Annotated in this window: 43 protein-coding genes (2 of these 43 running past the window's edge); 38 read left to right on the top strand and 5 right to left on the bottom strand. The window is 34.1% G+C overall.

Annotation, left to right across the window (positions count from 1 at the left end; genetic code table 11):
- The 31 genes from ALGA_RS22255 to ALGA_RS23305 all read left to right on the top strand — a co-directional run.
- Positions 1-1387, top strand: the 3' portion of a protein-coding gene (locus ALGA_RS22255) for a lipopolysaccharide biosynthesis protein (RefSeq protein WP_096433118.1). Its footprint begins 179 nt before the window's first position; 1387 of the gene's 1566 nt are visible here — the last part of the coding sequence; the start codon falls outside the window, past its left edge; its stop codon occupies positions 1385-1387.
- 5 nt (positions 1388-1392) lie between these two features.
- Positions 1393-2670, top strand: coding sequence for a hypothetical protein (locus ALGA_RS22250; protein WP_096433116.1), 1278 nt, complete (start codon positions 1393-1395; stop codon positions 2668-2670).
- Positions 2667-3650, top strand: a complete 984-nt coding sequence (locus tag ALGA_RS22245; RefSeq protein WP_096433114.1) for a polysaccharide pyruvyl transferase family protein — start codon at positions 2667-2669, stop codon at positions 3648-3650. The genes ALGA_RS22250 and ALGA_RS22245 overlap by 4 nt, the downstream gene beginning before the upstream one ends.
- A gap of 90 nt (positions 3651-3740) precedes the next feature.
- Positions 3741-4844: a glycosyltransferase family 4 protein gene (locus ALGA_RS22240; protein WP_096433112.1), complete on the top strand. Its 1104-nt coding sequence runs from the start codon at positions 3741-3743 to the stop codon at positions 4842-4844.
- A complete protein-coding gene (locus tag ALGA_RS22235) occupies positions 4841-5944 on the top strand; it encodes a glycosyltransferase (protein ID WP_096433110.1) in 1104 nt (367 codons plus the stop codon). Before ALGA_RS22240 ends, ALGA_RS22235 begins: the two co-directional genes overlap by 4 nt.
- A gap of 5 nt (positions 5945-5949) precedes the next feature.
- Positions 5950-6516, top strand: coding sequence for an LbetaH domain-containing protein (locus ALGA_RS22230; RefSeq protein ID WP_096433108.1), 567 nt, complete (start codon positions 5950-5952; stop codon positions 6514-6516).
- A 3-nt stretch (positions 6517-6519) separates the two neighbouring features.
- Positions 6520-7611, top strand: a complete 1092-nt coding sequence (locus tag ALGA_RS22225; protein WP_096433106.1) for an EpsG family protein — start codon at positions 6520-6522, stop codon at positions 7609-7611.
- Positions 7612-7689: 78 nt separating this feature from the next.
- Positions 7690-8568 carry a glycosyltransferase family A protein gene (locus tag ALGA_RS22220; protein WP_096433104.1) on the top strand — a complete coding sequence of 293 codons (879 nt, stop codon included), beginning with the start codon at positions 7690-7692 and terminating at the stop codon, positions 8566-8568.
- 22 nt (positions 8569-8590) lie between these two features.
- The gene (locus ALGA_RS22215; protein ID WP_096433102.1) at positions 8591-9715 is read left to right on the top strand and encodes a glycosyltransferase family 1 protein; all 1125 of its coding nucleotides are present in this window, start codon (positions 8591-8593) and stop codon (positions 9713-9715) included.
- Between the two features lie 109 nt (positions 9716-9824).
- Complete coding sequence (locus ALGA_RS22210) at positions 9825-10994, top strand: glycosyltransferase family 4 protein (protein WP_096433101.1); 1170 nt, start codon at positions 9825-9827, stop codon at positions 10992-10994.
- A 14-nt stretch (positions 10995-11008) separates the two neighbouring features.
- Positions 11009-12079: a glycosyltransferase family 2 protein gene (locus tag ALGA_RS22205; protein ID WP_096433099.1), complete on the top strand. Its 1071-nt coding sequence runs from the start codon at positions 11009-11011 to the stop codon at positions 12077-12079.
- Positions 12080-12230: 151 nt separating this feature from the next.
- Positions 12231-12839 carry a sugar transferase gene (locus tag ALGA_RS22200; protein ID WP_096433097.1) on the top strand — a complete coding sequence of 203 codons (609 nt, stop codon included), beginning with the start codon at positions 12231-12233 and terminating at the stop codon, positions 12837-12839.
- A complete protein-coding gene (locus ALGA_RS22195) occupies positions 12823-13485 on the top strand; it encodes an acetyltransferase (protein ID WP_096433095.1) in 663 nt (220 codons plus the stop codon). The genes ALGA_RS22200 and ALGA_RS22195 overlap by 17 nt, the downstream gene beginning before the upstream one ends.
- Before the next feature lie 158 nt (positions 13486-13643).
- The gene (locus ALGA_RS22190; RefSeq protein ID WP_096433093.1) at positions 13644-15164 is read left to right on the top strand and encodes an amino acid adenylation domain-containing protein; all 1521 of its coding nucleotides are present in this window, start codon (positions 13644-13646) and stop codon (positions 15162-15164) included.
- A 79-nt stretch (positions 15165-15243) separates the two neighbouring features.
- On the top strand, positions 15244-15471 hold the full coding sequence (locus ALGA_RS22185) for an acyl carrier protein (RefSeq protein WP_096433836.1): 228 nt from the start codon (positions 15244-15246) through the stop codon (positions 15469-15471).
- 2 nt (positions 15472-15473) lie between these two features.
- Positions 15474-16538: a 3-oxoacyl-ACP synthase III family protein gene (locus ALGA_RS22180; RefSeq protein WP_096433091.1), complete on the top strand. Its 1065-nt coding sequence runs from the start codon at positions 15474-15476 to the stop codon at positions 16536-16538.
- 30 nt (positions 16539-16568) lie between these two features.
- Entirely contained in the window at positions 16569-16823 is a 255-nt protein-coding gene (locus ALGA_RS22175; protein WP_096433089.1) for an acyl carrier protein, read from the top strand.
- Positions 16824-16905: 82 nt separating this feature from the next.
- Positions 16906-17535: an acetyltransferase gene (locus ALGA_RS22170; protein ID WP_096433087.1), complete on the top strand. Its 630-nt coding sequence runs from the start codon at positions 16906-16908 to the stop codon at positions 17533-17535.
- Between the two features lie 24 nt (positions 17536-17559).
- Complete coding sequence (locus tag ALGA_RS22165; protein ID WP_096433085.1) at positions 17560-18651, top strand: acyltransferase family protein; 1092 nt, start codon at positions 17560-17562, stop codon at positions 18649-18651.
- 107 nt (positions 18652-18758) lie between these two features.
- Positions 18759-20732, top strand: a complete 1974-nt coding sequence (gene asnB, locus ALGA_RS22160) for an asparagine synthase (glutamine-hydrolyzing) (RefSeq protein ID WP_096433083.1) — start codon at positions 18759-18761, stop codon at positions 20730-20732.
- A 14-nt stretch (positions 20733-20746) separates the two neighbouring features.
- A complete protein-coding gene (locus tag ALGA_RS22155; RefSeq protein ID WP_096433081.1) occupies positions 20747-21016 on the top strand; it encodes an acyl carrier protein in 270 nt (89 codons plus the stop codon).
- Between the two features lie 212 nt (positions 21017-21228).
- Positions 21229-22503 carry a condensation domain-containing protein gene (locus tag ALGA_RS22150; RefSeq protein WP_096433079.1) on the top strand — a complete coding sequence of 425 codons (1275 nt, stop codon included), beginning with the start codon at positions 21229-21231 and terminating at the stop codon, positions 22501-22503.
- A gap of 481 nt (positions 22504-22984) precedes the next feature.
- On the top strand, positions 22985-23839 hold the full coding sequence (locus tag ALGA_RS22145; RefSeq protein ID WP_096433077.1) for a hypothetical protein: 855 nt from the start codon (positions 22985-22987) through the stop codon (positions 23837-23839).
- A gap of 571 nt (positions 23840-24410) precedes the next feature.
- Positions 24411-25541, top strand: coding sequence for a DegT/DnrJ/EryC1/StrS family aminotransferase (locus ALGA_RS22140; RefSeq protein WP_096433075.1), 1131 nt, complete (start codon positions 24411-24413; stop codon positions 25539-25541).
- Positions 25542-26522: 981 nt separating this feature from the next.
- Positions 26523-28580: a polysaccharide biosynthesis protein gene (locus tag ALGA_RS22135; protein WP_096433073.1), complete on the top strand. Its 2058-nt coding sequence runs from the start codon at positions 26523-26525 to the stop codon at positions 28578-28580.
- 274 nt (positions 28581-28854) lie between these two features.
- A complete protein-coding gene (locus tag ALGA_RS22130) occupies positions 28855-29931 on the top strand; it encodes a GNAT family N-acetyltransferase (protein ID WP_096433071.1) in 1077 nt (358 codons plus the stop codon).
- Positions 29932-30038: 107 nt separating this feature from the next.
- Positions 30039-31139, top strand: coding sequence for a lipid II:glycine glycyltransferase FemX (locus tag ALGA_RS22125; protein WP_096433069.1), 1101 nt, complete (start codon positions 30039-30041; stop codon positions 31137-31139).
- 162 nt (positions 31140-31301) lie between these two features.
- Positions 31302-32024 carry a hypothetical protein gene (locus ALGA_RS22120; protein WP_096433067.1) on the top strand — a complete coding sequence of 241 codons (723 nt, stop codon included), beginning with the start codon at positions 31302-31304 and terminating at the stop codon, positions 32022-32024.
- 762 nt (positions 32025-32786) lie between these two features.
- Positions 32787-34496: a right-handed parallel beta-helix repeat-containing protein gene (locus ALGA_RS22115; protein WP_096433065.1), complete on the top strand. Its 1710-nt coding sequence runs from the start codon at positions 32787-32789 to the stop codon at positions 34494-34496.
- Between the two features lie 351 nt (positions 34497-34847).
- Entirely contained in the window at positions 34848-35264 is a 417-nt protein-coding gene (locus tag ALGA_RS23310) for a hypothetical protein (RefSeq protein ID WP_197705652.1), read from the top strand.
- A 41-nt stretch (positions 35265-35305) separates the two neighbouring features.
- Entirely contained in the window at positions 35306-36061 is a 756-nt protein-coding gene (locus ALGA_RS23305; protein WP_197705651.1) for a right-handed parallel beta-helix repeat-containing protein, read from the top strand.
- A gap of 201 nt (positions 36062-36262) precedes the next feature.
- Here ALGA_RS23305 and nhaA read toward each other — a convergent pair whose 3' ends face one another.
- From nhaA to ALGA_RS22095, 3 genes are all read right to left on the bottom strand, one after another.
- A complete protein-coding gene (nhaA, locus tag ALGA_RS22105) occupies positions 36263-37549 on the bottom strand; it encodes a Na+/H+ antiporter NhaA (protein ID WP_096433063.1) in 1287 nt (428 codons plus the stop codon).
- 419 nt (positions 37550-37968) lie between these two features.
- Entirely contained in the window at positions 37969-39489 is a 1521-nt protein-coding gene (locus tag ALGA_RS22100; protein ID WP_096433061.1) for a carbon-nitrogen hydrolase family protein, read from the bottom strand.
- Positions 39490-39642: 153 nt separating this feature from the next.
- Positions 39643-40395, bottom strand: coding sequence for an NYN domain-containing protein (locus tag ALGA_RS22095; protein WP_096433059.1), 753 nt, complete (start codon positions 40393-40395; stop codon positions 39643-39645).
- Between the two features lie 251 nt (positions 40396-40646).
- Between ALGA_RS22095 and ALGA_RS22090 the strand changes: the two genes are divergently transcribed.
- Positions 40647-42992, top strand: coding sequence for a TonB-dependent receptor (locus tag ALGA_RS22090; RefSeq protein WP_096433057.1), 2346 nt, complete (start codon positions 40647-40649; stop codon positions 42990-42992).
- Here ALGA_RS22090 and ALGA_RS22085 read toward each other — a convergent pair.
- On the bottom strand, positions 42989-43681 hold the full coding sequence (locus ALGA_RS22085) for a response regulator transcription factor (protein ID WP_096433055.1): 693 nt from the start codon (positions 43679-43681) through the stop codon (positions 42989-42991). The two genes, ALGA_RS22090 and ALGA_RS22085, sit on opposite strands and share 4 nt — an antisense overlap.
- Positions 43682-43939: 258 nt before the next feature.
- Between ALGA_RS22085 and ALGA_RS22080 the strand changes: the two genes are divergently transcribed.
- The gene (locus tag ALGA_RS22080) at positions 43940-45565 is read left to right on the top strand and encodes a hypothetical protein (RefSeq protein ID WP_096433053.1); all 1626 of its coding nucleotides are present in this window, start codon (positions 43940-43942) and stop codon (positions 45563-45565) included.
- Positions 45566-45893: 328 nt separating this feature from the next.
- On the opposite strand, the gene ALGA_RS22075 is transcribed toward ALGA_RS22080, so the two are convergent.
- The gene (locus ALGA_RS22075) at positions 45894-46592 is read right to left on the bottom strand and encodes a hypothetical protein (RefSeq protein WP_096433052.1); all 699 of its coding nucleotides are present in this window, start codon (positions 46590-46592) and stop codon (positions 45894-45896) included.
- Between the two features lie 321 nt (positions 46593-46913).
- Here ALGA_RS22075 and ALGA_RS22070 point away from each other — a divergent pair, with 321 nt between their 5' ends.
- The 5 genes from ALGA_RS22070 to ALGA_RS23300 form a co-directional block, all read left to right on the top strand.
- Positions 46914-49844, top strand: coding sequence for a triple tyrosine motif-containing protein (locus ALGA_RS22070; protein WP_145957700.1), 2931 nt, complete (start codon positions 46914-46916; stop codon positions 49842-49844).
- Between the two features lie 352 nt (positions 49845-50196).
- A complete protein-coding gene (locus ALGA_RS22065) occupies positions 50197-53196 on the top strand; it encodes a SusC/RagA family TonB-linked outer membrane protein (protein WP_162845516.1) in 3000 nt (999 codons plus the stop codon).
- Between the two features lie 27 nt (positions 53197-53223).
- Positions 53224-54786, top strand: coding sequence for a RagB/SusD family nutrient uptake outer membrane protein (locus ALGA_RS22060; RefSeq protein ID WP_096433046.1), 1563 nt, complete (start codon positions 53224-53226; stop codon positions 54784-54786).
- Between the two features lie 75 nt (positions 54787-54861).
- On the top strand, positions 54862-56598 hold the full coding sequence (locus ALGA_RS22055) for a PKD domain-containing protein (RefSeq protein WP_096433044.1): 1737 nt from the start codon (positions 54862-54864) through the stop codon (positions 56596-56598).
- Positions 56599-56713: 115 nt separating this feature from the next.
- Positions 56714-57671 carry the 5' portion of a family 16 glycosylhydrolase gene (locus tag ALGA_RS23300; protein WP_197705650.1) on the top strand. The gene runs 383 nt beyond the window's last position, so 958 of the gene's 1341 nt are visible here — the first part of the coding sequence; its start codon is at positions 56714-56716; the stop codon falls past the right edge of the window.

Here is a 57671-nt window from a genome sequence, read left to right as displayed (position 1 = left end):
GAATAATACAATTGTTAGGTTCGTTGCAAAGTATAGAGCTGAAAAAGATGCGGAGGGGGAAGCCAATTTCCTTGGTATGAGTATTTTTATTTATTGTTGTATCTCATTGGTTTTAGTGCTTCTAGGAGTCATTTTTTATTACAATTTAGAGAGTGTATTTGATAAATCGATGTCTGTTGTGGAGCTGGGGAAAGCTAAGGTCATGTTTGTTATATTGATTTTTAATCTAGCAATAACTTTACCAGGTAATTCATTTGCAGGGATCGCTTCAGGATATGAAAAATTTGTATTCCCAAGAATTGCAAGTATTATTAAGTATATCATACGATCAATTCTAATAGTTACGATTTTATTTTTTGAAGCAAAATCAGTTGGAATGGTTATTTTGGATACAATTATGAATTTGATGTTAATAAGTGCAAATGCATATTATGCAATCAAAATTTTAAAAATTAAAATTTCATTTAAACGATTTGATAAGAATTTATTAAAGATAATATTTAGATATTCAGTTTGGATTTTCGTTTTTGCGTTGGTTGGTCAGTTTCAATGGAAGAGTGGGCAAATGGTATTAGGTGTTTTAACAAGTACTACCACTGTTGCTATATTTGCAATTGGTATAATGTTAGGCTCTTACTATGGTGCTTTTTCGAGTGCAATTACGGGTGTTTTTCTTCCAAGGGCAACTAAAATGGCTGTAGAAGAGGCTTCGGGCGAGGAGTTAACCGACATGATGATACGTATTGGTCGTATTTCATTACTTGTTTTGTTATATGTTTTTGGCGCATTTTTACTATACGGTCAACAATTTATAATCCTATGGGTTGGTGAGGAGTTTATTGAAGCTTGGCGCATAGCACTACTAATAATGGTTGCTTATACTGTGCCCTTAGTACAAGGATTTGGAAATTCTATTCTTGAGGCCAAAGGGAAGTTGGCTTTTAAAGCTGTTTTGTACCTATCATTTGTTACTATTGGCACTGCTTCAGGTGCATATTTAGCTCCTAAATATGGTGCTACGGGTATGATTATTGGAAGTGTTTCTGGATGGTTAATCTCGCAGAATATAATGAATATCTACTATACAAAAGTTATAAACTTAAATATTATGCGCTTTTTTAGTGAGTTGACGCATCGACTTTTGTTGAGTATGATTGGAATCCTTCTGGTTGGAATGTTGATTAGGTTACTTCCAGGTAATGGGTGGTCTAATTTTGTAGTAAAGGCATCTTTATACTCATTGATGTATATTATTACTATGTATAAGATAGGTATGCGTGACTATGAAGTAGAGATACTAAGAAGTCTTATTTATAAAGGGAAGGGAGCTTTAAAATACTCTAGGATTGGGATAAAGTTAATAGGAATTTTTAATTCAAAAATATAATTTAAATGATTGTACTTAGAGATATTATAATTAAAGACAATGGTAGAACCGTATTGTATGATTATACCGTTAGTAAAGAGTTGTCCAAATATTTTAGAGCGAATGACTCGTACTTTGCTTCTTATGATATTGATGTATCTTCAGTTCCGAAGAGTATCTTATGTATCCCTTTTATGTCTAATTTTTTACCTATTGCTTGGTTTTTAGGTGTGGAAATAAAATGTAAGGAAATTGATAAAATTTTTTATGAAAGTGCTTTTTTAATTAAAAAAGAGTTTCAAAAGATGTATCCTAAACATATGTTGGGTGGCGATTTGCAAGTCGAAAGCATTATTGAAAACTCAGGAGCAAATTCAGGGAAGAAAGCTATGCTATTTAGCGGTGGTGTTGATGCGGTTTCAGTATATGTTAGACATGCTGCTAGTAATCTGGCTTTGTTTTCTATATGGGGAGCTGATATTGAATTGAATGACAAATTAAGATGGAGTGACTTAGTAAATTATAATGACTCTCAGAAATATTTGGCTCATAATCCAAAGTATTATATTAAATCAAATTTAAGGGATTTCTATACTAGTAAACTTGATTTGGATTTGGATTTAGGCTGGTGGGGCTATGTTCAACATGGAATGGCTCTGCTGGGTGTTACTGCTCCTTTAGCTTATATACTTGGTATTGAAACTCTGTATATTGCATCTTCACATACTAAAGAAACACAACTTAGTTGGGGTTCTAATCCCACTACGGATGAGCTGTTAAAATGGACTAATACAAAAATAGTACACGAATGTTATGATTTAACACGAGTGGAAAAGGTTAAGACTATCACAGATTTTTCAATTAATAATAAGATACCTCTTGGCTTGAGAGTGTGCTATTCTGAAAGAAGAGATAGTTTAAATTGTAGTGTGTGCGAAAAGTGCATACGTACTATAATGGCAATTGTGTTATGTGGTGATGACCCTAATAAATATGGATTCAGGGTTGATTCATCGTTTTACGTTTTAGTAAAGAAGCTATTGAAAACAGGCATTAAAAAGCCGAGTCATGTTTTATATTGGAAGGATTTACAAGTTAAAGCTAAGCAAAGCAATAATGTATTTGTGTTTGAAAATCCTAATCTTGAAATGGAGGAAATTAAATGGTTTTTGGAGTTTGACTTGAAGGTGACGAAACAGGGTGAGACAGCTAAGGGGATAGCTAGGTTTAAGGCTGGTCTAATAAATAAATACCCAAACATTTTTAAGTTTTATATGAATATTAGGTTAAAATTTGTTAAATGAAACATGCACTATTAACATATCAAGAAGGAAATACAACATATAATTTGGGAGATAATATACAAAGTCTCGCAGCACGTCAATATATAAATAAGAATCATGTTTTTATTAATAGGGAAAAGCTTTTTCATTATTCAGGAGAAGAAGTAAAGCTTATTCTGAATGGGTGGTTTACTCATAATTTATTTAATTGGGTACCTTCAAAAAAAATTCACCCTTTATTTATCTCATTTCATTTGAATTCTAGTGCTGCTCCTTTTTTATTGAATGAAAAAAGCATTGCTTATTTAAAGGAACATGAGCCTATTGGATGTCGTGATAAATATACTGTTAAGTTATTGAAAGAGAGAGGAGTTGAGGCTTATTTTTCAGGGTGTTTGACATTGACTCTTGATAGTTATAAAGTTGATGATTCTTTAAGAACAGATGATATTTACATCGTTGACCCATTTTTTAACTATCCGACATTTTCATCTGTGACAGTAGATTTGAAAACATTCATAAGAAGTCTGGTGAATGGTGATATTTTAAAAATTGGTAAGAAGAGTAAACATTTAAAGAAAATAATTCATTCTGACCTACTGAAAAACGCAAAATATAATACACAAGTACTTTCTAAAGGCAAATTATCGGATGATGAAAAATTCCAATTAGCCGATAAGTATCTTAAAGAATATTCAAAAGCAAAACTAGTTATTACTTCTCGAATTCATTGTGCATTACCTTGTTTAGCAATGGGAACACCTGTAATCTTTATTAATAGTTTTAATTCTAAGGTTGATACTTGCCGTTTTGATGGAATAATTGACTTTTTCAATAGGATAGATATAGATAAGGAAGGAAATATTACTAATAATTTTAATTTGAAAGGATTAATAACAAAAAAAACTAATGTTGTTAATTTAACTAATCATTTACCTGTTGTTAAAGACTTGAAAAACACTTGTTCTTCCTTCATAGAAGAAGCTTATCCTGCTACATAAATTATATGCGGGTAAGTCACAAGGTCGAAATATTAGTTACATAATTGAAATTGTACATCGAAAGGATTTTAACTTAGTGAAGATTGATTTATGAAATTGTTATACATAACGAACCAAATTTGCGGTTCTGGAGGACTTGAGAGAGTTTTATCTGTTAAGGCATCTTACTTAGCCGAAGAGTCAGGATATCAGGTTCATATCTTAACTCTAAATCAGACAGGAGAAGATCTTTTTTATGATTTTAGTAATGAAATTCATTATCATGATATTTCTGTGGGAGGAAATCCATTCCGGTATTTATATTCTTATAGGAAGGGTATAAAAGATGTTCTTGATCGAGTTAAGCCAGATATTATTTCTGTTTGTGATGATGGACTGAAAGGTATGTTGTTTCCAGTAATTTTTGGGAAAAAAATTCCTGTTGTTTATGAACGGCATGTTTCAAAACAAATAGAGTTTAATAGTGATAAAGATTCTTTTCTGAAAAAAATCTGGTTAAGTGTGAAACTTAGATTGATGAATTATGGTGGGAGTAAATTTCATAAATTCATCGTTTTAACAAATGGAAATTTGTCAGAGTGGGATCTTAAAAACTTGCTTGTTATTCCTAATCCCTTACCTTTTAATCCTCTGGAAAAATCAACATTGAACAATAAAAATGTTTTAGTAGTTGGTAAACAGTCCTATCAAAAAGGGTATGATCGGTTATTGGAAATTTGGGAGAAAGTGCATTTTGTGCATCCAGATTGGAATCTTGAAATTTATGGAAAAATAAATACTGATTTAGATTTAGAGAGCAAGGCCGAAAAATTAGGATTAAATTCTGTTGTGAATTTCTATCCTCCAGTGAAGAATATTCAGGAAAAATATAAAAATTCATCAATTTATCTAATGACTTCTCGTTTTGAGGGGTTTGGAATGGTGTTAATAGAAGCAATGAGTTATGGAGTACCATGTGTTTCGTTTGATTGCCCTTATGGGCCAGCTGATATCGTTGATGATAATATCAATGGTTTTTTAGTACCTAATGGTAATATTGATATGTTTGCTGAAAAGTTAGTATCCTTAATAAAAGATTTCGATTTAAGGAGTCGAATGGGAAAATGTTCAAGTGAGAACGTACTTAGGTATAATCCAGAAAAGATTGTAAAACAGTGGGATGTTTTATTTCGCTCATTAATCTTAAAAAAATGAAGAAAATAACAATTCTCGTGGATCAATTTTATGAGCATGGTGGTATCGAAAAGTTAGTCGCAATAAAAGCTAATTATTGGGCTACTAATTTTGAGTATGATCTTACGGTTATTAGTACTGAAAATAAAAATAATTCTCATATTTATGATTTAGAACCAACTGTAAAATTCATCGATCTGAAAATTAATTACAATCGATTAATTAGTTATTTTTCATTTACAAACCTTTTTCTTTTATTTAAAAATATTTTTGTTATTCAAAAATATTTATTGAAAAATAAGCCCGATATAGTAATTGTTGCGTCACATATCCCAATTACTTATGTTCTTCCTTTTTTATTGCGAAGACAAACCAAAATTGTTAAAGAATTTCATTTTTCAAAGTATTATAACAAGAAAAGTGAATTAAAAAATAAGATCTTCAATTATGTCGAGTCGAAGTATGATAAACTCGTTGTTTTGAGTACTGAAGAAAGGTCATTTTACAAGTCGAGTAATGTTGAGGTCATTAATAATCCAATCATTTCGGATGCAGATGTAATTATAAATGCGCAATCTAAAAAAGATTTAATTGCTGCTACAGTTGTTCGCTTTGCACCTGTCAAAAGACTCGAGCTTTTAGTTGGTATATGGGAAAAGTTTTCGAATGATAATCCAGCTTGGAGATTGCTTATTTATGGACCATTAGATAATCTTTATGGGGGTGAAATACAGAATCTTGTTAAAGAGAAAAAAATGGAGAATTGTGTGACTTTCAAAGGTAAAACAAATTCTGTTCTGGAAGAACTAGCTAAATCAAGGGTAGTCCTGATGAGTTCAGAACAGGAATGTTTTCCCATGCTTATTTTAGAGGCCCAATCGGTGGGAGTTCCTGTGATCTCATTTGATTGTCCTACAGGTCCTCGTAATATTATTAATAATAATCATGACGGGATATTGATTGAAAATGATAATATTGACAAATTTGTATGGGCCTTGAATCGATTTAGTTCTGACGAAGAATTTCAAGATCGTTTGTCGCATGGAGCAATATTGAATTCGACTAAATTTGAATTGAAAACTATTATGAATGAATGGAATGATAAAGTTCTAAAAATTTAGTTATTATGAGATGGATAATTTTGGCAGGTCAGTTTTTCTATATTCCACATTTATTATTGTATGCTGTAGCAAGAAGTAAAAATCTTATTAAAGCAGACTTATATTCAACCCAAGTGTGCAATAAAAAGGGAGTTAGGTTATTATACGACTTGTCTTATGAATTAGTAACCAATCGTTACTTTAGAACTTTATTTTACTTTAGAACACCAGGTCTCTTTTCAAAAATCCTACGCGTTTTTTATCCTAAGCATCCTAGTTTTACTATTGATATCTATACGAAAGTTGGTGGTGGGTTGAGGCTTGCGCATCCCTATTCTACAATATTAAATGCAAAAGTAATAGGTGAAAATGTTTACATTAATCATTTAGTGACTATTGGAGAAAAAAATGGTAAAAGACCAATACTTGGATCAAATGTTGAAGTACATGCAAATGCAATAATTATCGGAGGTATTACTATTGGTGATAATGCAATTATAGGTGCTGGGGCTGTTGTTGTTAAGGATGTGCCAAAGAATGCGATAGTTGTTGGCAATCCTGCACGAATTATTAATAAAGTTGAAAATAAATAATTAATGTTCGGAATACCATTATCATTTTATACAGAGTTTTTTTACAACATCATTTTACTTTTTGTAATTGTAACATTAGTCCATACATATGTAAATCAAGGAGGAGAACTTGTTTGTTATCGATTTAATAGTATTGCAGCTCTTGCTATTTTGTTTTTTGTTATTTTATATATGGGATTACGTCCGGTAAGTGGTAAGTACTTTGGTGATATGAGAACCTACGAACGTTATTTTTTACACTTTGAAAATGGTGGGGCATTTCTGCATTCTAGCGATTTAGGCTTTTGGTTGTTTATGAAAGCGGTATCAAAAGTGGTAAGCTTAAATGTTTTTTTCCTTGTTTGTGCAATGCTATACTTAATACCTCCATTTTTAGCACTTAAACGTTGGCATCCTAATCATTATTTTTTAGCCTTGCTTATTTATATTGCTAGTATGTCGTTTTGGACGTATGGAACAAATGGGATTCGAGCTGGTTTAGGAACTTCCTTATTTATTTGGGGATTGTCTTACAGGTCGCACCCTATAAAGATGCTCGGAATACTCATACTTTCCGTACTATTCCATAAATCGATGTTGTTGCCTTTAGTTGCATTAGGACTCACTTTTTTATATAATAAGCCTAAATACTATTTATGGTTCTGGTTTTTATCTATTGTTTTATCTGTAACTATGGGCGGAGTGTGGGTTAATCTTTTTTCAAGTTTAGGATTTGGTGACGATCGTTTGGCTGGTTATTTAACATCGACAGAATATGCTGATCAGTTTAGTAGCACAGGTTTTCGATGGGATTTTTTACTATACAGTTTTATGGCTGTATTTGCTGGATATCTATATATTTTCAGATACAATTTTAAAGATAAATTTTATCACCAAATTTTTAATACGTATTTAATCAGTAATGCTTTTTGGATAATGGTGATTCGTGCCAGCTTTTCCAATCGTTTTGCTTATCTATCGTGGTTTATGATGGCAATAGTTATAATTTATCCACTTTTAAAATACAAAATGTTTAGATATCAATATTCTATTACCGGACTTGTTATACTTGGCTATTTTAGCTTTACATATGTTCTGTACTATATTAGTAAATAAAGGTATTTAGAACACAAATAAATTATTGTATTAAGTTTGTAATCAGGTAAGTTTTAATTTTTATTCTATTGTTATTTTATGAAACAAATTACCATTTTTACTCCAAGTTATAATAGATCACATCTTTTGTTGCGTTTATACGAGAGTTTAAAAAAGCAATCGAATCGTTCATTCAAATGGTTAATCGTAGATGATGGTAGTTATGACGATACAAAGCAGGTTGTTCATTCGTGGATTAAGGAAGGAATAATAGAAATTCGATATTACTATCAGGAAAATCAGGGTATGCATGGAGCTCATAATTCAGCTTATGAATTAATTGATACTGAATTAAATGTTTGCATTGATTCAGATGATTATTTAGCTGATAATGCAGTTGATAAGATATTGAAAGTATGGAATGAAAATTCAAATTCTAACTTGGCTGGCATAATTGGTTTGGATGCTACTAATGATGGAGGAATTATAGGTTCATTACTACCTGATACGGAAACAGTAACTTTGAGTGGGTTTTATGCAAATGGAGGTACAGGAGATAAAAAATTAGTGTATAGGACTGAAGTTGTAAATGAATATCCAAAATATGGAATTTACTCTGGAGAGCGTTTGGTTCCTTTAGGATCAAAATATATTTTGATTGATCAGGACTATGAACTCCTTGTTATGAATGAAGTTATTTGTGTGGTTGAATATCAAGAGGATGGATCAAGCGGAACAATTTTTAAACAATACAAACAAAGTCCAAAAGGCTTTGCTGAGGCGAGGAGGGTCAGTATGCAATATGGAATACGTTTTAGAGATCGTTTTCGTGCTGCAATTCATTATGTTTCTTCGGTGATTTTTATCAATGATTATAAATTACTTCGACATAACTCAAATTTAGGCTTAGTCTTTTTAGCAATTCCATTCGGTATTATTTTGAATATATACATTCGTCTTCGAATTCGTTTTAGTTGATTTCTCAATAAAATCAGTACATATGCTGCCAATAAGAGTTTTACATGTTTTTCGAATATTAAATAGAGGTGGAGCAGAGACTTTAGTTATGAACATCTTTCGCAATATAGATAGATCTAAGGTTCAATTTGATTTCTTAGTCCAACATCCGGATATTGGTGATTATGAGGAAGAAATTAAAGGTTTGGGAGGGGAAATATTTCGACTTCCTTATTTAACGCAAGTTGGGCCTTTGAGGTATAAGAGAAAGCTTATCGATTTTTTTAAGAAATCCGATTATTCTATTGTGCATTCACATATGAATGAGATGAGTCGAATGATACTTGGACAAGCTAAAAAAGCAGGTATTCGCATTAGAATTGCTCATAGTCATAATTATTTTCCTAAATATTCCTTTTTTGAAGGTTTGTTTAGGATCTATTTAAAATCAAATATTGGTAAGGTTACTACGCATCAATTTGGATGTTCCTCCGAAGCATTAAATTGGCTGTTTGGAACAAATAGTTTCAATTCGAAAGTCATACAAAATGGTGCTTGTTTAGATCAATTCGATAATGTTGCAATGCGGAAAACAACAAGAGAAGATAATCGCATTGTAATTGGGCATATTGGTAGTTTCAGTGCTCAAAAAAATCATAAGTTTATTGTCGAAATTTTTAAAGAAATACATAATAGAATTCAAGAATCAGAACTTATCTTAATAGGTGATGGATCTTTAAAATTAGAAATTGAACAAGAAGTTATAAATAAGGGCCTTGAAAATAACGTGAAATTTTTAGGGGTACGTTCAGACATTCCTCAGCTCTTATCAAAGATGGATTTGTTTTTAATGCCGTCTTTATTCGAGGGATTACCTTTAACGCTGATTGAAGCTCAGGCAGCTGGTGTAAATTGTATCATTACGGATTCTATTACAGAGGAAGTAGATGTGGGCTGTAACTTGATACATCGTTTAGATCTTAACAATACGGCTGGAGAGTGGGCTGAAAAAGTTATTGACATTATATCTAATAAGGAATGCGTCGATTCTCATAGTTTCATAAAGAAAGCTGGTTTTGATATTGTGGATACAAGTATGTGGTTGGAACAATTTTATCTTCAACAACAAATAATTGCAAATAATGTATCAATTCTAGAGAAGAGTTAAAGTTGCTTGATATTTTTTATACAAAGAGTAAATTTAATTTAGAATAGTAGTTAACTAAGATATTTTAAGTCATTAGAACTTGGATAAGCATATTACCGAATAATATAAGATGCGAAAGAAAAAAATAATAAGAATTACAACTGTGCCACAATCTTTAGGAGGACTACTTAAGGGGCAATTGCGTTATATGAACCAATATTTTGAGGTTATTGGAATTTCATCTCCTGGAATTCAACTACAGGAAATTGAAAAGAATGAAGGAGTCGATACTTTTGAGGTAGAGATGACACGGCGTATAAGCCCCTTTAAGGATTTATTATCATTATGGAAACTATTTCAGATTATGAGGGTTGAAAAACCTGATATTGTGCATACACATACACCAAAGGCTGGAACCTTAGGCATGTTGGCTGCCTACTTCGCAAGAGTTCCTAATCGATTGCATACCGTTGCCGGATTACCATTAATTGAGGCAAAAGGAACTAAACGAAAGCTGCTAAATTTTGTTGAGAAAGTAACTTATTTTTGTGCAACAAAAATTTATCCGAATTCATATGGATTAAAGAGTATTATAGAGGATGAGAGATTTTGTGACATCTCTAAATTAAAGGTGATAGGAAAGGGTAGCTCTAATGGGATTGATACTTCATACTTTTCATTAGATCAAATACAAGATAAAACCAAAGTTTTATTGCAAAAAGAATTGGGGCTTTTCAATTCGGATTGTGTTTTTTGTTTTGTTGGCAGAATTGTTCGAGATAAAGGAATTAATGAATTGATAAATGCTTTTCAGCAACTCTCAATCAAATATCCAAATTGCAAACTAATTCTGGTGGGCGATTATGAAGCTGATTTGGATCCGATTTCTAGTGAGACACTTAAAACGATACAAGATCATGCGTCTATTTTGGAGATGGGTTGGCAGGAAGATGTACGTCCGTTTTTTGCTGTATCTGATGTTCTTGCTTTTCCAAGTTATAGAGAAGGATTTCCTAATGTGGTAATGCAAGCAGGAGCGATGGAACTTCCTAGTATTGTTACCGATATTAATGGTTGCAATGAAATTATTGAAGATGATCACAATGGAATAATTATTCCTCCAAAAGATATCGATGCCCTCTATAAAGCCATGGAAGAATTATTGGTTAATCAGGAAAAACGAAAAAGGTTATTGAGTAATGCTCGGAAAATGATTACAGATCGATACGAAAGAAAATTTGTGTGGAAAATGTTATTAAAAGAATACGATAACATACTATATAATAGCAAGTCGAACTAGATGTTGGTTAATTTATGGAACATGTTATGAATTCTTATCCTGAAATAAGTGTTATTATTCCAGTATATAATGCTGGTAGATATTTAGACAGATGCATTGGTTCTGTTTTGTCACAATCTTTTCAATCTTTTGAACTGATTCTTATTAATGATTTTAGTTCAGATAACAGTCTTTCTATCTGTAGATCATATTGTGAAAAGTATGACGACATACAATTGATTAATTTAAAGAAAAATAAAGGTGTTGATAACGCAAGGTTTGAAGGGATTAGAGCTTCTCTTGGTAAATTTCTGATGTTTGTTGATTCTGATGATTGGATTGCACCTAAATCAATTCAAATATTGCATGATGATATAATTTCTACGAATGCGGACATAAGCTCTGGAGCATTAGTAAGAGTTCTGGATAAGTTTGGAATGATTCGAACAAAACCACAAAATATGTATGGTCAATATGTTGATATCCATATTGGGAGATCGGAGTTGATGAAGGAATATTTGGTGTCCTATTTTGGTGTAAACAAGTTGATGGTCTCAATGTGTGGTAAGTTGTATCGAAAATCGGTTGTTTTACAGGCTAAGGTGGCACCTTCTAATTTTAAAATGGGAGAGGATTTAATATTCAATTTAAGTATTCATCCCTTTTTAAAAAAGATTAGTATTGTCAAAAAAGAAGTATACTATTATAGATTTGGAGGAATGACTGACGGGTTTAATCAGTTTTTTTTTAAAGATGTACTTGATCAATATATACTTAAGAAGAAATATGCGATGCAATATAATGTAGAAGCATTTATTGAGACCGCCAAAATTGAGATTAAAAATTGTTTTAAAACTCACATCAAAATGCTAATTAGATGTAAGCACTTAAACAATGCAAAAGAATTTATAACTGTCTCCTTAGAAGATTATCGTTTTATTGAGTGTATGGATTACTACCGTAATAAGTCAATATTCTCTGATAAATTTATTGTAGCCGTTTTAAGTCTTGATGAAGAGGGAATTCTGAAGATTTGTATAAACGAAGTAAGACAAGAAAGACTAAAACGAAAAGTTAAAACAATTGTGTCACGTTTGATGAATTAAATTTTAATTATTAGAGTGAATTAATTATTAAAAACAATAGATAATTAATAGTATATATATTAAAGCATATGTTACTATACTATTCTGAGGGTTTCTATTTATGGGATTTTTCGTTAAAATTATTTTATTCAATAAAAAATAAATTTTTGTTATGTATGTTTCGTATTTAAAACCATTTTTTGATTTTATATGTGCCTTACTTCTTTTGTTCTTGTTTACTCCATTATGGTTGATTGTTCATATATCCTTATGGTTTGCCAATAATGGAAAGGTATACTTTTATCAAATTCGTCCTGGCTTGCATGGTGAAGCTTTTCGCATTATTAAATTTAAAACCATGACCGACGCGAAAGATAAAGACGGGAAATTGTTACCCGATGAAGATCGATTAACATTTATGGGGACAATTTGTCGGAAGACTTCACTCGATGAATTGCCTCAATTAGTAAATGTTTTAAAAGGGGATCTTAGTTTAGTTGGTCCACGGCCCCTCTTGATGAGCTACCTGCCCTTATACAGTAAAGAACAAGCTCGACGCCATGACGTGAAACCGGGTATTACGGGGTGGGCTCAGGTTAATGGTCGCAATACCATTGCATGGAAAGACAAGTTTGAATTAGATCTATTTTATGTGGATAATATTGGATTTGCTTTGGATGTAAAGATTTTTTTTAAAACGATTATAAATGTGTTTACAGCTAAGGATGTAAGTCTGGTTACAACAAAATTAAATGACACTTGGTATGGAAACAAAGAATAAACAATACCTACTTTATGGGGGTAGTGGGCATGCAAAGGTGATTGCCGAGTGCATCGCTGCAAGCCAGGGGATTGTTGAAGGTATATTCGACGATAATCCTGATCTGAAAAGCTTTGGCGATTTTCCTTTTTTTGGTTGTTATCAAAAGGAGAAGCACAGATTTCCCTTGGTGGTATCAATTGGGGATAATTTAATCCGTAAAAAAATTGTTAAAAACGTTAAATATTTGTTTGGCACTATTATACACCCATCTGCTTGTGTTTCGCCTAATGTCGAAATTGGAGAAGGTAGTGTTATTTTTCACAACTCTATTTTGCAAGTTGATAGTCGTATTGGCAAGCATGTTATATTGAATTCGGGAGCTTCTGTAGATCACGAATGTGTTCTTGGGGATTTTGTTCATATCTCACCACAAGCTACTTTATGTGGAAATGTTGTGGTTGGAGAAGGTACTCATATCGGAGCTAATGCCGTTGTTATACCTTATATTACAATTGGAAAGTGGGCAACAATTGGTGCTGGCGCTGTAATTATACATGACGTGCCAGATTTTGCAATTGTTGTTGGGAATCCTGGCAAGCTTATTAAATTTAAAGAGCCTGTTTGTAATACCTCATGCCTTAAGTCAGGGAAGAAAAGACAATAAGATAATGATTTCTTTTTGGTGGATATGGGGACACCTTTGCTGTGATATTACAAAGGTGCTTTTTTGTTCGGGTGAATAGGGTGTTGTAATTAGGTGGTAAAGCAGATGGTTAAAAGTGAAAATTGACTCCTTACTATCAATGATAAAAGCATTTTTATATGAGAATACATGTTATGGAATATTTAGAAAATAGTTTTTCTAAATATAAAGAAAAGGTGGCTGTCGTAGATGGTGATCGTAGAATAAACTTTGGTGATTTAAGAAGCAGTTCTTTGACAATTTTACAGTATTTGGTAAACTCACAATTAGCTACAAATTCGCCAATTGCTGTGTACTTGCCAAAATCAGTGGAAAGTATATTTTGCTATTGTGGTATTTCCTACAGTGGTAACTTTTATGTGCCTTTGGATATTAAATCGCCACAAGAAAGAATGGCTATTATTGTAGACTCCTTATCTCCCAAATTAATTTTAACAAATCGTAAATTAAAAAATAATTTGTTAAAAATAGGTTATCCTTTAGAATTGATTATTGAGATTGAAGATATATTGAAGCATGAGGAGGGAATTGAAAAAGAGTTTAATCTGCCAAGCGATCATATCGACACAAATCCGGCATATATTTTATATACCTCAGGTTCTACAGGTATACCCAAAGGGGTAATTGTTCCTCATCGAGCTGTTATTGATTATATTGATTGGGTTATTGAGCAATTTTCAATAGATGATACATCTATTATTGGTAATCAGGCACCATTTTTCTTTGATCAGTCTGTTTTTGATCTCTTTTTAATGATGGCTACAGGATCAACAATCGTGCTAATCCCTGAAAGCTTTTTTATATTTCCTGCAAAATTATTAAAATACCTAAATGAGGAAAAAATCAATCTGTTTTTTTGGGTTCCTTCATTATTGGTTAATATTGCAAATTTTAAATTGTTAGATCAGATTGAAATGCCCTATCTTAAAAAGGTGTTTTTTGGTGGTGAAGTGATGTCGACGAGGCACCTAAATTATTGGAGGCAAAAATTGCCTGATCTTATGTATGTGAACATGTATGGTCCAACAGAGATTACGGTTGATTGTACCTATTATATTGTAAATCGTGAAATTAGCGATGACGAATCTGTACCGATTGGTTTTCCATGTAGAAACTCAGGGGTGCTAATACTGAATGATAATAACCAGTTGACAAAGGTAGGAGAGCTTGGAGAATTGTGTGTAAGAGGAAGTTCATTAGCTTTAGGTTATTATAATAATAAAGAAAAAACAGATGAAGTTTTCGTTCAAAATCCTTTGAACAAGAATTATCCTGAAAAGATATATCGTACAGGAGATGTTGTGTATCGGAACGAAATAAATGAAATTATTTATGTTTGTAGAAAGGATTTCCAAATTCAACATTTAGGTCACAGAATTGAGTTAGGAGAGGTGGAAGTAGCCGTAATGGGTTTAGATGTTATCGAAAATGCATGCGTTTTATATAATTCCGTTAAAAAAGAGATTACACTTTTCTTTATTTCAGATCAGAAAGTGGCAGTCAGAGATTTGAGACTTGCCTTATCTCAAAAATTATCTAAGTATATGATTCCAACTGTTTGCATTCAGTTGGAAGAAATGCCACTTACTTCCAATGGCAAAATTAACCGAAATGCAATAAAACAACAGTTAATGAGATAAAAAATGTATATACACTTAACAGTGTAAAGCATGTAATTTAAGTGATTATAATAAAGTTAATAGACAAAAGTAGATGGTAATGAAAGAAGTAGTAGTTAAGATATTAGAATCGTTAAGACCGGGTGAAGATTATGTGAAATCGGAAAACTTTGTCGTGGATGGTTTGCTTGATTCTTTTGATTTAATAGTATTGGTTTCAGAACTTGATGAACATTTTACCATTTCAATCAAGGGAACTGACATTATTCCAGAGAATTTTATGAATATTGAAGCCATCAATACATTATTAACCAAATATACTTCCTAACCATGAATCTGAAATATCATAATAAAAAGATAACAGGAATGCTTACTGTTATTCCGCAAAATGAAGTTAAGTTCGAAGATACAATAGGAAATTATAATTTCTCTTCGAAACAATCAAAGCAATTGGGAAAAATAATGGGATATAATCGGCAGCGAATAGTTTTACCGGGGGTAACAGTGTCTGATTTATGTGTGCATGGTCTGAATTATTTATTTAACGAAGATTTTTTAAATAAAGATGAAATTGATGCATTAATTTTGGTTACTGAATCGCCGGACTATATTTTGCCACCAACGAGTAATGTTATACAAGGTCGGCTTAACCTGAAAGAAGATATTTTCTGTATGGATATCAATCAGGGATGTGCTGGACATCTGATTGGGTTAATGCAAGCTTTTGCAATGTTAGAACAAGTCTCAATTAATAAAGTTGTATTACTTAATGCTGATGTATTAAGTCATAAAGCTTCGGAAAGAGATCGTAATAGCAGGCCCTTAGCTGGTGACGGAGCTTCCATAACAATCGTTGAAAAATGTGAAGAACAAAACACCATATATGCAAATCTTAAAATGGATGGCAAAAGGCATGAAGCTTTGATTATTCCGGCAGGAGGATTCAAAACACCCTCTTCTCCCCAGACGGGCATATTAAAAGAGGATGATAACGGTAACTTCAGGGCATTAGATCATTTGCACATGAAAGGTGATGTCGTTTTCAATTTTGTACAAAAAGAAGTTCCCTTAATGATTGACAGTCTGCTCGAATTTGCAAAGATTGAAAAAGACGAGGTAGATTATTACCTATTTCATCAACCCAATAGGTTCATGTTGCAAAAGTTGGCAGATCGATTAGAAGTCTCCTATGATAAATTACCGAATAATATTGTGGAAAGATTTGGTAATGCTAATAGCGTTACAGTACCAACGGTTGTAACATACAATTTAGGAGAAAAAGCGGAGACAAATGAATACCTGATCTGTTTGGCCGGATTTGGTGTTGGGTTAACCTGGTGTTCGATGTTGATGAAGTTTGGCAAATTGGATTTTTGTAAGATGATTGAGTATTAGAAACTTGATATGTAACCTAATTTATGTGTTATGAAAGAAAATGATTTTATTTTAAAAATAAAGGAAGAACTTGAAATCGATGAACCGCTCAGTACTAAAACCCGGTTTGATAGTTTAGAGATTTGGGATTCTATGGCCAGACTTATTTTGATTTCACTTGTTGATGAACAATTTCAAATTCAAATGAATGCCGAAGATTTTAAGGTGCTTTTAACTCCAGAAGATCTAATTAATAAGATTGGAGTTGATCATTTTGACGGTTATGATCTTATCTCAAACAGTTAATGTCTGGTAGGGTGTTATAGTTTTGACTTAAAAAAGGAGAAAAATATAGATTTTAAGAGTAATAAGCTTGTAAAGTTTAATAATGAAAAAAAGATTATTTATTGTTGGAGCTGGCGGACTTGGTAGAGGTTTAGAGTCGTGCCTGGAAAATGTGTTGGAAAACCAAAGAGACTGGAATTTGGTTGGATTTATTGATGAATCAGCGACGGCATTGGATGGGGTGTATTCCGATTACAAAATATTAGGAGATATTGATTCCTTTCAATTTGAAAATGATGATTTGGCGATTATTGCCATAGGTGATCCAAATACAAGGGAGAATATTTATAAGCGATTAAAAGGGAGAGTTAATTTTTTTACATTTATCGAGCCTGGTGCCATTGTTGGTAAATTTAACCGGATAGGGGAAGGATGTATCATCTTGGCCGCATCCTTTATTTCCAACAATGTTAAAATTGGTAAGTTTACTATTGTTTTAGAAAAATCCACTGTTGGACACGATTCCGAGCTCGGCGATTTTTGTTCTTTAATGCCAAATGTTGATGTAGGTGGAGGTTGTTATTTTGGCAATAATGTTTTTGCCGGCACAAAAGCCACTATTATTCCTCGACGATCAATTGCTGATAGGGTCACTATTGGTGCGGGAAGTGTTGTCGTGAGAAATATCAAGAATAGTTGTACCGTTTTTGGTAATCCGGCTAAAAAAATATGATAGCCATACAATTAAAAGATTTTAATGACTAAAAGCTTGGGTTTAAAGGATGGTAAAATTAAAAGCTTGGATCAACTCCGTGGATTTTTGGCTATCTGTGTGGTTATTTACCATATACCACAGATATCCCGATCTGTAGGGCTGCCGCATTTTTCTGAATTGCCAATATTTAACAGGGGAACGGAAGCGGTGTTAGTATTTTTTACCTTAAGTGGCTATTTTATTATCGGTTTGCTTTATGATGAGAAGGAATGTTTTGGATCAATCAATATTAAGAATTTTTATTTAAGAAGGATTTTGAGATTATATCCGGTCTATTATTTAGTGTTAACATTTGGCTTTGTATTTTATCATTTTTTACTTCCTTTGCTAGGTATTCCTTTCGAGACGAATTACAATCTCCTTGAAGCGATTGTATTAAATGTAGCTTTTTTGCCCAATGTGTTTAAAACACTTTATGAACCGGGATCTATATTATTAGTTTTATGGTCTATTGGCATAGAAGAACAATTTTATCTGCTTACTGCACCATTATTAGCACTTCTGGCACTTAATCGGTATGCCGGAGGCTTACTCCTTTTTACATTGGTTTATTTTATTTTATTTCATACCAGTTATTTTTCTTTTCTAAAAGACTATTCGTTTTATTATTATTTTATGTCGGCCGGCGGCACTGTAGCCGTTCTTAGCAGGAATGCTTATGTGTTATCTTTCAAATCTTCCCTTGCTCGTTTGGGGGTTTATTTTGTTTTTTTGCTTCACTTTAGTACCGATTGGTTTCAATTCGGTAACGAATATGCTAAGGGAGCCTTTGAAGTCATCCTTTTTTGTGTATTAATTGTAAATCTAGCGGTTGATGATAAGCGCTTTGAAAAATTTAGGTTCATGCAGTATCTGGGGAAAATTTCATATGGTATTTATATGTACCATATGATCGTTGTAAACTTCGTTTTATTTCTTTTTTTGAAGCTTCACACCTTCTTCGATTTATCATCAATAACGCTTATTATTCTTATTAATTTAAGTTGTTTACTGGGTACTTTTTTTGTTTCGCATTTTTCATTTAAGTATTTTGAGTCCTACTTCTTACATTTTAAGTATAAATTTCGTGCTTAGTTTGTATGCAAATTATCAGTTGAGTTAATTGCTTCTTTTTTTGGGTAGGGTGACAACAGAAGGGGAACTAAACAAGAATTCTATTTATTTTAATTAGACGAATTATTATGTGCGGAATTGCGGGTGTTTATGGAGAGGATCTTAGTAAAGATTCAAGACGGAATGAAATTCAACAAATGATATCATCACTTCAGCATAGGGGACCTGACGGTTGGGGGTATTATATCTCCCCTGAAATTGCACTGGGACATGCCCGCCTGTCGATTGTGGATCTTGCAACAGGTGATCAACCATTTGCTACTGATAAATATGTGATTTCCTTTAATGGAGAAATCTACAATTTTATAGAAATAAGACAGGAACTTGAAAAAAGAGGTATCCGCTTTAAATCGACTAGTGATACAGAGGTCTTACTACGGGCATATGAATATTACGGTGAAAGTTGTTTCGAAAAGCTCAATGGACAGTTTGCTGTTTTAATCTGGAGTAAAGTTGAAAAAGAATTGCTTATAGCCAGAGATCGATTTGGGATTCGCCCCCTTTACATTCTTAATCATAAGGAGCGTTTCTATTTCGCTTCCGAACTAAAGGCATTTGATACTATAGAGGGATATTCCAGAGAATTTGATATAAAAAGATTGTATGAACATGCTTTGCTTTGGAATACCTATGGGGATCATACTATTTACAAGCAAATTAGATCTTTACAAGGTGGGACTTATGCGAAATATGAAAATGGAAAACTGATTTTAGAAAAAAAATATTACGAACTGGGAAACAATAACTCTTACGATAAAAGGTCTTTTCAGCAAGCAGAAGAGGAATTTAACTATTTGTTGGAAGATTCTGTAAAATTGAGATTGAGAAGTGATGTTCCAGTTGGAGCTTACCTTAGCGGAGGAATCGACAGTTCTGTAATTACCCATTTGGTTAAGGAAAATACTGAGAAAAAATTTAAAACCTTTTCCATAGCTTTCGATGATGCTGAATATGATGAATCCACTTACCAGAGAGAGATGGTTGATCAAATTAAATCAGATCATTATACCTTAAATATCAATAATAAGCAAATTGATGCTGCTTTCCCAGATGCGATCTATCATACAGAGAGACCCGTGTTTAGAACTGCTGCCGTTCCCCTGTATTTACTTTCCCAAAAAGTCAAGGAAAACGATATTAAGGTTGTACTTACAGGTGAAGGAGCGGATGAGATACTTTGGGGGTATGACTCCTTTAAGGAAGTGAAAATGCTTGAGTTTTGGTCTAAGTTTCCTGATTCGTCTATTCGTCCTCAACTGATTAAAAAACTTTATCCCCACTTAAGTCATTACCGGGATGAGCGACAGTATGGGATGATGAAGATGTTTTATGAGGGTTTTCTGGGAGATTTTGATAATAAATTGGCTTCAGTGAATATTCGGATTCACAACAACAAGATACTTAAAAACTATTTTAATAGGGATCACAATCTTTCTTATGAAAAGGATTCGATGATAAAGGAAATGGATTCATTTTTTCCTGAAAAATATACCTCTTGGAGTCTTCTTCAGCAAAATCAATTCATGGAAATGAATACCTTATTGTCAGGTTATCTTTTATCCTCGCAGGGCGATAGAATGTCTTTGGCTAATGGTGTTGAAGGGCGCTATCCATTTTTGGATCATCGGATTATAGATAGCTTGTTTTCGGTGAATGAAAAATTTAAATTGAATGGCTTTTCTCAAAAATATTTGTTGACTCAAAGTTTTAAAAACAAGATTCCAAAGTCTATTTTGAATCGACCGAAACGTCCCTATATGTCACCAGATCTCAAATCTTTTTTTGTGAATGGAAAACCGACAGAAAATGTAGCTTTCTTTCTTAGTGATGATCTAATAAATGAGTACAAAATATTCGATTTGAGATTTGTTCAACGTTTTATGAAGAAATTTTCAACAGGAGTTCCTCAGAATATAGGTTATCGGGATAACATGATTATTAGTTTTATTGTATCAACTCAAATCGCGAATTATTGGATGAAAAATCCAAAGAAATATGTGCTTTCAGAAGATCTGTTAAAAATAAAAATTGTTGATTATTAAAATTAAATATAGATATGATTACAAAAGATAAAGTTCAGTCAAAGTTAATTGATTTTTTATGTTGTCAGTTTTTGGTGGAAGAATCCGATATTGAATTGGAAGAATCGCTTATAGATACAGGAATTATTGATTCCATGGGCCTAATTGAAATTGCTTTCTATATTGAGAAAGAATATTCATTCAAAGTAACGGAGGTCATGATGAACAGTGCTAATTTTGGCTCTGTTTATAAAATTGTAGATTTCATTACAAACCAAAGTCTACTGTTAGGTAGAATAGGGTAGAGATGAAAATCAGAGGCTTAGTAAAGACTATCAATCTGAGGCAAAAATTATGGTTGTCTCTAAAGTATCTATGGATAAAAACAAGAACCTTGATAAATATCATAGGCCAACTCAGCTGAAGTTTATTACAATATTGGTTGTTGAAGTTTTAACAGAGGAGTAGATAAGTTATGTCAAGAAAGAGCTAGGTGTCAACTTTTAATTTTTTCAATATGATTTCGCCACTTTCAAATATTCAAAAACAGTTTTATATCAATAATATTGTGTATCCGAAAGATACATCATATAATGTACCATTAGTTTATAAAGTTAGTGGTGCACTTAACTTGATTATTTTAGAAAATGCGGTTAATGCTATTATTAATAAATACGATATTCTAAGATCATCTTTTAAAAGAAATGGAAAACAATTATATCGCTTAACTCATGAGGAGGAAAAGTGTAAAATTAAAGTGGAACAAGTTTTCTTATCTACTGATTTTGTTGATACAAACACTGCAGAACTTGACGAAGAGGTTCATAAAAGATTTAACTTGGAAGAATGGCCACTTTTACGAATAAAATTATTTGTTTATAAAAACGAGGTGACAGTATTATCATTTATTTTTCACCACATAATTATTGATTTGCATTCTTATAATATTTTTGTCAATGAATTATCGCATTATTATAATAACTATATTGAGCATATACCAGTTAACAGTGAAAAAAGTAGTGATTATTACACCAATTTTGTTGACTGGGAAAGTAAATGGATTAATACTAATGATGCTGCAAAAATGTTAGATTTTTGGAGACATCAGTTCGATGCCCGGAAACATTTACTAAATCTTCCTACTGATTTTAAAAGGCCAGCTATGCAAAGTAAGCTAGGTAAAAGAATCTATTTTGCTTTAAATGAAAAAAGTACTTCTGATGTAAAACAACTGGCCAAACTTAATGCTGTCGCCCCTTTTTCTATTCTGTTAGCAGGTTACGCATTGCTTTGTCATCAATTAAGTGGTCAAAATAAGATTATTATAGGTGTTCCTTTATCGAATCGGCGAATTGCAAATAATAAAAATATTTTTGGCCCACTTCTAAATATCGCTCCGATTGTAATTGATTTTTCCGATTCAAAAAAATCAGTGGAACTGATTCTACATGTTCGTATGGCATTACTTAAAGCACATCGAAATCAGGAAGTACCGTTTTTACATATGGTTAATCATTTGGATATTGAGAGGAGTTTTGCCTATAGTCCGATTTTTCAGATTGGGTTTGCGTATGAGCCTCGAACTGAATTTTCTTTCAATGGTGTTAGTACTGAACCACTAGTTGTTGAACGAAAAGGAGCTCAGCTCGATTTATTTTATAGCTTTTGGGAGGATGATAAAAAAATTCATGGGTTCATGGAGTATTCTTCAGATCTTTTTGCAGAGTCAACCATAATTAAATGGATTGATGAATTTAAAAACGTTATTGAATATTTATGTGACAAGCATTGATACAATGAATTATAAGTATCGGATAGATTATCCAAAAGATTATTTTTGATAGAATAAACACGATCCTTATATGTTTATTGTACTTTCTTCTGATGAAGCATCTTGCAAACAGGAATTCAAACGCATCCGTGATAAGTAAGGAGTTGTATGAATAAAATATGGTCATACTGAAGATTATTAATTGAAAAACAAGGATTAGTATGAGTATTTATACATCCACAAAGAAAAGTTTTTCCATGGTTCATTTTGTCTTTAATATTGCAAAATGAAATATGCTGGGAGTTAGTTATATGACATCTTAAATACATATACAGAAATACTTAAATAAATTCTGTTATTAGGTAAATTAAAGATGTTTTGGTGATAAACTGTTTAACAGGTGCTTGGTTGATAGTGTTAAGGACATAAAGTATTAGGTTATTAATTCGATGCACATAAAGATATTTAGTCCTAAAATTTAATTTTACAAACTTTAATTACAATGGATCAATTTGTTTGGTGGATAATTGAAAATAAAACACATTTAGAAATAATTGACATTCTAAATGCACAAAAGGAAAGTAGACCATGGGTTAATTATTTTACGAGCGAATCCCTTATGAGTCCCGGTAATTTAAATTCTGCGTGCAGAATTGGTTATGTTCCTTTTAGTAATTGCAAACAAAATTGTTTCTATTACCTGGACCAATCAAGATATATTGAAACAATTGCAGCTGGTGGTATTTGCACTGAAATTTACTGGGATTCTACTCCAGAAAATTTACCTGAAGGATGGCAAGGAAGCGTTAGAAGAGCTTATTTGGAATCAAAAATAGATGAAAAAAAACCAAATACAATTGTTGCATTGTTAGCTTTTACGCTTTCGAGATATCGGAAAAAAGGCTTTTCAGGAAAAGTAATTAGTAAAATGTGTATTTATGGCAAGGAGAATGGATATGATTATTGTATAATACCAACTCTGCCTCCTACTCAATTTGAAAAACCTTTTATAAATATGACTGTGGATGAAATAGCTAAACTGAAAAGGGATGATGGTCATTATTATGATTACTGGTTACGACTCCATACCCAAAAAGGAGCACAAATAATCGGAACCGATAAGAAATCTCATCGGTTTGTGTTTAGTATTAAGGATTTTTCAAAACATGTGAGTTCTTGTCCGGTAAATACATCAGGTGAGCATCTTGTTACATTAGACAAAGCTCTGTCGTTAGGGCGAAATGGTAAAAATATGTGGCAAAAAGTTTATGTAAATATTGAACAAGATATCGTTCAATTTGATTGGGGATGTATTTGGGTTCAGTATGATTTAAAGAAGTTGAATTTTAATCTTTAAACACTATCACACAAACTGTGTCGATATTATTTTTACACGAGGAATTGGTTGTATCGATTTAACAGCCAATAAAAAAAGTTACCTAACATGGTTTATATGGGTTAGCAACTCAATTTATTTTTTACTTTTTTGGAAAAGGAAGGTGAAATTCTGGTTCTTTTAGAATATTCAACTGATTTTTTCAATGAATAGAGAATTATAAGGATAAGATAATGAAATCAAACTAAATAACCATTGAAAAGAATCTTAGCTTTTAAAGTATTTGTTTCAGCTTTTAGTTGTCAACTCATACGATAAGTCGAAGAACAATAAATATTTACCCGCAAAGGGAGACAATAGATTGCAACTCAGATCTCACCATTGTTTAATTTCTTAAAGAAAAAGCGTCTCTTTTATAATATCGAGTCTACACTTTAAATCATAATTAGGGATTGATAAGAATATCATCCCAATTACTACTCTATTAAGTGCATTTTAAGATTTCTTAGAATGCACGTATTTACACGTCCCTTAGTTTAGTATGTTCATACTAAAGCGGATGTAAATCATTTACTCTATTATTCTACATACAATGCAAAATAAAATTTGGTTGTCCTCACCACATATGGGGGGGAATGAAATGAGCTATGTACAAGAGGCATATGATACCAATTGGGTGGCTCCTTTAGGGCCTAATGTTAATGAGTTTGAAAAGGCCTTAGAAGTATATACGAATTCTGATCATGCTTCAGCATTGAATTCAGGAACTTCCGCGATCCACTTGGCTTTGATTCTTTTAGGGGTTGGTCCTGGTGATGAGGTGATTGCGCAAAGTTTTACTTTTTCGGCAACGATAAATCCAATTTGCTATTTAGGAGCTGTTCCGGTACTTATTGATTCTGAGGTTGATACGTGGAATATGTGCCCTGAGGCATTGAAAAGAGCCATAGAAGATCGAATCAGGAAAGGAAAAAAACCAAAGGCAATACTACCAGTTCACCTTTATGGAATGCCTGCTAAGATGCAAGAAATAAGAGAGGTGGCGAATTTTTATTCAATACCCATTGTAGAAGATGCTGCTGAAGCATTAGGTTCTTCCTTAAATGGAAAGAAAATGGGGGCTTGGGGCGAATTTGGAGTGCTTTCCTTCAACGGAAATAAAATTATAACCACTTCGGGAGGAGGAGCATTGCTTTCAAATGATAAAAAAATGATTGAAAAGTCTCGGTTTTTAGCTACTCAAGCCAGAGATGAAGCTCCACATTATCAGCACAGTACCATTGGATATAATTACCGAATGAGCAATATTGTTGCAGGAATTGGCAGAGGTCAAATGGAGGTTCTTACTGAAAGAGTTAACCGACGTCGAGAAATAAATTCTTGGTATAAAAAAATGCTAAAGGATATTCCTGGCCTTGTTTTTCATTCAGAACCGAACTCCGATTACTATTCCAATTTTTGGCTGACTGCCATTTTGATTGATCCACTAAAAGCGAAAGGAATTACGCGTGAAATGGTTCGGTTGAGTCTTGAGAAGGAACATATTGAATCTCGTCCTTTGTGGAAACCAATGCATCTTCAACCTATTTTTGAGGATTGTCCATTTTATGGGACAGGTGTTTCTGAGCGTTTGTTTGAAGAGGGTTTATGTCTGCCATCCGGAAGCAATCTAAGTGAAAATGAGATGCAACGTATTTCCATTAGTTTGAAAAAACTATTCTGACTATAAATTTCAATCTGAACTTTTAAAATATCTCAATTTGTTCAATCACTGCGAGGCCTTCGTGGTATTATAATTTGGTATTTTAAAGTAATAGTTCCAGAGCTATTAACAAGGCAAACTGTTTTATAAATGGCTTTAGATATTTGAAAATTTGGAAGTAAATAAAGTGACCTCGCAATGAAAACAGACTTTTAGATTATTCAATATTGTGTGATTCTCTGTTAGCTAGGCTTTAATTGTGTCTAGTCATCTTTACATTCAATTTAATCAGTTAATCAGTTTTACGGACTAGTTAATCCATTATTTAGTAGGATAGATCTGTTTGTAGTATTTCTTGAACTGATTACTTCGAAATAGATCATAATTCAGTAATATTTTACATGCTGTAATTGTACGTTTGGCAGGCATAAAAATTGTTTGGTCATAGATAATAATGCATTAGTCTATTTTATTTAGGCTGCGGTTCATTTCTAGCTGAAATAGGCTTGTTTGTGCCTTTGTTTGAGTGGTTTACTTCTGTTAAGTTGGTTTATTCGTGCCTTTATCAAGCATAAAGGTATATTGATCATATTCTTTTAATTGTATGGTTTAGATTGGAATTACGAGCTTATATTTGTAATAGACCTTAGAGAATGGGGTCATAAAATTGATGTACATTTTTAGAATTTTATAAAATATGTGCTAGATAATTCTAAAATGATTCTGTTTTAAGAGATGATGAAATGGATGTAGTATATATGTGTTAATTAATCGCATTGTTGGTTTTAAGGATAAATAAACAAATCAAAATAGATGAATTTTTTTTCACCTCTACTTTAATATTAGTTAGAAGTACTTTAATGAGTGATGGGCAAAAGGACAAGATATCTACTCAATATCTGAATTGCCCTTCTGCTATTAATTTGTCCAATTACTTTTTCCAATATGTGTTAATGGTATTCTTCTGAATAAACTTTTACAACCTTATTTAATTATACAACCATGAAAAACAAATTATTACTATTGTTCGACCAAAGAATACTCTCCCCTTGGTGGATTTTTTCTATCGATTTATTATTGACCTCATTTGCCTTTCTGCTGGCCTATGTGCTTCGAATGAATATTAATTTATCGGAGGTTAATATGATGACTTTTATTCTTACGGGAACATGGAGTGTTGCGACCTATGCCTTTTGTTTTTTATGCACCAAATCGTATCGGGGAGTAATTCGACATACAGATTTGGGCGAATTATTTCGCTTGCTGTCTTCTAATTTATTGGCCGTAGTACTACTTTTCGGAATTGATTATCTAAGCTATAAATATGCCGGAGGAAGATTCAATATGCCTGATATGGTAATTGTGTTACAGTTTATTTTTACTTTCTTTTTTCTAACCGGATTTAGGATGCTTGTTCGAGAAACTTATTCATTTATTTCCCGTGTAAAAGTGTCAAAACGAACCCTAATTTATGGGGCTGGGGATTTAGGTCTTTTGGCAGTAGATCTATTGAGTAAAATGAGAGATGATAATTATAATGTGGTTGGGTTCATTGATGATGATAAAAGAAAATGGATGACGCCATTGCGGGATGTTCAGGTGCAAAGTTTTTCTAAAGCATTGGAAACAGGGATAAAAAAAGGGGTGACAACTCTTGTTATAGCGATTGCAAATTTAAGTAAAGAAAAAAAACAGGAAATAACTGAACGTTGTTTCGAGAATAATTGGGACGTAAAGGTGCTGCCAACTATTGATGATTGGATAGAAGGAAAAGTAGCAGATAAATCTGTAAGAGATGTGAAAATAGAGGATCTTTTGGGACGCGATCAAATTAAATTGGATTTGAATTCCATTTCTGAATCCTTAACTGGAAAAATCATCCTGGTATCAGGTGCCGCGGGTTCAATTGGATCTGAGATTGTTCGTCAATTGCTTCGCTTTCCAGTTGGACAATTAATACTTTTAGATCAGGCTGAGTCTGCGCTCTATGATTTACAACAGGAAATAATCACAAAACATGGAGATGAAAAAATTGAATTGGTAGTTGCTGATATTTCAAATGCCGCTCGTATGAGGACTGTTTTTGAAAAATATTGCCCGCATGTGGTTTTTAATGCAGCCGCTTATAAGCATGTACCAATGATGGAAGCTAATCCTTACGAAGCTTTAAATGTGAATGTAGGGGGAACCCGTAATTTAGCAAATTTGGCAGTCGAATTTGGAGTTGAAAAATTTGTGATGATATCCACTGATAAGGCGGTAAATCCGACTAATGTGATGGGAGCTTCGAAACGAATGTGTGAAATTTATATTCAATCTTTGGCACAACGGGCAGATATTCAGACTTCATTTATAACCACACGTTTTGGAAATGTTTTGGGATCGAATGGTTCAGTAGTCCCTCTCTTTAAAAAGCAAATTGAGCAAGGCGGACCTGTAAAGGTTACCCATCCGGACATAACACGTTATTTTATGACGATCCCGGAAGCTTGTCAGTTGGTTCTTGAGGCTGGAGCAATGGGCAAAGGAGGGGAGATTTTTGTTTTTGATATGGGAGAACCCGTGAAAATTTTAGATTTGGCTAAAAAAATGATTCGATTGGCGGGTTTAAAACTAGATCAAGATATTAAAATTGAATTTTCGGGTCTTCGTCCTGGCGAGAAGCTATATGAAGAATTGCTGGCATCGAGCGAGAATACCTTACCAACTTATAACGAGAAAATAATGATTGGTAAGGTACGTCTACATAATTACGATAAAGTGAATAGAGCCATAAGTCTTTTATTAGCTAATCTGAACAGTGAAAATAACGAAATGATGGTTGCCAGAATGAAAGATTTGGTTCCTGAGTTTGTTTCAGAAAATTCAATTTATGAGGCTGTGGATCTTTCAATGAAAGATTCGGAATGGAAATGGTTGATGTTTGGAAATAAAAAGGAGAAAGAAAGTCGTAAACAAGCTCATAATTTTCCCATTAAGAACATTGACATAGAAAGAACAAGAATGGTGTTCCAAAAACGAAAAAGTGAAAAAATAAGGAAAGCGACATTAAGAATTTGAATTGATCACCAATTAGTTGACTTGTATTTATGATTGTTAGACACATACTTTCCTGAGAGAGAGGTGCTTATTTATTTATGGAGGAAAGTAATACTGATACGTATTTGATCTGCGAACTTTCGGGAAAATTTTTATCTTAGCAACTCCAATAGCCTTCGGTACGGCATTATACAGACTTGTTTTGATTTCAAAACGGAATAAAATAAATATGGAATCTGATTTTAGCGAACGGTTATTTTGTAAAGAAACTTATGTTGTAATTAATTAATTCAATTTGATACGAATATTAGAGGCTAAAAAGGAGTGTGATTATAAAGAGTGGGTTGATATTTGGACCTATTGGAATGGAAAAGAAGTTTTTGCTCATCCGAACTATTTGTTGCTCTATAAAGAATGGTCAGAAGTTCATTGTGCTGTATATGAGGTAGATGATAAAAAAATTCTATTTCCTTTCTGCTTACGGAAAATACCTTTTGATATTGATCGTGATTCTTACTACGATATGATAACTCCTTATGGTTATTCCGATATTTATCAGATAGGGAAGGGAGATTTCAAGCAAATGCAAAAAGATTTTCATCAGGAATTTAGGTTCTGGTGTAAAGCTAAGAATGTGGTAAGTGAGTTCGTGAGATTCGATCTTTTTAGTAAAAGCTTAGGTAATTATAGCGGTAAGCTTGTATATATTAACGATAATATTGTTTGTGATTTGACTTTAGGAGCAACTGAAATTTGGAAGCAATTTAAACCGAAGGTACGTAGAAATATTAAAAAGGCCGAAACCTATAGTCTCCAAGTTGAAATGGACGCAAGTGGTGAACGTTTGAGTTCATTTCTTGATATGTATTACCAAACCATGGAAAGAAGAAATGCTCAAGAAAAGTATTTCTTTTCGAAAGATTTTTTCGAAGCCATTCATAAAAATTTGAAAAGGCAATTCATGTATTTCTACGCCACTCACGAGGGAGTTGTTGTATCTACTGAACTTGTATTAATATCTGATGATAAGATCTATTTCTTTTTAGGAGGGACAAAGGAAGCTGCTTTTTATTTACGACCCAACGATTTTCTTAAGTACGAAATTATGAAATGGGGAATTAAGCAAAATAAAAAATACTATGTGCTTGGCGGAGGATATACTCTGAATGATAGTTTGTTTTCATTTAAGAAAGCTTTTGCACCGAATGGTTGCATGCCTTTTTATGCAGGAACTAAAATTTACGATGAGGAGACATACCAACTCTTAGTTGATCAGGCTCGTGCAAAAAGACCTAATTCAGGTTTGGAAATAAGTAAGGATGAAGCTTATTTTCCTTTGTACCGTAAAGGATTGGATGATTATTTAATTTAATATTTATAATACTTTTAAGTAGAATATCCAATGGTATTTAATTTAAAAAGTTAATAAGCCTATAAGGGAAATAAATTTATCTAAAATACAGATTTTGGAATTAAACGATGATTAATAAGTATAAAATATCTTGGACAAAATCGGAGGAAAACTTTACGGAATGGAATCTTTTTCTTAAAAATAATCCTAGAGGACATTGTCAACAGGTGAGTCACTGGTTATCCTCTTTTCAAGCATATGGTGCAGATTCAGAGCTGTTGTTGATTAAAAATGAAAAAGAGAGTATCATTGCTGGAATTGGTGTCATTCACATTGGAATTCCCTATTTAAAGGTGATGATTGCATCTGGAGGTCCAGTTTTAGCCGTAGGATTTGAAGACTTATTTGAACAAATGATAGAACTCTTTTTACAAAGAGCCAAACAAAAAAAAGCATTTTATTGTCACATAAATGTTCCAGTACTAAAGGAATACAATGCTAGTTTATCCAAGCATTGTTTGGAGGCCATTAATAAGGATAGCTTATTTTTTACTGGGCAAGCAGGAAATAGATTTACATCTGTTGCCAGTATTAATGGTCTTCGCCCAATAATCATTAAATATGATCAGGCCGAATCGGCTTATGATTTTGTTTTTAACAGGTTTACCACTAACACAAAAAGGAATATTAAACAAGCCTATAAAAACGAGTTGGACTTGCGATTTATAAAGACTGAAGCTGAGATAGAGGAAGCATATGCTGTAATAGAAGAAATTGCAAAATATCATAATTATACGGTAAGGGAATGGGGAGATTCCAAAGAGATGTTAATGAGCATGGTAAAGGATGGGCTTTGCATAGTGCCCTGTTGTTATGCAAAGGGTAAATTAATTGGAGCCTTAATCCTTTTCGAAATAGGTCAAAGATTAACTTATGTATCCGGTGGTATTTTGAGGGAAAATAAGGACTTGAAGGTGGGTCATTTTCTGCAGAATGAAATGTTGAAATACAGTATTGAAAAAGGCTATTCATTTTATGATATCTCTGTTCTTGGAGGGGCTGGAGTAACAAAATTTAAAGAAGGTTTTAAAGGACATCATCTGGAGTTTATAGGAAATCGGTACTGGGTCTTAAATAAGCTGAAATTCTCAATTTATTGGATCTTCAGTTCGTTTTTATCTAAAAATAAGGCTCTTATTTTTAAATTTCGAAATCTAATTTCAACATAAAATAGATCGTATTGTTTTGCGATTAAAAACCAGTACGCGATTTAAAATTCGTCTAGTGGAAATAGTATTTGAGTTATTTACTTCTATTTAGGGAGGTTGATTTGAATTCAAATAAGCCTTTTCATTCACTATTTATTTAAAAACTAATGTAAACTTTTAATTATGAGAAAAAATAATTTTTTAACCCTTGCCTTTATTTTACTGATTGGAATATTTGTTTCGTGCGATAAAGAAAATATAGACGAACAAGATTTACCGGGAAATATTCCGGGAATGGGAAATGCTGGCGGAGAACTTGAAGTGATTGAAGCTTTTGAAATGCCTGAAGGATTGTCTTTTGATGGTGAGATTACTGGCTATGATGCCTCTCAGATTATAGTCGATAAAGGGAATGTAACTTCACAAAATTCAGTCAAAAGTTTGTCTATTCAAATAGCAGGATCTGGTGGAGAGTATATTGCTATTTTAGTAGGTATAAATAATAATACTGATCAGCCTATACCTTATGTGATCAAGAAAGGTACCGTTTTTGCTTGTTCGGAAGATGGCTATCAAAATGGCATTTGTGTAAAAGAAATAGTCTTTTATATACCTGCTAATTCTAGGTTACAACTTATAGTGCAATTATATTGTGCTAATGCAGGTGCTGAGGGAAGTGATTCCAATGTTACTTATAAGCAACGAGGAGTAACATCTTCTTTAAACATGATGGAAATAATAGATGCACTGAAATCAAAGCAAGTTAATATTGATGAATTTCAGGACCTGACAAAATATTACCTGTGGCGCACTAAAATTCAGGCGATTATTTGGTCTTGCACAAATGGAGGAGGAGTGAGTTCTGAATCTTGGGATTTTATAGACTCTCTACCTGAAAGAATTTAGCGTTAATTTTTTCAATTACTGTAAAGGATATATAAAATACTCAATGAGAATTATAGAAAGTATTCAAAAATAGAGATTAAATAAATCGTAGATCAGTATGCCCCTTTGAATTTTAATTCAAAGGGGCATTTTTTATCTTGTAATGTTGGGTTGTAAGATGGGATTTAAAATTTATTGACCTATTTGGTATTTTTTTGCACAGTTTGAGGAGATTTTCCACACTTTAATTAATCGAAATCTAAGCTGGAGAAAAAAAAGTCTGTATGATAGAAAGTAGTTCGCAGGGAATGAGGGGTTTAATGGAAGAATAATTGTGAGGAGACTAAGCTTTATTAATTTGGAACGGTACTTGCGTTAGGGTTTGTTGAAAAATAAATGAGTACTAGTTTAAAAATATTGCGGCTGTTTTCTAATGGTGAATGTCGGTGTCTTATCTTGTTTATTTATGCGTTAATCTAATGAAAAGATTCATTCGTGTAAAGTAATTAGAGGTGAAAGAAAACCTTTTTTGTTTTTTTTCGTCTAAAGTCTTGTAACGAAACTTTATTTATTCTTCTGTTAGTCTTTTTTATAAGAGAAGATTGCTTAAAGTAAATATTGCTTGATTTTTAAATTGGATAAATCAGCTATAAGTCTCTAAGTACTCTATTATTCAATATCTTATTAATGTATGATGATTTAAATTCAAATGTTTAAGTGGAGTTGGAACGATGGTTATTGTACTAATTTTTGCTTTTGTTCATTTAGAGAAAAATTAAAATTATGAAGAACTTTATTTTTTTGTGTATTGTACCCCTGTTATTATTGACTGCATGTACGGGATCCGATTTCGAGGAAGAATTTCCGGTAGTAAATGAACCTGAAATCGTAAACGAAGAACTTGAAAAAATTCCTTGTGATTATGATTTTAATGTAGTCGGTGAAAATGACACATTAAATATTGCTTGCAGTCATGATTTACTAGGTGAAACAATTGTATTACCTAAAAATGTGTTTTTTAATTATAATGGTGGGGAAATTATTAATGGAACATTAGAATTTGACGAAGGTATAATTGATGGTGATTTATTGAATCACAAATTGACAGTAAAGGGTTCAGTTAAATTAGAAAGTTCAACTTTTATTTTTGAAAAATCGAGATGGGGAATAACCGAAGGTGAAGTTTCTGATGCGATTGCTTTAATCAATAAAGAAACGTTTCAAAAAGTTATAAATGATACAAAATTATATGGAGCAGAAATATTTCAAATTGATGAATTAGATGCCTTTTTTCTTGTGACCAGTGAACGGAATTTGGTTTTAGGATTTGAAACCTCTATAAGACTGCCTTCTGATTTTACTCTGGAGATGACGGATAATACAGATCTTAGAGTTCAGCCTAATCGATATATTAGATACCAGTTTTTAAATATTAGAGGTGAGGAAAATGTTAATATTGATGGAGGAAATTTGCATGGAGATAGAGATTATCATGATTATACACCTATTACTGTTGCAGAAAATACATATTCAAGTCATGAGTGGGGCCATTTAATTTCGATTGAAGGAGGACAAAATGTGAAAATTACCAATGTTCATCTAGCATATGCATCAGGTGATGGAATTGATATTCATGGTATTAATTTTACTTATAATCCAGATTATATTGCTTCAAAGAATATTACTATTTCAGATTGTGTTTTTGATAGCAATAGACGGAATAATTTATCGATTACAGATGGTTATGATATGATTATTGAAAATAACACATTTTTGAATGCAGGTATAGATACTCCTTTATCAAAAGGAACGGCACCTAGAATGGCTCTTGATATTGAAGCTACTAGAACAAGAGATTCAGAAGGAAACCTTGTCTACTATCAAAGAGCTTATGATATTATTATTAGAAATAATATTGAGAAAGGAAGTGGTAATGCTTCATTTTATGTAGCTATAGGTGAGGATGTGACTATTGTGAATAATACTTCAGAAAAAGCGATAGGATGGGGGCTTGCTTCAGGGGTCAAGGTTAAAGAAAATATAATTACTTCTCTCATTAATAGTACTTCAGGTATTATAGGTGGACGCCCAGGGGGAAATGGAACCATATTTGGCAATGAGATTTCAGGTAATATTGTTAAAGGATTTGTGACTGGTATTAGAGTAAATAATGTTGATTTGAAAGTATATGAAAATGAAATTGAAAATTGTATTATAGGTATAGCACTAGGCGACTTGGATAATGCTGATATTTACGATAATAGTATTAGTACCGAAAGAGATGCGAACTGTTACGGTATTTATGCTCATATAGGATCTCTTGATGATGTTAGGATTCAAAATAATAAGATTGAGGTATCTTATAAACCAATAGCTTTTACAAATGTTAACCTTGAAGAAGGACATGAGGATAATATTGTCACGTTGAAGGATAATGATTTGAATGGAGGAGAAGTACATATTTCCAATTCGAATGGAATTGTGGAAGAGTAAACAATATTCTTATTAAGAATAAAATAAACAGTAAGGTTGATTCTTACTGTTTATTTTTTTGCCTTTCTGTTGAGGGTTTAATTATAATATAGAAATTTTGGTGTTGAATAAGTAATTTAGTTACCACCTCAAATTTAATAATTGTGCGGATTTTGAATGTGTTAATAGGGCAATTGCGAGTCCTCATTAAAAAAAAGACTTCCTTAGTATGTGCTTTGTTGTGCATTTAGATTAAAATATTAAATTATGAAGCACCATATTTTTTTGTGTATAATCCCATTGTTATTTATTGTTGCTTGCAGTGGTTCTGATGTTGAAGACGAAGTAGTAATAGCGGATGCAATTCCATAATTGCCTTATAATCAAATTCTTAAAAAACGATATGTTATTGATGTAAAACATTGGGATATTCCGACTAATGGAACCAATCCGGTGAAGACAACGGATAATTTGCAAGTAGCAATTGATTGGGCTGTAGCAGAAGGCTATGGAGTAATACGCCTACCTGCAGGGCATTATTTAATAGGTAAATATGGCAATGATGTTTATCAAGCAGGTATTGAATTAAAAAGTAAAATGGCTTTTGTACTGAATAAGGATGCAATTATAGAAATGGCACCCAACGATAAGTGGAATTATTCTGCGATTGCAATAACAAGAAAAGAATACGTTGTGATTTCTGGGTGTACAATACTGGGAGACAGATATGAACATACATATACACCAAGAGAAAATGATGGGCAACTGCACATGATGAAGGACACTTGATAACTGTTGAAGCAGAGAGTGATCATGTTACAGTGGAGTATATGAACTTAGGTGAAGCGAATGGTGATGCTATTCTGTTAGTTGGTAATGTAAAAGATATTCATATTCGAGGGAATGAGATGTTCGATAATAGTAGACAAGGAGTGTCTATTGTTGGCGGAAAAAGTATCGTAATTGAAGAAAATGAAATTCATCATACCCAGGGTACTTCACCACAATTTGGGATTGATATTGAAAGTAGGAGTTATTCAAGTTCTGATATCGAAATTCGATTTAATCATTTTCATCATAATCGAGGAGGAGATATTGTAAATACGGATGGGCGTAATGTACTTATTGAAGACAATATATTGGAACAAGGAGAAGGTAATCAATATATAGATGGCCCATTGGTATATTGGAAAAATGCAGATTTAACGATTCGGGCTAATGAGATTACAATGCTTAGCGTATCTGTTAATAATTGGAATGGTATTATCATGTATTCCGGAGATTTTGAGAAAACCAATCCTGCAACGACCTATATATACAACAATATCTTTCATCATTGTGGCGTATATATGTACAAAGGAGCAGATTTGAATATACATGATAATTACATGATCAATGGACACGTTTGTTTTAAAGAAATGACTAACCTGACACTTAAAGATAACAAAATTGAAACGACAAGCTCTGATGTTTGGGCCTACCGTTTTTTACAAGTAAGTGGCTCGGCTAGTGGAAATAAATTTAACGATGTACTCTATACTATTCCATTAAGTTCTGAACCTTGGGATGGGGACTGGATTTATTGATATTTTATGAAATTAAAAATGCAGAGTCTGGATTGGCTAATATTTCAATTTGCAAATGAGAAATAAATAATTATATAAGTTAAGAAGGCATTCTAAGGAATGCCTTCTTTATGCTTTATTGTTTTTTGAACTCATTTCTCTTTACAAATGGTCACATTTAAATTTGAGAAAACTACAGATAAAAAATAAGGGCTTCAGAATTTAATGACTCCCAATCCTAAGAATCAAATAGCCAATTACTCCCGAAATAAATGAGCCAATCAAGATACCGATTTTAGCAGAATCGATATTTTCAGGATTAGTAACAAATACGAGGTTAGCAATAAATATTGCCATTGTAAATCCTATTCCAGCCAGAAATGCTATTCCTACAACCTGAATGGCTTTTACTCCTTTGGGCAATTCGGCTAATTTTAGTTTAATACCGATAAAGGATATTAAGGATATGCCAATACTTTTTCCAATGATTAAACAAAGGGCAATGTTTATTGCCAGAGGCAGTTCCAGGTTTATATCTGTTCCAAACTTGATTCCTGCATTGGCTAATGCAAATACAGGCATAATAAAAAAAGCAACCCAGTTGTGAAGTTTGTGTTCTAAATGTTGTAGAGGGGATTGTACCTTGCTGGTCCAATCTTCCAAATTATCGATTTGTTCAATCTGGTGATCGCAGAGGATTGGCTTTTCACATGATTCTTCAATATCCTTAGCAATGCCCATTAATTTGTGGGAATAGGTCTTGATATCAATTTTTTGTCTGATTGGAATGGTAAATGCCATTAATACACCAGCAATCGTAGGATGAATGCCTGATTTTAAAAATAGATACCAAACAAGTACGCCAATAATAAAAATCAAATAAGGCAAATAGATTTTCCGATAGGATAAAAAGGCTAATATCACAAGAGGAATGGCTGCATAAGCTAATAATATCCACTCAATATTATTACTATAAAAAATTGCGATTACCAATACAGCAATCAAATCATCAATAATGGCAAATGCGGTTAGGAATACTTTTAAACCCAGAGGAATCCTTTTTCCCAGAATGTTTAGTATTGCTAAAGAAAATGCAATGTCAGTAGCCATTGGAATTCCCCAAGCATTCGATGTGCTTTGATTATTGTTGAGTAAAAAGAACATCGCCACAGGAATTAACACGCCACCAAGTGCCGCAAAAAATGGAAAACTTGCCTTTCTAACCGTATTTAGTTCACCAATGAGTAGTTCGCGCTTAATTTCCAATCCAATTAAGAAAAAGAAGACTGCCATTAAGCCATCATTAATCCAAAGTATTATTGGTTTATTCAGTTCGAAATTTGAGGTTGTAATCCCAATTTTATATTGCCATAATGAATCGTATAAATGGGAAAGCGGAGAGTTTGCCCAAATTAATGCAAGTAGAGTTGCAATAAAAAGCAGGATTCCACTAAAGCTTTCTATTTTAACAAATTTCTGGAATGGGGTGATGATTAGTTTATCTATCATTGAAGTAGGTCTTGTTCATTTAGTTCGATTCTGAATTTACGAAAAAATGATCTTTTATGGGTCATCATAAGTTATTTTTATGTGATTAATAGTTTGATTTTCATCAAAATTATTTTTGGTATAGCCATGCTTATTTTTCTTTTCAAGCTTTTATTGTAATTGAAATAAGACTAGTACTAGTCCTGCTGTCGGACTAGTAGTGGTATAGATACTGGAGTGTAGTAGTCCGGACATCGGAGCATTAGAGGTCTGATAATAGACGAAAAACTACAAATTAAGGAATCAGGGAAGTCCTGATTTTAGGAAGGGGTGTTTTGATATTAATATAGGTATTCGAGTAAAGACTGTTATAATAAGATTTTAGATAGACGATAAAATCAATTCAAGAGCCTCACTCGAAGTAAGGCTCCCGAATTTTATTACAATTTTTTCAAATTATAGATGTCTTTTCTTCGGTCCCGTAAATTCCGTACGCTACCAAACTGATTCAATTCGCGAAGCAAGTCGATATCCACATCAGCAATTAGAATCATTTCGGTATTCGGTGTTGCTTCGGCTTTAATTCCATTGGCCGGAAAAGCAAAGTCGCAGGGGGTAAATACCATCGATTGAGCATATTGAATATCCATATTGTGCACCTTAGGTAAGTTGCCTACACTGCCCGCAATGGCAACGTAACATTCATTTTCGATAGCTCTGGCCTGAGCACAGTTTCGAACCCGGGAATAGCCGTTTTGAGTATCCGTTAAAAACGGCACGAACAAAATATCCATTCCTTCGTCGGCAAGCAATCTACTCAATTCAGGAAATTCAACATCATAACAAATCAGGATACCGATTTTCCCGCAATCCGTATCAAAAACTTTCAATTCCGATCCCTTTTGCATGCCCCAAACTTTTTTCTCGTCGGGTGTCGTGTGAAGTTTCTCATAACGTTCAACAGTTCCATCTCTTTTGCAAAGGTAGCCAACGTTATACAATCGATCATCTTTTATCTCAGGCATGCTACCGGAAATTATATTGATGTTATAAGAAATGGCTAGTTCTGAAAATTTCTGAACGATGGTATCTGTGTGTTCTGCTAATTTCCTGATCGCCTCAGGCTCCGATAGATGGTTGTTTTCGGCCATTAAAGGAGCATTAAAGAACTCAGGAAACAAGGCGAAATCTGACCGGTAACCCGAGACGGCATCCACAAAATATTCTGCCTGATGCATCAATTCATCCAAGGTTTTATACGAACGCATTTGCCATTGAATCAAGCCAAGACGAACCACTTTTTTTATAGTGCTGGCTTTCTTGTTCTTTTTTTCGTAGTAAATATTATCCCATTCAAGAAGTACTGCATAATCGTTAGAATCTTCATCACCTTCCAAATAGTTTTTTAAAATTTTGGCCGGATGAAAATCATTGGAAACCTGAAAATTAAGAACCGGATCGTGAATTTCTTTTCTTCGCACCTTCTCAATGTATTCTTTGGGAGATAAGTGATCAGAATATTTGTGATAGTTTGGTATTCTGCCGCCAAAAGCGACTCCCTTTAAATTTAGACGTTCACTCAATTCTTTTCGGTAATCGTACAACCGCCGTCCCAATCTTAAGCCACGAAACTCTGGCTTAATAAAAACATCAACTCCATACAAAACATCTCCATCCTGATCATGTGTCGAGAAAGTGTAGTTTCCTGTTATTTCCTTGTAGGTATGCTTGTCGTCAAATTTACTGTAGTCAACAATAATCGATAAAGCGCATCCCGCAATATGATCATTGACTTTAATAACTACCTGGCCCTCAGGGAAATTATCAATTAATGTTTTAATTTGATGTTCCCTCCAATATGAATTGGGCATACTTGTGTATGACTCAATCATGGCTTTTTTAAGTTCCTGATAATCATCTAAACTTAAGAAGGATAATTCAATATTTTCTATTTCCTGCATTTTGATATTAGTCTCAGAAGAGTTAGGTGCAACAGCGCACAAATCTTTCCGATACGGTATATTAAATGTAATGAATTCGAGAATACGTGGTACTCGCTGACGTAAAAAAATACATTTATATTTTTTAAATAAATAACCTAACAGAATATATTATTACTCCCTAATTTTCACAAATATGTGTTTGATGTTGCGTTTGCCACTATCTCGTTCGTCAATTTCGAACTCCTGTTGCATCGATTTAAGTAGAGGGGTGAGTTTGTTAAATCCGTAGTTTCTAGGATCAAAATCAGGTTTTTTCTTGTTAATTAAAGAACCAAGTTCTGCAAGAAAAGCCCAGCCATCGTCATCGGCAATGTCTTCAATCGAATTTTTTAGTAGATTAAGAAACTGCTTGTCGATTTTATCATATTTAGGTGTTTCTGAAGGGGTCGTGGCAGCTTCTTTCTTCTTCTCACGAATCTTTTTACCACTAATAATTTCAATGTAAATGAATTTATCGCAAGCAACAATAAACGGATTTGGAGTTTTCTTTTCACCAATACCAATAACAAGCATTCTTGATTCTCGAAGTCGTGTAGCCAGGCGGGTAAAATCACTATCACTGGAAACAAGACAGAAGCCATCAACTTTACCGTCGTGAAGAATATCCATGGCATCGATAATCATCGCCGAATCGGTGGCATTTTTACCAGTGGTGTAGGAGTATTGTTGAATAGGAGTAATGGCGTGTTGCAATAAAGCTGGTTTCCATCCAGCAACAGTAGGTTTGGTCCAATCGCCGTAAATACGTTTGATGCTTGGAGTACCCAATTTGGCTATTTCATCAAGCATTCCTTTAATGTTCGAGTAAGGTATATTATCAGCATCAATCAGAACCGCAAGGTTCAAATCATTATTTCCATTCATAATCTTGTGTAATTAATATAATGACTAAAGGTAAGGAATTGTGCGTGATTTTACATTAAAATATTTAGTATTCTCTGGTTTTATGAAAGGCAAGTATAAAAAGCAATAAAAGGACTTAGCTTGAAGCATGAAATTAAGCTATATTAGTGATGATATTTTTTTTTATAATTCAGATGATATCATGAACAAAATATTGGTTTTGTTTGTTATGTTACTTATTATGGATATTAAACGGTGAAATTATTTAGAAAATGAAAAAATTGATCATATTTTATTTGGTTTTCTTGGCCATTACGGTTCCTGCGCAAGTTACTACTGAGCTAACCGGATATGTAAAGGACAAAACCGATCTTCCTTTAATTGGAGCTTCGGTGTATCTCGAAAATACAACCAAGGGTGCTACTACCAATGAAAATGGATATTACAGCATTCCGAATGTAAAACCAGATACTTATAATTTAGTAGTTAGCTATTTAGGCTATGATGGGCAAACGCGTTACAATATAGAGGTGAAATCGGTGGGAAATCAATTGTATAATTTCACACTTTTGGAACAAAGTCAAAATTTATCCGAAGTAATTATTTCCATTAAAAACAAAGTAACACGACCTCGCGAAACACCACTTTCCACTCAAACTTTAAGTGCTGTCGAAATTGCGACTTATCCGGGAGGAAATAACGATGTGGTTCGGGTAGCACAATCGCTTCCGGGAATTTCTCCTTCACCAGGTGGTTTTCGTAACGATCTAATTATTCGCGGGGGAGCACCCAATGAATCGGTTTACTATTTGGATGGAGTAGAGATTCCCAACATCAATCACTTTAGCACTCAAGGCAGCTCGGGTGGTCCGGTGGGGATTTTAAACGTGTCATTCATCGATAATGTGACACTTGCTACGTCTGCGTTTGGCAGTCAGTATGACAATCCGCTATCGGGAGTCTTGCAATTCGATCAACGCCAAGGAAATCAGCGAAAGCACAATACCAATTTCCGTTTGAGTGCCAGCGAGGCTGCGCTCACGCAGGAAGGTCCTCTTTTCAAAGGTGATAAGAAAGAAAGTAAAACCTCCTACATCATCTCGGCACGTAGGTCGTATTTGCAGTTTTTATTTAAAATGATCGGTTTACCCATTCGTCCAGATTATTGGGATTACCAATACAAAATCACTCATAGAATAAACAAGTACAATACGCTGAATTTAATTGGAGTGGGGTCGATAGATGATTTTGCTATCGAGGCATCGGAAACAATTGATGAAAATGAACAATCCACATTGGATCAGGCTCCATTTATCGAACAGCAAACCAATACCATTGGATTAAGTTGGAAGAATCGATTTAAAAGTGGACGAGGCTTTATGCAAACTACCATCAGTAACAATTTGCTGGTAAATGACTTTTCGAGATACGGTGATAATGTAAATCAAGCAGATCTGTATTTTAAGAATGATTCCCGCGAAATGGAAACAAAGCTGCGATACAGCCTGACCTATTATGCCAAAGATTGGAGATTATCGGGTGGTTTTAATGTGCAAAGAAGCGATTACGAAAATAAAACCATTGATACAAATGAGGGATTTCAGTACAATACGAAAATTGATTTTTTGAAGTACGGGCTGTTTGCTAATGCTACAAAATCGTTTTTCGATCAGAAGCTTGATTTCTCCTTCGGATTCAGAAGCGATGGTGATAGTTTTACTCAGGGAAATGATTTTCTGGCTACCCTTTCACCACGTTTGGCTTTGTCCTACGAATTTGCCGACGATTGGAAAATCAACGCAAGTGTAGGACGATACTACAAATTGCCTCCATATACCATACTTGGTTATAAAGAGAATGATGTGTTTTTGAATAAAGATGTGGATTATACCCGAAGCGATCATTACGTATTGGGATTCGAGCGAATCATTGGGCCTGCTTCAAATGTAAGTGTTGAAGGGTTTTACAAACGTTACGAAGATTATCCTGTCTCAGTTCAAGATCAAGTTTCGCTCGCCAATAAAGGAGCCGATTTTAATGTGCTTGGAAACGAGGAGGTGAAATCGGTAGGCAAAGGACGATCATATGGTTTGGAATTTCTTTTTCAGCAAAAGCTAAGTCATCGCTTTTACGGGATTTTTTCTTACACTTTTTTCTACAGTGAATTTACCGGATTCGATAGAAGTAAGTATTTACCATCGGTGTGGGATAGCCGGCATTTAGTGTCTTTTACAGGGGGATACAAACTCAATAAAAATTGGGAAATAAGTGCGCGTTATCGTTTTGCTGGTGAAACACCCTTTGTTCCAACTAACATAGAGGAAACTACCGTTCGTTACCCGGATATTGTATTGGATTACAGCAGGCTTGGGGAGCAAAAATTAGGTGTATTTAGTCAATTGGATGTGCGTATTGATAAGAAGTGGAATTTTAAAAAGCTTTCGTTGGATTTATTTTTAGAAATTCAAAACATGTTGATGCGAGAATCACCGCAGGCACCTGAATATGTTCTTCAAAGAGATGATCAGGGAAGCATTGTTACTCCTAGAAATTTAGTGCAGCTTGCCGAAGAGGATGGAAGTATGATTCCGACTATTGGAATTGTGCTTGACTTTTAATTATTCACTTTTTTACTGAAAAATCTGCAGTTCGGGCATAAAGGCATGCAGTTGTCTTTATGCAAGCTTTTATTACAGGCATAGTGCATCATCTGAATTTGGTTGATATCACCAAATTTATTGCGGATATTTTTTAAATGAGTTCGAACGGTTGTTTGACTGATGTTTAGTGTTTCTGCAATTTCCGAATTGTCTTTCGCTATAAATAACTGCGATAGAATTTCCTTTTCACGCTCAGTGAGTTCAATCTCATGATTATTCTGCGAATCCTCCTCAATAAGAATAGGAATCAGTTTTGAGCAAATATACTTTCCATTTGTGATAATTTCTTCAATAGCCAAAATCAATTTCTCCGAAGAGCATGAGCGAATTAAGTAGCCATCTATAGAATGGATAATGGATTTTAAAAATTCGTGTGGAGGCACGTCTGAGATGACCAGAATTTTCAATTTAGGTATAGTTTTATGCAATTGAACTAAGTAATTAATACTTCGTTTAGAGATATTGGAAAACTCTGTAATTAACAAGTCGGGTTGCTCTGTACTTATTATTTGATGGAGATTGATGTTGTTTTTTCTTAAACTGCTTAAACAAAATTGTTTGTGCTTGGATAGAATTGCGTCCAAACCCTCAGCTACCATACATTGATCGTAGGATACCAATATCTTGATCGATTTTTCCTTTTGCATGTCGTTTTTGTTTCTATAATTAAGTTACGCGTTTTTTTTAAAGCAACATAAAATTTAATTAATATTTTGTGTTATAACTAGTTGTTATGATGATTGTATTCGTTGTTTTGTTGAAATGACATGAGCATAGTGGTTTGAAAAAATGGACAGAATGAGGATTGATGATTTTCACTGCTTTGGCTAACTTAATGTATCATATCATCTCTCTTACGTTTTTAGTTAAGATATAATTTAAGTTCACTTTAAAAACCTTAAACCATGAAAAATTTTTTAGCTACACCCTGTGTGATCTTATTGATCATAGGATTTGCTTTTTTCTCGGCCTGTCAGGATGAATATCTTGAGCCGGAAGAGAATCAGGGAAATGAAAACCTTGTTTTGAAAAAAGGAGGAAAACAAACAGAAGTCGACCAAGCCGATTTGTATGGAGACTTATGGGTAATGGAACGTGATAATAGTGGGGTTCCAATACTTTACGACTTGAACTACCGCGCAGATTATCAGGATAATTGGGTTTACGGAATAATCGATGTTGTGAATCCTAAATTGGATACCTCTTTTTATCTGGATGTTTTGGTTCGAGACGAAAATGGATACGTGACTTATGAGCCTCTAACTAATCCCGATGATGATCTAGTTCCCATCACAGATAACCGCTTAATTGAACCTGTTGATGGTTATGTTGTGGGAGCAGATAATGTAATTGCTCTTTACGATGCTGAAGGCGAGGTCCTTCCAACGGTAGCTCTTCATGTTGTGCCAATTGAGATGGGTCGTTTAAATATCATTCGGTCACCATCTACAGTTATTTCGAAACGATTAACTGAGGTAATTAAAAATTTTGGCGATGGAACTGTTGCCAATGTGACCCGCGATTTTTGCGGAAGAATTATGATGCTGCGAACTGAAGATGCTTTGGTAGATGATAAACCAATTGACTCACCTCTTGAGAATTTAGCCATTTACAAAGAGCTTCTGCTACACGGATTTGATGGCGGAGCCGACGAGAACGGACTGAAATTCTTAATTGGGGAAGACAATGGCTATGGTGGATATGACATGCAATTTAGAGTTGATAAAGAGTGGACAGGTGGAGCAAAATCTTATCCTGAGATATCTGAGCCAGATCAACTGATTATGAATTTGGCTGCTGCTTGTATTTCTGCTGGTTCCGATAAAACCAATACGCTAATTATTGATGAAATTGTTTTTGTAAACTTGTTTATGGGCATACCAGAAGTTACAGGTGCAAACGTCACTTGTTTTCTGCCTACTGTGAAACAGGAAATTCGAATGATGGATAAAACAGATAAGCATAATTATTCGCTATATCGTTACTATGTAGATTATTCCGGTTTTGAGTATGATAGAACAAAATTTCAGGAAACCCTTGTTGATTATGTGACCCTTGTTGGTGATTACGTTGATGGTGTTTTAGTAGGTTCTCATACTGAGACTCTTGCTGAGGATTTAGAATTACATGAAATATTGATGGGGAATGCTCCGTTAACTGTTGAGGCAAATGCAATATACAGGTATACTGATAAGGAAGGCCAGTCAACATCAGGTGCACTTGGATTTGCTTGTCAGGCAGATGATTATGTGCAAGCCCTTGAGGTTATTCATAACAATGAAGAATTTTTGGTTTGGGAAATGGCAACACCTACCTGGAATAAGGATTTTGATATTCCACGCGGAGAGTTTGCTCCTTTCAATTTTGTGCCAGAGGAAGAATCTCATTCTAGGAGACCTTCAGGAAAAGGAGATGACTCCACAACCGACGACTCCACATCCGAAGGCGGTGACGATCATGTAGATGATGGTGGATCTTCTGGCGGCGGATCTACTGGTGGCGGATCTTCTGGAAAAGGCAGACGTAGATAAATTTGAGTTGAGTTACAGGAATATGATGAGTTAGAAGATGTCTGGTTGGGCATCTTCTTTTTTCAAGCCAATTTATTGAATATTCATGCCGATGGGAGGGTGATACAAGCCTGTTGAGATCGTTTTCAAGACTATTGAAGCCGATTTCAAGTCAATGGGAAGCATATGCAAGCCTATTATTTACGTTTTCAAGCCTATTGATGGTATACTCATGCCAATGGGAGGGTGATACAAGCCTGTTGAGATCGTTTTTTTGACCTATTGAGATAAAAAAAGCCCCGAGGGAGGGGGTGACCTGCCTCGGGGCTAATGAATTCAAGGGTTTTTATTATCCTTTGTAATTATTATAGTATTTCTCTCTTCTACTATTATCTTTCCAAAATAGATAGCGGCCATATTCACGAATGATACTAACACGTTCCGATAGTAATGTGAAAGCTTTATCTCTTAGTAGTTTAACCTTACTGCTATCGTTGGTGCTTCCGTTAGATGATGCCAACAATTCCGCCATGTTATGGGAAAGTGTCTTTATGTCCTTAAGACCTGTTGTTTTATATCCTATTTCACGAAGTGGCTTAGGATTCTTTTCACCTAACACAGCCAGTTCAATAAGGTCTTGTACCATATCTACATGTCCGTTTCCATTATTAATTCGCATTACCTTCGTTAGTATATCAGGATCGTTACGATAGGCAAACTTGAAATTGTGAAGTAATTCATCGTGTTGTTGATAGGCAAATGGAGATTTTTCCAACCATTCCTTTTGCGCATCCTGACGGGCAAGGTATTCGCTCATCCATTCTGCCTGACAATATCTTACAGCACCCGACAGGCTGGGAATATCCTCAATAATAGTGATATCCATTCCGGCCTTTGTAAATTCGTCTTTGTCTTTAATTGCCTCTATGGCGAGTGTTTCTGCGCTGGCAGTCACCTCGTCGATAGGTTGGTTCGGTAACTTCACTTCTGCTAAAGGACGTGCTTCAATTCTTTCTTTCCATTTTTCAAAATCAGATTGATAATCCATGATTAAATTATTATTTTTGTATTTATAAGGTTCCATCGGCCTCCTCTTCCAATCTTCCCGCAAAGTAGCTCGGTTGATGACCAGCCGATGGGTTACCTTTTTGTTCCGAAAATAAAGTCCAAATGGAACTCTATTTTAATAACGATTTTGAAATTAAGTAAAATAAATGGGAATCTAATCTGTCAAGTGTGCCAAATTTTTTCGATTCAGTACGTTTAGGTTGATTTAACACCTTTTTTATTTTTGCTGTTAACCAGATTTTAATGTTTGGATTAGTCTTATATTCCTGTTAAATTTCAGCGAAACAAAACCGATCTTATCTTGAAAAGAATTTCACTCATTTTTCTTTTAATTTTCCTTTCTAATCTTCACGTCTCTTCAAAAGTGAAGAGTACGGGAATCCCTTTTATAAAAAATCATCATAGAAGCGAATACAAGGGAGGAACCCAAAATTGGGACATTGCTCAAACGCCTAATGGTCTTCTCTATTTTGCTAACAATGAAGGCGTATTGGAATTTGACGGGAACAATTGGCGTGTAATTTCAATGCCGAATAATTCGGTTGTTCGTTCGTTGGCAGTAGATAGTTCGGGGCAAGTATTTGTTGGTGCCTATAATGAATTTGGATATTTAAAGCCTGATAATCAGGGAAAGTTAATCTATCATTCTCTTGTTGATCTTTTGCCTGAAAAGGACAGGGAATTTGAAGAAGTGTGGCAAATTTTCCCCTATAAAAAGGGGATTCTGTTCCATTCATTCCAAAAATCATTCTTTTACCGCGACGGGGTAATTTCCCAAATTCAGAGTGAAAATGAATTTCATTTTAGTTTTATGGTTCGGGATCAGTTTTATGTCCGGGAACAGAAAAAAGGTCTTTGCAAATTAGATGGTAGTTCTTTAGATGTATTGAAAGGAGGAGAATTGTTTGCCAATATAGAAATCGTTAGTATGCTTCCTTTCTCAAATAACACTATTTTGATTGCAACGGCATTAGATGGCTTGTTTTTATATGATGGAACTCAAATTTCTACATGGAACAATGAGCTTAGTCAATTATTCAAAAGGAATCAGGTATTTACTGGATTAGCAATAGGTGATTCAATGTTTGCATTTGGAACGGTACGAAATGGTTTATACATCATTAATAAGGAGGGACAAATAATCCAAAATATTAATACGGAAAAGGGCTTGCAGAATAATACTGTTTTAAGTTTGTTTCTGGATCAGAAGGAAAATCTGTGGGTTGGTTTGGATAATGGAATCGATTATTTGGAAATTAGTTCTCCTCTTTCTGTTTTTCCAAAAGATAAGAATGTTGGGGCTGGTTATGCATCCATATATTATAAAGGATTTTTGTATTTGGGAACAAATACGGGCTTATTTACCCGGAAATGGGACTTTTTACAGAGCATGGTAAATAGTGAAGAGGAATTTGAATTGGTGAAAAATACTTCGGGTCAGGTATGGAGTTTACAAGTTGTGGATGATGAATTGATTTGCGGACACAACAAAGGAACCTTTAGTATTGATAAAAAAATCGGCACATTGATTTCTGATGTGGCTGGAGGCTGGAACTATCTTTATAAAAAAGAGTTTCCCAATAACATGATAGGAGGAACATATACAGGTCTTGTTCTTTACGAAAAATCTGCACAAACAAATAATAAATGGAAATTTGTTAAGAGAATTGAAGGCTTCAATGAATCATCCAGAGAGATGGTTTGGAATAGTGACAATACTATTTGGATGTGTCATGGCTACAAAGGTGTGTATCGTTTATTTTTAAATGAGGGATTGGATAAATGTATAAAGTCTAAATTTTATGGAAAAGAAGATGGTTTTCAGTCCAATTTAGGTATTGATGTCCATAGGCTCAGAGATGAAATTGTTTTCTCCAGTGGCAATGGATTTTATAAATATGTTGCAGAATTGGATCGATTTGAAGCTCATCAATACTTAAATAATTTATTTGGCAGAGAGGAACCTGCGAATAGATTGGTTGAGCAAAAAAATGGGGATGTTTGGTTTTTTCAAGGAGAGAACATTGGTTTATTAAAGTCACAAGTAGATAACTCGTACGAAATGATTAAAAAACCGTTCGCGCCTTTAAAATCTTCTTTTATTGCTGCTTTCGAGAATGTAAGTGTTATTAATAAGGAAAATGTTTTATTTGGGAATGAGAATGGTTTTGTACATTATGAGCCAACTGTTGTAAAAAAATATAACCAAGCTTTTCATGCTTTTATTAGGGAGGTTCGTATAAATGGTTCTCAAGATTCTATTATCTATTATGGAACTTATTCTAATTCCAAAGCGATTCAATTCGATTCGGAGGGTGAAAATAGAATTGAATTGCCATATAAAAGCAATGCTGTTAGATTCAAGTATTCTGCTCCACAATTTAGCCATTCTGAATTAACCCAATACCAATATCAATTAATCGGTTTTGACGAAACTGCATCAATATGGGCTAATACTCTGCAAAAGGAATATACCAACCTCCCCGAGGGAGAATATGTATTTGAAGTGGTTTCACAGAATCAGTATGGGGTTAATTCTGTCAAAGATCAATTTCATTTTACCATTTTACCTCCGTGGTATCGATCTCGTGTTGCATTCGTTATATATATTATACTGGTTTTACTATGCATTTACGCAACCATTATCATTATAAGGTATCGAATTGAGTATTTACAAAATCAGCTGAAAAAGGAGCAGGAAGAAGAGCTAAGACTCAAGGAACAAAAGTTTAGGGAAGAGGCACTTATTTCGGAAAAGGAGATTGTGCAACTCCGTAATGAAAAATTGCGCAGCGAAGTTGAATTTAAAACCCGTGAACTGGCCGGATCTACTATGAATATCATTCATAAAAATGAGGTGCTCTCCTATTCAGTAGGAGAATTGAAAAAGGCCCTGAAAAAGATTAAAGATCCAACAGCACTTGTTCAGGTGAGGCAATTAATGAAAACAGTCGATTCTGAGTTCAATAGCGATCAGGATTGGGAGCAGTTCGAAGTACATTTTGATCAGGTGCATGAAGATTTCCTGAAAAGACTTCGATTGTTACATCCGCAATTAACACCGAAAGATTTACGAATTTGTGCTTATTTAAGAATGAACCTTTCCTCAAAAGAAATCGCTCCACTAATGAATATTTCTGTTCGTGGAGTGGAAATAAGTCGCTATCGTTTGCGCAAAAAATTTAATATTGCAAGGGAAGAAAATCTAATTGACTTTATCTTGAACGTATAGTTAGAAATGTTTTTTCTGATCTAAAAAAGGCTAATGATGTAAATCATTAGCCTTTTTTTTTATTTGATGTATGCGGTGTGTGGAAAATCTGTACTTGTTAATAAAAGTTAAACGCCAGTTGTAGAGATGTATGTGTCCTTGAATATCCTTGATGATGTAGTAATGATGTATTGGTGTTTTAGAGCTGTTGAGTTTGTGATGTATTCTTTTTTTTGATAGCCTGTTAAGTTCGGCCTACATTGCAATCGTTGTAGGTGTAAGCTGTATAACAGAGCATCCAACTATTTTCTAATCTTAACTAACTAATTTTATGAAAAAAACGGTCTTGTTTTTATTTCTCGCATTCTTTTGCATGACAACGTTCGCGCAAAGGCATGCTGTGACTGGTGTCGTTTCCTCGGCAGAGGATGGTACACCCATGCCATTTGCTTCGGTAGTGGTAAAAGGAACAACTATTGGTACTTCAACTGATTTTGATGGAAACTATTCCATAGAGGTTGATGAAGATGATGTTCTTGTGTTTTCTATGGTTGGGTTTTCGACTCAGGAATTTATAGTAGGAATACAAGAGGTAATCAACGTAGTAATGATTACAGATAGTATGGGCTTAGATGAAGTCGTTGTTATTGGTTATGGTGTTCAAAAAAAGAGCTCTGTAACAGGTGCTATATCGTCTGTTAAGGCAGAGGATATACAAAAGATGCCAATTCAACGAGCAGAACAAGCTCTTCAAGGGCAGGTTGCAGGAGTTCAGGTAACAATGGATTCAGGTCAGCCAGGTGCAAACTTATCTGTAAATATTAGAGGTATTGGTACTACCGGAAATTCACAGCCTCTTTATATTATTGATGGCAATCCTGTTGGGGATATTTCTTACTTGGCTTCTACTGACATCGGTAGTATGGAAGTTTTGAAAGATGCTTCAGCTTCGGCTATTTATGGTGCAAGGGGTGCAAACGGTGTTGTTATTATTACAACAAAACAAGGAACTCAAGGTGCTGCAAAGCTTTCTTACGATGGTTACTATGGTATTCAGAATGCATCAAGACAAATGGATGTTTTGAAGGCACAGGATTACGCCATGATTATTAATGAGTCATTATTGAATGCTGGTAAAGACAGTTCTTCTCCTGATTGGATTCAAGATTCTGAAATGGCAGGTATTGGTTCAGGTACTGATTGGCAGAAAGAAATTTTCAGAAAAAATGCTCCCATACAAAGTCATACATTGTCTTTGAGCGGTGGTAACGAGAAAATTTTGTATTCAACAGCTCTATCTTACTTTAGTCAGGAAGGTATTGTATCAGAAGACAAATCGAGTTACGAACGTGTTAATTTCCGTGTAAAGGGTGATTATACTTCTTATGACAAGAAGTTAAAAGTAGGTACATCAATGGTGTATTCTCATTACACTTCTCAAGGAGTAGATCCTAATAATGTTTACAATTCACCATTGGCTCAGGCTATTAATATTGATCCTATCGCTGTAGTTAAGGATGAAAATGGTGAATTTGGAAGACCTATTCGTAACATGCAGGAGATTGTAAATCCTATTGCCGCAATGTACTATCTAAATGATGAATACAAAACGGATAAAATAGTAGGTAATATTTATGCAGAATACAAAGTAGTAGATCATGTAAAAATAAAAACCTCATTGGGTATTGATTACGCTTACCAGTGGCAGGATGTTTATACTCCAATATATGAGTTGAGTACGATTACCAAGAACGATAAAACCAAGGTTAGTAAAACCATGAAAAATTGGTACAGTACTAACTGGGAAACAACGATTAACTATAACAATACTTTCGGAGAGCATGAGATTGATGTAATTGCAGGAACAACAGCAATGACAAGCAATTATGAGAATCTAAGTGGTAGTGGAAGTGAATTGATTATAGGCGGTCTTGATTATGCTTATATCGATAATGTTGGAAATATTGAAAGTAAATCATCAGGTGGAACATTTGATTCAAATTCTTTATTGTCCTTGTTCGGACGTGCGAACTATAGCTTTAAAGATAGATATATGGCGTCGATAACTGTTCGTCGTGATGGTTCATCTCGATTTGGTCCAAATGATCGTTATGCAATTTTCCCTTCCGTTTCTGCAGGTTGGATCATGTCTGAAGAGGATTTTATTAAGGACAAGTTAGGACCAGTCACTTTTCTGAAAGTAAGAGCAAGTTGGGGACAAAATGGAAATGAGAATATCGGTAATTTCAGATACTTGTCTTCAATAGCAAACAATCACAACTATAATTTTAATGCAGGTACTGTTGTTAATGGTTCTTCTCCTTCTAAAATTGCTAATCCAGATTTGAAGTGGGAAACTTCAGAACAAACTGATATAGGACTTGATATCCGATTGGGTTCAAATTTCTACATGAACATGGATTACTACGATAAAAGAACAAAAGACCTTTTAATTGATGCGCCAATTCCAGGATATATTGGAAATAGTGCTCCTACCGTTAACGGAGGAACTGTACAAAACACAGGTTTCGAAGCTTTATTAGGCTACAATGGTCATTCTAATGATTTTTCATACGGAGGAACTATCAACTTTTCGGCGAACAAAAACGAAATGACTAAGATTAATAACGATGAAGGAATTATTTATGGTGATGTAAATATTGGTCCTTCAGGTATGAAGAACCTGACTATTGCTAAAGAAGGTGAGCCTATTGGTTACTTCTGGGGATGGGAAACAAATGGGATTTATCAAAATCAAGCACAAGTTAGTGCTGATGGATCTCATCAACCTAATGCAACTCCTGGTGATTTAATTTATGTCGATCAAAACAAGGATGGTGTTATGGATGATGCTGATAGAATCAATCTAGGTGATCCACATCCTGATTTCACTGTTGGTTTAAATCTAAATTTCGCCTATAAGAATTTCGATTTAAGTATGTTCTGGTACGGTGTTTTTGGCAATCAGATTGTTGATGCTACCCGTCGTTACGATCTTCCAAATGCGAATTATCAAACATCTGTTTTAGACCGATGGACTGGTGAAGGTTCTTCAAACTCAACACCTAAGGTGTCCTGGAGTGACACTAATAACAATAGAGGTAACTTTTCAGATTACATGGTTGAAGATGCAGACTATTTGAGACTTAAGAATCTTCAGATTGGATACTCTTTACCAAAGTTAGTACTGGATAAGCTTCATCTTGAGAAATTTAGAATTTATGTTTCTGGAGATAATCTATTAACATTCACTGAGTATTCTGGATTGGAACCTGAAATTGGAAATAATGGAAATGTATTCTACACAGGTATAGATCAGGGAATCTATCCTCAAGCCAGAGTCTTTTCAATAGGTGCTAATATTACTTTCTAAGATATTTTAACAGATAAAACAAAAACAATGAAAAAGATAATTTATATACTTCTTTTTGCTGTTACTTTCATGGGCTGTGACGACTATCTCGAAAAGAGTCCGGTAACTGAGCAGACAGAAGAAAGTTTCTATCGTACGGAAGACGATATGTTTAGAGCATTAATTGCAGCATATGAACCATTGCAAAGAAACTGGGGAGAGAGCTTGCAACTAACCATGGATATTGTTTCTGATGATGCTTATGGTGGAGGAGGATCTGCAACTGATGGTATTTCTGGAAAGAAAGCAGACAGAGGAATTACAACTTCTTCAGAAGGCATGTGGAGTGCTATGTGGAACGATAATTACGCTGGTGTTTATGGTGCAAATGTCTTTTTAGAAAAGGTTGATGCTTCGGAGATGTCAGATGAATTGAAGACACAATACAAGGGCGAAGCTCTTTTCTTAAGAGCCTATTATTACGCCAACTTGGTTCGTACTTTCGAGAATGTACCTTTGATTACAAAAACTCTTGCAACTTCGGAGTATTCACAAGCTGCAGCTCCTGTAGATGAAGTGTATGCTCAAATCGCAAGCGATTTGGAAATGTCTATTACCTATTTAAAAGATGTTACCTACAGTAATGACGAAAAGGGTAGAGTTACAGAATGGGCTCCAAGAGCTTTATTAGCTAGAATGTACCTTTTTTATGATGGTGTATATGGTAATAAAAATGCAAGTTCAACTATGCCTGGTGATGTTACTGGTGCTGAAGTTTTAACTTACCTAAATGAAATAATCTCCGATAGTGGTGCTGATCTTTTACCTGATTTTGGAAACCTTTGGGGACACTCTGAATTTACTGATTCATGGGTTGAGAATTCCATAGAAGGAATTTTTGAAGTGCAATTTTCAAACCAAGGTGAAGGATGGCAGTGGTATAACGCTCCTTTCGATATTGGTAATAAAATGGTTGTTTTTGTAGGTCCTCGAGGTACGAGTTCTGATTCTGAATATTATTCAGGATGGGGATTTTCTCCAGCAACACAGCAACTATACAATTCTTACGAGGATGGCGATCTTCGACGTGATTATACTTTGCTCGATATGGTCGATGAATTGGGAGCCGGCAACTTTGAAGAGGCCGATCAGTATACGGGTTATATGAACAAAAAGTATGCAGGTCTTAAAAGTCAGGTTCCTGATGTTGGGCAAGAGCAACTAAATTTCCCTCAAAATTACATCTCAATACGTTATTCTGATGTTTTGTTGATGGCTGCCGAAATGGAGTTTCACATTGGTTCGAATGCCACAGCAGCTATTCATTACAACAAAGTTAGAGCTCGTGCTTTTGAATCGTATTCTCCTGTTGGTTCGGTGACTTTAGCTCAAATTTTTGAAGAAAGAAAATTAGAGTTTGCCTTGGAAGGAATGAGATATTGGGATTTACTTCGAAGAGGTATGCCTGTACTTGAAAGCGCAGTTAATGCAACCAATTTAGGAGGTATTTACAACTCAGCTGTTAATTCAGCAGCCAGAGGATTTTGGCCAATTCCTTCAACGGAAATTGCGCTTTCGAACTATAAGTTAGAGCAAAACGATGGTTATTAATAGGTTTAGAATTAAATCATGTAAAATGATGAATCAATTTTAAAACTTATTCGGTAATTATTTAAAATTCAAATTATGAAAAAAATATTATATTTTATTTTGCTTTTAGTTGTTGCTGTGTCCTGTACTCCAGACGAATACAGTACACCTGAAAACCTAATGGCAGAAGATCTGTCCTTTACTATTACTCCAGGGGATGATGCCTTTACTTATGTATTGACTAATACTTCTAATGTTACCGCAATTGTAAAATGGGATTTGGGTAATGGTGTTAAAAAAGAAGGAGATGAGGTTCAAGTTAGTTATCCTCTTCCTGGAGATTATACCATCATTATGACTGTAATTACTAAAGGTGGTAGCACTTCTATTTCGAAAGTGCAAGTAACCACAGAAACCAATTATGCAATTTTTACTGATCCTAAGATTATTAACCTGACTGGAGGTACTGAAGCTTTAAATGGTAAAACTTGGGTGTTAGATTCATTAGCTAACGGACATGTTGGAATCGGTCCAACTTATGCTAACCCTTACGAATGGTTGTCTTTGGGAGCTGTACCAAATTCAAAATCTGCTTCTGGGATGTATGATGATAAAATCACTTTTAACATCAATGGTTTTTTATTTAAGTATGATAATAATGGCGACAGTTATGTGCGTACAGCCTATAAGGATGATGCCAACTATAGTAATCAATTATTAGTTGATAGTGATTATAAAGTTGATTATCCAGCTCCAGCTCCTGGTACTTTTATGTTTGACTTTTCGGATGAAGGGGATTTTCTGTCAATAGTTTCCAGCGATGGAAAACCTCTTTTCCCAATGTGGGATTGTAGGGCTGTAGATGGTAAATATGAAATCGTGGAAATTACTGAAAACAGTTTGACCTTATACTTTAAAGGAGGAGAAGGGTTTGCTCAGGCATTGACTTTTATTCCAGAGGGCTACGTAAAACCGACTGTGACTTTTTCTGCCAGTGTAGAAGCTGGTACTGGTCCAAATGTTTATGTTGCAAGCTTAGCTGATGTCGTAATTCCTGCAGGCAATTCTGTTAGTGGATATACTGTTGATTTTGGTGATGGTTCTGCTGTTATGGAAGAAGGAGATTATACCGCTTCAATTGAGCACACCTATATGCGCAAAGGTGCTTATAATGTAACGGTAGTGGTTATGTCTTCAGCTGGTGATTTTACTACATCACAAATAGTTGACGTTGCTGAGCATCATCCTGATTACGTAGAGTTTATTTTGGATGAAATGGTGATGTATAACGACTTCTCTGAGGTTGAATTAGCACCTGTACTGGGAGAAAATTGTGCTTTGAATATTGTAGATAATCCTGATGCAATTTATCCTAATAGAAGTAGCAAAGTTGCATTTTATTCTAAAGAAAATAATGAATGGGCAAATGCTAATCTAAAATTATCTGCGGGTTTTAGATTTGATCTTCGTTTGCAATCTGTATTTAAATTAAAAGTGTATGGTAAAGCCGGCGATGTTGTATTGCTTAAACTTGAAAATACCGATCGTGGTGGTAATGCATGGCAAACAGGTGTAGAATTGACCTATACTATTCAAGCAGATAACACATGGGAAGTAGTTGAGTACGATTTCGCTGGTGTTGGTGCAGGTTTTGATTGGACTGGTGATATTTTTACTGGAGATGTAACTACTGACGATAATTTTAATCATGATTTCTATAATATTATACGAATCATGTTGAATCCTGGAGTTGGATCAGGTGTGCATGAATTCTATTTCGATGAATTGGCAGGTCCTCACGTTGAAGGTGTCAAGTCTGGGAGAGTAAATTAAATAACTCTCATTATTAGATAAAAAAGAAATTAGACGTTGCATATTGAATTGTTACTTGGTGTGCAACGTCTTTTTTAAGTAAAAATTATTTTTTGGATTAAAGTAAATAGCATCTATGAAAATATTCCGCACACTTACACTCGTTAAGATATTCTTGTCTATACTATTTGTGTCTGCATTACTGTCATGCAGCAAAAATGATGATGAAGAAACGTATGCTCCTGATTTCACTTTTAGTGAAGACGCGAATGATGCAAATAAGATTGTATTCTCAAATACAAGTACAGGTGCGTATCTATTTATGCAGTGGGATTTTGGAAATGGAGAGGTTTCTGAAAAGGAACGTGCAAATACAAAAGATTATACCGTTTTCTACTCAGAAAAAGGAGATTATAATGTAAAGTTAACCCTTTGGGGACTTGACAATGAGTTGTCGAATAATAAGAGTACAAGCAAGACTATCAGTATTGAAAATGACGTTTTTGTTGCTGATTTTACTTTTTTAATAAATAGTGCAAAACCAAATTTTGTAACATTAAATAACACGACCCAGGGCGATTATGATCATATTTCATGGACGTACAATCACAATGAGATCACTGGAGATAATATTAATGAGACTGAAATTTATTTACCCAAAGCTGGTATTTATGATGTGGAATTGCATGTTTATAAGGGTGACTTTGAAAAAGTTCTGACAAAACAGATAAGTATTGCTCAAGACGATCCGGACTATTTGAATAATATGACACTTGCATGGTCAGATGAATTTGATGAATCTTCAGTAAATACAGATTATTGGACCTTTGAAACCGGAGCTGGTGGATGGGGAAACAACGAATTGCAGAATTACACCAACGGCGATAATGCAGAAGTTGCAGATGGGAAGCTGATCATCACAGCAAAAAAAGTAAATGACAATAAAGTAGCGGGATCTTATACATCTACTCGTATGGTCTCAAAAGGAAAACAGAGTTTTACCTATGGACGAATGGAAATTCGTGCCAAATTACCTGCAGGTACTGGAATATGGCCTGCTATATGGATGTTGGGCGAAAATATAAATACAGCTG

Origin of the sequence: Labilibaculum antarcticum (assembly GCF_002356295.1) — a bacterium.
Lineage (GTDB): Bacteria > Bacteroidota > Bacteroidia > Bacteroidales > Marinifilaceae > Labilibaculum > Labilibaculum antarcticum.
Note: the sequence above shows the minus strand (reverse complement) of the source record. Positions and strands in the feature narration are given on the sequence as shown.

What these genes read in the sequence shown, in the direction of transcription:
- ALGA_RS22250 (WP_096433116.1), top strand. Translation starts at nt 1,393, where the DNA reads ATGATTGTACTTAGAGATATTATAATTAAAGACAATGGTAGAACCGTA.
- ALGA_RS22245 (WP_096433114.1), top strand. Translation starts at nt 2,667, where the DNA reads ATGAAACATGCACTATTAACATATCAAGAAGGAAATACAACATATAAT.
- ALGA_RS22240 (WP_096433112.1), top strand. Translation starts at nt 3,741, where the DNA reads ATGAAATTGTTATACATAACGAACCAAATTTGCGGTTCTGGAGGACTT.
- ALGA_RS22235 (WP_096433110.1), top strand. Translation starts at nt 4,841, where the DNA reads ATGAAGAAAATAACAATTCTCGTGGATCAATTTTATGAGCATGGTGGT.
- ALGA_RS22230 (WP_096433108.1), top strand. Translation starts at nt 5,950, where the DNA reads ATGAGATGGATAATTTTGGCAGGTCAGTTTTTCTATATTCCACATTTA.
- ALGA_RS22225 (WP_096433106.1), top strand. Translation starts at nt 6,520, where the DNA reads ATGTTCGGAATACCATTATCATTTTATACAGAGTTTTTTTACAACATC.
- ALGA_RS22220 (WP_096433104.1), top strand. Translation starts at nt 7,690, where the DNA reads ATGAAACAAATTACCATTTTTACTCCAAGTTATAATAGATCACATCTT.
- ALGA_RS22215 (WP_096433102.1), top strand. Translation starts at nt 8,591, where the DNA reads ATGCTGCCAATAAGAGTTTTACATGTTTTTCGAATATTAAATAGAGGT.
- ALGA_RS22210 (WP_096433101.1), top strand. Translation starts at nt 9,825, where the DNA reads ATGCGAAAGAAAAAAATAATAAGAATTACAACTGTGCCACAATCTTTA.
- ALGA_RS22205 (WP_096433099.1), top strand. Translation starts at nt 11,009, where the DNA reads ATGGAACATGTTATGAATTCTTATCCTGAAATAAGTGTTATTATTCCA.
- ALGA_RS22200 (WP_096433097.1), top strand. Translation starts at nt 12,231, where the DNA reads ATGTATGTTTCGTATTTAAAACCATTTTTTGATTTTATATGTGCCTTA.
- ALGA_RS22195 (WP_096433095.1), top strand. Translation starts at nt 12,823, where the DNA reads ATGGAAACAAAGAATAAACAATACCTACTTTATGGGGGTAGTGGGCAT.
- ALGA_RS22190 (WP_096433093.1), top strand. Translation starts at nt 13,644, where the DNA reads ATGAGAATACATGTTATGGAATATTTAGAAAATAGTTTTTCTAAATAT.
- ALGA_RS22185 (WP_096433836.1), top strand. Translation starts at nt 15,244, where the DNA reads ATGAAAGAAGTAGTAGTTAAGATATTAGAATCGTTAAGACCGGGTGAA.
- ALGA_RS22180 (WP_096433091.1), top strand. Translation starts at nt 15,474, where the DNA reads ATGAATCTGAAATATCATAATAAAAAGATAACAGGAATGCTTACTGTT.
- ALGA_RS22175 (WP_096433089.1), top strand. Translation starts at nt 16,569, where the DNA reads ATGAAAGAAAATGATTTTATTTTAAAAATAAAGGAAGAACTTGAAATC.
- ALGA_RS22170 (WP_096433087.1), top strand. Translation starts at nt 16,906, where the DNA reads ATGAAAAAAAGATTATTTATTGTTGGAGCTGGCGGACTTGGTAGAGGT.
- ALGA_RS22165 (WP_096433085.1), top strand. Translation starts at nt 17,560, where the DNA reads ATGACTAAAAGCTTGGGTTTAAAGGATGGTAAAATTAAAAGCTTGGAT.
- asnB (WP_096433083.1), top strand. Translation starts at nt 18,759, where the DNA reads ATGTGCGGAATTGCGGGTGTTTATGGAGAGGATCTTAGTAAAGATTCA.
- ALGA_RS22155 (WP_096433081.1), top strand. Translation starts at nt 20,747, where the DNA reads ATGATTACAAAAGATAAAGTTCAGTCAAAGTTAATTGATTTTTTATGT.
- ALGA_RS22150 (WP_096433079.1), top strand. Translation starts at nt 21,229, where the DNA reads ATGATTTCGCCACTTTCAAATATTCAAAAACAGTTTTATATCAATAAT.
- ALGA_RS22145 (WP_096433077.1), top strand. Translation starts at nt 22,985, where the DNA reads ATGGATCAATTTGTTTGGTGGATAATTGAAAATAAAACACATTTAGAA.
- ALGA_RS22140 (WP_096433075.1), top strand. Translation starts at nt 24,411, where the DNA reads ATGCAAAATAAAATTTGGTTGTCCTCACCACATATGGGGGGGAATGAA.
- ALGA_RS22135 (WP_096433073.1), top strand. Translation starts at nt 26,523, where the DNA reads ATGAAAAACAAATTATTACTATTGTTCGACCAAAGAATACTCTCCCCT.
- ALGA_RS22125 (WP_096433069.1), top strand. Translation starts at nt 30,039, where the DNA reads ATGATTAATAAGTATAAAATATCTTGGACAAAATCGGAGGAAAACTTT.
- ALGA_RS22120 (WP_096433067.1), top strand. Translation starts at nt 31,302, where the DNA reads ATGAGAAAAAATAATTTTTTAACCCTTGCCTTTATTTTACTGATTGGA.
- ALGA_RS22115 (WP_096433065.1), top strand. Translation starts at nt 32,787, where the DNA reads ATGAAGAACTTTATTTTTTTGTGTATTGTACCCCTGTTATTATTGACT.
- ALGA_RS23305 (WP_197705651.1), top strand. Translation starts at nt 35,306, where the DNA reads ATGAACTTAGGTGAAGCGAATGGTGATGCTATTCTGTTAGTTGGTAAT.
- nhaA (WP_096433063.1), bottom strand. Translation starts at nt 37,549, where the DNA reads ATGATAGATAAACTAATCATCACCCCATTCCAGAAATTTGTTAAAATA.
- ALGA_RS22100 (WP_096433061.1), bottom strand. Translation starts at nt 39,489, where the DNA reads ATGCAGGAAATAGAAAATATTGAATTATCCTTCTTAAGTTTAGATGAT.
- ALGA_RS22095 (WP_096433059.1), bottom strand. Translation starts at nt 40,395, where the DNA reads ATGAATGGAAATAATGATTTGAACCTTGCGGTTCTGATTGATGCTGAT.
- ALGA_RS22090 (WP_096433057.1), top strand. Translation starts at nt 40,647, where the DNA reads ATGAAAAAATTGATCATATTTTATTTGGTTTTCTTGGCCATTACGGTT.
- ALGA_RS22085 (WP_096433055.1), bottom strand. Translation starts at nt 43,681, where the DNA reads ATGCAAAAGGAAAAATCGATCAAGATATTGGTATCCTACGATCAATGT.
- ALGA_RS22080 (WP_096433053.1), top strand. Translation starts at nt 43,940, where the DNA reads ATGAAAAATTTTTTAGCTACACCCTGTGTGATCTTATTGATCATAGGA.
- ALGA_RS22075 (WP_096433052.1), bottom strand. Translation starts at nt 46,592, where the DNA reads ATGGATTATCAATCTGATTTTGAAAAATGGAAAGAAAGAATTGAAGCA.
- ALGA_RS22065 (WP_162845516.1), top strand. Translation starts at nt 50,197, where the DNA reads ATGACAACGTTCGCGCAAAGGCATGCTGTGACTGGTGTCGTTTCCTCG.
- ALGA_RS22060 (WP_096433046.1), top strand. Translation starts at nt 53,224, where the DNA reads ATGAAAAAGATAATTTATATACTTCTTTTTGCTGTTACTTTCATGGGC.
- ALGA_RS22055 (WP_096433044.1), top strand. Translation starts at nt 54,862, where the DNA reads ATGAAAAAAATATTATATTTTATTTTGCTTTTAGTTGTTGCTGTGTCC.